Origin of the sequence: Nakamurella endophytica (assembly GCF_014646215.1) — a bacterium.
GTDB lineage: Bacteria > Actinomycetota > Actinomycetes > Mycobacteriales > Nakamurellaceae > Nakamurella > Nakamurella endophytica.
This window is the reverse complement of sequence record NZ_BMNA01000012.1, coordinates 57672-99695: the sequence shown is the minus strand read 5'-3', so window position 1 is coordinate 99695 and position 42024 is coordinate 57672. Positions and strand designations below refer to the sequence as shown.

The 42024-nt window shown below is 75.2% G+C and carries 38 protein-coding genes (1 of these 38 cut by a window edge); 9 read left to right on the top strand and 29 right to left on the bottom strand.

Going from position 1 to position 42024, the window contains the following annotated elements; translation table 11 throughout:
• Window positions 1–104 precede the first annotated feature (104 nt).
• Both IEY37_RS18640 and IEY37_RS18635 read left to right on the top strand, forming a co-directional pair.
• Window positions 105–1163 (top strand): Gfo/Idh/MocA family protein, encoded by a 1059-nt coding sequence (locus IEY37_RS18640; RefSeq protein ID WP_229674637.1) that lies wholly within the window; start codon window positions 105–107, stop codon window positions 1161–1163.
• An 82-nt stretch (window positions 1164–1245) separates the two neighbouring features.
• A complete protein-coding gene (locus IEY37_RS18635) occupies window positions 1246–1947 on the top strand; it encodes an alpha/beta hydrolase (RefSeq protein WP_188944281.1) in 702 nt (233 codons plus the stop codon).
• A 52-nt stretch (window positions 1948–1999) separates the two neighbouring features.
• Here IEY37_RS18635 and IEY37_RS18630 read toward each other — a convergent pair whose 3' ends face one another.
• The 3 genes from IEY37_RS18630 to aspS are packed head-to-tail and all read right to left on the bottom strand — an operon-like array spanning window position 2000 to window position 5361.
• Complete coding sequence (locus IEY37_RS18630) at window positions 2000–2542, bottom strand: GNAT family N-acetyltransferase (protein WP_229674636.1); 543 nt, start codon at window positions 2540–2542, stop codon at window positions 2000–2002.
• Complete coding sequence (locus tag IEY37_RS18625) at window positions 2539–3483, bottom strand: DUF389 domain-containing protein (RefSeq protein WP_188944279.1); 945 nt, start codon at window positions 3481–3483, stop codon at window positions 2539–2541. The genes IEY37_RS18630 and IEY37_RS18625 overlap by 4 nt, the downstream gene beginning before the upstream one ends.
• A 12-nt stretch (window positions 3484–3495) precedes the next feature.
• Complete coding sequence (aspS, locus tag IEY37_RS18620; RefSeq protein ID WP_188944277.1) at window positions 3496–5361, bottom strand: aspartate--tRNA ligase; 1866 nt, start codon at window positions 5359–5361, stop codon at window positions 3496–3498.
• A gap of 235 nt (window positions 5362–5596) precedes the next feature.
• Between aspS and IEY37_RS18615 the strand changes: the two genes are divergently transcribed.
• On the top strand, window positions 5597–5815 hold the full coding sequence (locus IEY37_RS18615; RefSeq protein WP_188944275.1) for a YdeI/OmpD-associated family protein: 219 nt from the start codon (window positions 5597–5599) through the stop codon (window positions 5813–5815).
• Window positions 5816–5827: 12 nt separating this feature from the next.
• On the opposite strand, the gene IEY37_RS18610 is transcribed toward IEY37_RS18615, so the two are convergent.
• A complete protein-coding gene (locus tag IEY37_RS18610; RefSeq protein WP_188944273.1) occupies window positions 5828–7099 on the bottom strand; it encodes an RNA polymerase sigma factor in 1272 nt (423 codons plus the stop codon).
• Window positions 7096–7542 (bottom strand): YciI family protein, encoded by a 447-nt coding sequence (locus tag IEY37_RS18605; protein ID WP_188944272.1) that lies wholly within the window; start codon window positions 7540–7542, stop codon window positions 7096–7098. Before IEY37_RS18605 ends, IEY37_RS18610 begins: the two co-directional genes overlap by 4 nt.
• 386 nt (window positions 7543–7928) lie before the next feature.
• Between IEY37_RS18605 and IEY37_RS18600 the strand changes: the two genes are divergently transcribed.
• Window positions 7929–9929: a DEAD/DEAH box helicase gene (locus IEY37_RS18600; RefSeq protein ID WP_229674635.1), complete on the top strand. Its 2001-nt coding sequence runs from the start codon at window positions 7929–7931 to the stop codon at window positions 9927–9929.
• Window positions 9930–10254: 325 nt separating this feature from the next.
• Here the strand turns inward: IEY37_RS18600 and IEY37_RS18595 are convergent, their stop codons facing one another.
• On the bottom strand, window positions 10255–10710 hold the full coding sequence (locus IEY37_RS18595; protein WP_188944268.1) for a tellurite resistance TerB family protein: 456 nt from the start codon (window positions 10708–10710) through the stop codon (window positions 10255–10257).
• Between the two features lie 303 nt (window positions 10711–11013).
• Between IEY37_RS18595 and IEY37_RS18590 the strand changes: the two genes are divergently transcribed.
• Entirely contained in the window at window positions 11014–13119 is a 2106-nt protein-coding gene (locus IEY37_RS18590) for a catalase (protein WP_188944317.1), read from the top strand.
• Between the two features lie 141 nt (window positions 13120–13260).
• Here the strand turns inward: IEY37_RS18590 and IEY37_RS18585 are convergent, their stop codons facing one another.
• From IEY37_RS18585 to IEY37_RS18570, 4 genes are all read right to left on the bottom strand, one after another.
• On the bottom strand, window positions 13261–14388 hold the full coding sequence (locus IEY37_RS18585; RefSeq protein ID WP_188944266.1) for an Rv2578c family radical SAM protein: 1128 nt from the start codon (window positions 14386–14388) through the stop codon (window positions 13261–13263).
• A 170-nt stretch (window positions 14389–14558) separates the two neighbouring features.
• Window positions 14559–15044, bottom strand: coding sequence for an SRPBCC family protein (locus IEY37_RS18580; protein ID WP_188944264.1), 486 nt, complete (start codon window positions 15042–15044; stop codon window positions 14559–14561).
• The gene (locus IEY37_RS18575; RefSeq protein WP_229674634.1) at window positions 15041–15382 is read right to left on the bottom strand and encodes an ArsR/SmtB family transcription factor; all 342 of its coding nucleotides are present in this window, start codon (window positions 15380–15382) and stop codon (window positions 15041–15043) included. The genes IEY37_RS18580 and IEY37_RS18575 overlap by 4 nt, the downstream gene beginning before the upstream one ends.
• Before the next feature lie 73 nt (window positions 15383–15455).
• Window positions 15456–15692 carry a hypothetical protein gene (locus IEY37_RS18570; RefSeq protein ID WP_188944262.1) on the bottom strand — a complete coding sequence of 79 codons (237 nt, stop codon included), beginning with the start codon at window positions 15690–15692 and terminating at the stop codon, window positions 15456–15458.
• Window positions 15693–15897: 205 nt separating this feature from the next.
• Here IEY37_RS18570 and IEY37_RS18565 point away from each other — a divergent pair, with 205 nt between their 5' ends.
• A complete protein-coding gene (locus IEY37_RS18565) occupies window positions 15898–16068 on the top strand; it encodes a hypothetical protein (RefSeq protein ID WP_188944260.1) in 171 nt (56 codons plus the stop codon).
• An 86-nt stretch (window positions 16069–16154) separates the two neighbouring features.
• Here the strand turns inward: IEY37_RS18565 and IEY37_RS18560 are convergent, their stop codons facing one another.
• From IEY37_RS18560 to IEY37_RS18540, 5 genes are all read right to left on the bottom strand, one after another.
• A complete protein-coding gene (locus IEY37_RS18560) occupies window positions 16155–16466 on the bottom strand; it encodes a DUF3349 domain-containing protein (protein ID WP_188944258.1) in 312 nt (103 codons plus the stop codon).
• 28 nt (window positions 16467–16494) lie between these two features.
• Window positions 16495–16731 carry a hypothetical protein gene (locus IEY37_RS18555; protein WP_188944256.1) on the bottom strand — a complete coding sequence of 79 codons (237 nt, stop codon included), beginning with the start codon at window positions 16729–16731 and terminating at the stop codon, window positions 16495–16497.
• Window positions 16728–17933, bottom strand: coding sequence for an inorganic phosphate transporter (locus IEY37_RS18550; RefSeq protein WP_188944315.1), 1206 nt, complete (start codon window positions 17931–17933; stop codon window positions 16728–16730). The genes IEY37_RS18555 and IEY37_RS18550 overlap by 4 nt, the downstream gene beginning before the upstream one ends.
• 106 nt (window positions 17934–18039) lie before the next feature.
• A complete protein-coding gene (gene hisS, locus IEY37_RS18545) occupies window positions 18040–19305 on the bottom strand; it encodes a histidine--tRNA ligase (RefSeq protein WP_188944254.1) in 1266 nt (421 codons plus the stop codon).
• A gap of 74 nt (window positions 19306–19379) precedes the next feature.
• Window positions 19380–20033 carry an MBL fold metallo-hydrolase gene (locus IEY37_RS18540; protein ID WP_188944253.1) on the bottom strand — a complete coding sequence of 218 codons (654 nt, stop codon included), beginning with the start codon at window positions 20031–20033 and terminating at the stop codon, window positions 19380–19382.
• Window positions 20034–20221: 188 nt separating this feature from the next.
• Between IEY37_RS18540 and IEY37_RS18535 the strand changes: the two genes are divergently transcribed.
• Both IEY37_RS18535 and IEY37_RS18530 read left to right on the top strand, forming a co-directional pair.
• Entirely contained in the window at window positions 20222–21184 is a 963-nt protein-coding gene (locus IEY37_RS18535) for a peptidylprolyl isomerase (protein WP_308426412.1), read from the top strand.
• 256 nt (window positions 21185–21440) lie between these two features.
• Window positions 21441–24182 (top strand): hypothetical protein, encoded by a 2742-nt coding sequence (locus IEY37_RS18530; protein ID WP_188944251.1) that lies wholly within the window; start codon window positions 21441–21443, stop codon window positions 24180–24182.
• On the opposite strand, the gene IEY37_RS18525 is transcribed toward IEY37_RS18530, so the two are convergent.
• The 10 genes from IEY37_RS18525 to yczE all read right to left on the bottom strand — a co-directional run bounded on the left by IEY37_RS18525 (window position 24169) and on the right by yczE (window position 36251).
• Window positions 24169–27015: a RelA/SpoT family protein gene (locus IEY37_RS18525; protein WP_308426411.1), complete on the bottom strand. Its 2847-nt coding sequence runs from the start codon at window positions 27013–27015 to the stop codon at window positions 24169–24171. The genes IEY37_RS18530 and IEY37_RS18525 overlap by 14 nt on opposite strands.
• Window positions 27016–27151: 136 nt before the next feature.
• Complete coding sequence (locus tag IEY37_RS18520; RefSeq protein ID WP_373298392.1) at window positions 27152–27673, bottom strand: adenine phosphoribosyltransferase; 522 nt, start codon at window positions 27671–27673, stop codon at window positions 27152–27154.
• 26 nt (window positions 27674–27699) lie between these two features.
• Window positions 27700–29226 carry a protein translocase subunit SecF gene (gene secF / locus IEY37_RS18515; protein WP_229674631.1) on the bottom strand — a complete coding sequence of 509 codons (1527 nt, stop codon included), beginning with the start codon at window positions 29224–29226 and terminating at the stop codon, window positions 27700–27702.
• A 1-nt stretch (window position 29227) separates the two neighbouring features.
• Window positions 29228–31180 carry a protein translocase subunit SecD gene (gene secD / locus IEY37_RS18510; RefSeq protein ID WP_188944250.1) on the bottom strand — a complete coding sequence of 651 codons (1953 nt, stop codon included), beginning with the start codon at window positions 31178–31180 and terminating at the stop codon, window positions 29228–29230.
• A 222-nt stretch (window positions 31181–31402) separates the two neighbouring features.
• Window positions 31403–31792 carry a preprotein translocase subunit YajC gene (gene yajC / locus IEY37_RS18505; RefSeq protein ID WP_188944249.1) on the bottom strand — a complete coding sequence of 130 codons (390 nt, stop codon included), beginning with the start codon at window positions 31790–31792 and terminating at the stop codon, window positions 31403–31405.
• Window positions 31793–32170: 378 nt separating this feature from the next.
• A complete protein-coding gene (gene ruvB, locus IEY37_RS18500; protein ID WP_229674638.1) occupies window positions 32171–33208 on the bottom strand; it encodes a Holliday junction branch migration DNA helicase RuvB in 1038 nt (345 codons plus the stop codon).
• A gap of 107 nt (window positions 33209–33315) precedes the next feature.
• Window positions 33316–33951, bottom strand: coding sequence for a Holliday junction branch migration protein RuvA (gene ruvA / locus IEY37_RS18495; protein WP_188944247.1), 636 nt, complete (start codon window positions 33949–33951; stop codon window positions 33316–33318).
• On the bottom strand, window positions 33948–34520 hold the full coding sequence (gene ruvC, locus IEY37_RS18490; protein ID WP_188944246.1) for a crossover junction endodeoxyribonuclease RuvC: 573 nt from the start codon (window positions 34518–34520) through the stop codon (window positions 33948–33950). The genes ruvA and ruvC overlap by 4 nt, the downstream gene beginning before the upstream one ends.
• Window positions 34521–34623: 103 nt before the next feature.
• Window positions 34624–35382: a YebC/PmpR family DNA-binding transcriptional regulator gene (locus IEY37_RS18485; protein ID WP_188944244.1), complete on the bottom strand. Its 759-nt coding sequence runs from the start codon at window positions 35380–35382 to the stop codon at window positions 34624–34626.
• A gap of 236 nt (window positions 35383–35618) precedes the next feature.
• Window positions 35619–36251, bottom strand: coding sequence for a membrane protein YczE (gene yczE, locus IEY37_RS18480; protein WP_188944311.1), 633 nt, complete (start codon window positions 36249–36251; stop codon window positions 35619–35621).
• A gap of 184 nt (window positions 36252–36435) precedes the next feature.
• Here yczE and yczR point away from each other — a divergent pair, with 184 nt between their 5' ends.
• Entirely contained in the window at window positions 36436–37971 is a 1536-nt protein-coding gene (gene yczR, locus IEY37_RS18475; protein ID WP_188944242.1) for a MocR-like transcription factor YczR, read from the top strand.
• A gap of 60 nt (window positions 37972–38031) precedes the next feature.
• Here yczR and IEY37_RS18470 read toward each other — a convergent pair whose 3' ends face one another.
• The 4 genes from IEY37_RS18470 to IEY37_RS18455 all read right to left on the bottom strand — a co-directional run.
• Window positions 38032–38622 (bottom strand): dTDP-4-dehydrorhamnose 3,5-epimerase family protein, encoded by a 591-nt coding sequence (locus IEY37_RS18470; RefSeq protein WP_229674629.1) that lies wholly within the window; start codon window positions 38620–38622, stop codon window positions 38032–38034.
• A gap of 173 nt (window positions 38623–38795) precedes the next feature.
• A complete protein-coding gene (locus tag IEY37_RS18465; protein WP_188944240.1) occupies window positions 38796–39662 on the bottom strand; it encodes a DUF3048 domain-containing protein in 867 nt (288 codons plus the stop codon).
• Window positions 39663–40288: 626 nt separating this feature from the next.
• Window positions 40289–41242 (bottom strand): NUDIX hydrolase, encoded by a 954-nt coding sequence (locus tag IEY37_RS18460; RefSeq protein ID WP_229674628.1) that lies wholly within the window; start codon window positions 41240–41242, stop codon window positions 40289–40291.
• Between the two features lie 105 nt (window positions 41243–41347).
• Window positions 41348–42024: the 3' portion of a glycosyltransferase family 4 protein gene (locus tag IEY37_RS18455; RefSeq protein WP_188944238.1), read on the bottom strand. The gene runs 457 nt beyond the window's last position; the window shows 677 of its 1134 coding nt (coding positions 458–1134); its start codon lies off the right edge, out of view — the gene reads right to left on this strand; its stop codon occupies window positions 41348–41350.

Sequence of the window (42024 nt, the reverse complement as noted above, 5' to 3'; positions counted from 1 at the left end):
AGCGCACTCGGCGGCCTCCCACCACTCAGCCGACTGGCACCAACCTGATGGCCGGGTACAGCTAGGGTCGCCGCATCACCACGACGACGACGCGACTCGGCCTGGTGGGCCGCGGCTGGCGGGCGGACTTCTTCGCCCGCCTCGCCCGGCTGCTGCCGGACGAGTTCGAGCTGGTCGGGGTCGCCGTCCGGGACACCGACGGTGCCGCGGACGTGCAGCGACGGTGGAGCGTCCCGGCCCACCTGTCCCCCGCCGAGCTCGTCGCGCGCCAGCACCCGGACGTGGTGGTCAGCAGCGTCAGCTGGGCCGCGAACCCCGCGGTGGTGGCCGACCTGGTGGCGGCGGGCACCGCCGTGCTCAGCGAGACGCCGCCGGCCCCGGACCACGCCGGCCTGCTCGACCTGTGGGACCGGGTGGGCCGCTCCGGCCGGGTGCAGGTCGCGGAGCAGTACCTGCTGCTGCCCGGCCACGCCGCTCGGCGCGCGGTCGTCGAGCGGGGGGTCATCGGCACGCCGACGTCCGTGCAGGTGTCCTCGACGCACGGCTACCACGCCGTGTCCCTGATGCGCGGCTTCCTCGGCGCGGGGTACGGACCCGTCGCGGTCGCCGGCCGCACCTTCACCGCCCCGCTGGTGGACCCGCTGCACCGGGACGGCTGGACGCTCGACGACCGCGAGCACCCTGCCGCGACCACGCTCGCCACCCTCGACTGGGGCGACGGCCGCAGCGGGCTGTACGACTTCACCGACAACCAGTGGCACAACCAGCTGCGGCTGCGGCGGATCCTGGTCCGCGGCAGCCGCGGCGAGATCCAGGACGACTCGGTGGTCCGGCTCACCGGGCCACGCACGATCGTCCGCAGCACCCTGGTGCGCTCCCAGCTCGGTCACGACCTGAACCTGGACGGCCACGACACCGAGCACCTGTCGTTCGACGGCGAGGTGGTGTGGCGCAACCCGTTCCTCGGGCTGCGGCTGATGGACGAGGAGATCGCCATCGCGACGCTGCTGCGCGCCGCCGCACGGTGGGCGGCCGGGGACGGCCCGCCGCCGTACCCGCTGGCGCAGGCGTGCCAGGACCACCTGCTGTCGCTGGCCCTGGACGAGGCGGTGCGCACCGGCCGGCCGGTCCGCACCGAGCGGCAACCCTGGGCCGCCGGCTGACCGGCGCACCGTCGTCGCCGCAGCGTCGTGAGGGGCTGCGGCGGTCCGGGTCGCCGGGTAGGGGCTGGTTATCCTCGGCCGCATGGCCTGGGAGGGGGAACCGGTCGCCGAGGTGCGCTGGCTCGGCACGCCGCGACCGGACGACGCGGACGCGCCGACGCTGGTGCTGCTGCACGGCTACGGCGCCAACGAACGCGACCTGGTCGGGGCGCTGCCCGCGGTGCAGGCATTCCTGCCGGGCGTGGATGCGCGGGTGGTCGCGGTGCGCGGGTTCTTCGGCGTCCCGTGGCGCGCCAGCGGCTACTCGTGGTTCCCCGGCGACGTCCGGGTGCAGCCGCCGCCGGAGATGATCGCGGCGACGGCCGACCGGCTCGCCGACGTGGTCGCGCAGCACACGGACCGCGCCGTCTGGCTGGGCTTCTCGCAGGGCATGTGCGCCGCGATCACCGTCCTGCGCCGGCGGCCCGAGCTGGTGCGGGCGCTGGTCGCGCTGAGCGGTTTCAGCTTCGACGCGCCGCAGCCGGCCGACGCACTGCTGGCCCGCGAGGCGGCAGCCGGGCGCGGCGTCCCGGCGTTCTACGGGCGGGACCCGGCCGACCCGGCCATCCCAGGCTTCGCCAGCGCGTGGGCGCTGCGGTTCCTGCGGGAGCACACGGCGGTGCAGGAGCGCACGTACCCCGGTGTCGGCCACGGCCTGTCGCTGCCGGAGATCGCCGACGTGGTCGCCTTTCTCGCTCCGTTCCTGCGGACGGCCGGCGGCCGGGACGCCGCCGCGGCCGGCTGACGACACCCGCTTGCCGCGGTCCCGCGCGCCGGCGGGGCGGGACCGACCGGCGTCACCACGGGTCGCCGTCCCGCCCGTCGCACACCAGAAGGCGGTCGGGGTCGAGCGGGACCGTGCCCGGCAGCACCAGCACGGCGTCGTCGTCGTCCGGGGTCCGGCGCACGCCGCCGGGCTCCAGCACCGCCGTCGGACCGCGCCACGGGACCCACCCCCGGGACAGGTAGAGCCTGCGGCCGGCGTCCGAGGTGCTCAGCGCGCCGGCCTGGTGCACCCGGCGCGCCGCGTCCTCCAGCACGGCGAGCACGGCGCCGCCGTGGCCCCGGCGGCGGTGGTCGGGATCCACGGCCACCGCCTCCACGTAGCCCGCCCGCAGCGGCCGGCCGGCGTGCCACAGCCCGCGGGCCACCAGCGCGCCGTGCGCCAGCACCCGGCCGTCCCGCAGCACGAGCGCGTGCAACCCGCCCAGGGCGTGGGCCCAGTCCGCGTCGTCGAAGTCGCCGGCGAAGGCGCGGTCGCACACCGCCCGCGCCTGCTCGGCGAGATCCGGCGGCAGCTGCGCCGTGTGCCCGACCCACAGTGCGGAATCCGCGGTCACCGCCGGACGGCCCGCTCCTGCAGCCGGCGGTGCCGCCGGACGTCCACCCACCGCACCACCAGCAGCGTCGCCACGGCGGCCGCGACGATGCCCACCAGGTTGATCGCCAGCTGCAGCGCCGCACCGCCGACCGGTCCCCAGTGGTGCAGCACGGACCCCACGGCGACGTAGCCGGCGGCCGGCACGGTCGTCACCGAGATGAACACCCCGACCAGCGCCGCGGACTTGCCGGTGGTCATCGAGAGCATCCCGGCGGCCCCGGCCAGCAGCGCGACGATGAACGAGAACGGGCCGATCCGGTAGATGAAGTCGGTCTGGTGGCTGATGTCGAGGTCGACCGGCGCGATCAGGTGCACGCCGGTGGCGAGCCACGACGCCAGGGCGGTGACGGCCACCGCCGCCGGGAAGCCCAGCACCAGGGTCAGCGCCGCGCGGCGCACCAGGGCCCACCGCCGCAGCACCAGTCCGATCGAGATCGCTGCCAGCGGGCCGAACTCCGGCCCGACCACCATGGCGCCGACGATGGTGATCGGCGAGTCCAGCACCACGCCGATCGCCGCCAGCAGCACCGCGATGCTCAGGAACGCGAGGAACGTCCCGGACGGCACGGACTCGTCGTCGGCCCGCTCCTGCACCTGCTGCCAGACCACCGAGTCCGCGGACTCGCCGGGAGTGGCCCGTTCCGCCACCCGGGCCTGCTCGGAGCGAGCGAGGGCCAGGTCCTGACCGGTGACGGCCCCCGCGTCGAGGCCGAGCCCGAGCAGCTCGTCCACCAGCTCGTCCGTCACCTCGCGGACGACGTCGGCCTCCACCAGGTCGCCGGCCGGCCGCACGGCGGCGCCGCGGACCAGCACGACGTGCGCCACGCCCGGGTTCTCCGCCAGGGCCTGGCAGACCGCGGCCGTCAGCGCCGGCGGGACGAGCAGCCGCAGGTGGAACACCCGGCGCCGCGGTCAGCCGGCGGAGGCGGGGCCGGCAGGAGCGGGGCTCGCGGAGGCAGCGGCGGGTCCGGCCGCGGCGGGTCCGGCCGCCGCGGGTCCGGCGGCCGCGGGTCCGGCGGCCGCGACGGCGTCGACGCCGGCCTCCTTGCGCTGCGCCGACGTGATCGGCGCCGGAGCACCGGTCAGCGGGTCGTAGCCGCCGCCGGACTTGGGGAAGGCGATGACCTCGCGGATCGAGTCCTGGCCGGCCAGCAGCATCACCACGCGGTCCCAGCCGAACGCGATGCCGCCGTGCGGCGGGGCGCCGTAGGAGAAGGCGTCGAGCAGGAAGCCGAACTTCTCCCTGGCCTCGTCCTGGGACAGCCCCATGACGGCGAAGACCCGCTCCTGCACGTCCCGGCGGTGGATACGGATCGAGCCGCCGCCGATCTCGTTGCCGTTGCAGACGATGTCGTGGGCGTAGGCCAGCACCGCGCCGGGATCGGTGTCCAGGGTGTCGAGGAACTCCGGGCGCGGCGAGGTGAACGCGTGGTGCACCGCCGTCCAGGTGCTGCCCTCGCCGCCGACCGCGACGTCGGCGGTCTCGTCGACCCGCTCGAACAGCGGCGCGTCGACCACCCAGCAGAACCGCCAGGCCGACTCGTCGATCAGGCCGTCCCGGCGGCCGATCTCCAACCGGGCGGCGCCGAGCAGCTCCTGCGCCGCCCGGCGGGGTCCGGCCGCGAAGAAGACGGCGTCCCCCGGCCGGGCGCCGACCGCCGTGGCCAGGTGCTCGCGCTCGGAGTCGGAGATGTTCTTGGCCACCGGGCCGCCGAGGGTGCCGTCCTCGCCGACGGTGACGTAGGCCAGTCCGCGGTGACCGCGCTGCTTGGCCCACTCCTGCCAGGCGTCGAACCCGCGGCGCGGCGTCGCGGCGCCGCCGGTCTGCACGACCGCCCCGACGTAGGGAGCCTGGAACACCCGGAACGGCGTGGCCGCGAAGTAGTCGGTCAGGTCGACCAGCTCGGTGGACAGCCGCAGGTCCGGCTTGTCCGAGCCGTACCGGTTCATGGCGTCGGCGTAGCTGATCCGCGGGATCGGCAGCGGCACCTCGTGGCCGATGAGCGACCAGAGCGCGGCCACCACCGCCTCGGCCACCTCGATGACGTCGTCCTGGTCGACGAACGACATCTCCACGTCCAGCTGGGTGAACTCCGGCTGCCGGTCGGCGCGGAAGTCCTCGTCCCGGTAGCAGCGGGCGATCTGGTAGTAGCGCTCCATCCCGGCCACCATCAGCAGCTGCTTGAACAGCTGCGGCGACTGCGGCAGGGCGTACCAGGACCCGGGTCGCAGCCGGGCCGGCACCAGGAAGTCGCGGGCACCCTCCGGCGTGGAACGGGTCAGCGTCGGTGTCTCGATCTCGACGAACCCGCGCTCGTCGAGCACCGCCCGCGCCGCCTGGTTGACCGCCGCGCGCAACCGCAGTGCCGCGGCCGGCGCCGGCCGGCGCAGGTCCAGGTACCGGTAGCGCAGCCGCGCCTCCTCGCCCGGCTCGGCGTCGCCCTCGACCTGGAACGGCAGCGGGGCCGACTCGTTGAGCACCTCGAAGTCCGTGACGCTGACCTCGACGCCGCCGGTGGCCAGCGCCGGGTTCTCGCTGCCCGCGGGCCGCAGGTCGACGGTGCCGCGCACGGTGATGCAGAACTCGCTGCGCAGCCGGTGGGCGCGCTCGGCGAGGGCCGCATCGCGGAACACGACCTGCACGATGCCGCTCACGTCGCGCAGGTCGATGAAGATCACCCCGCCGTGGTCGCGGCGGCGCGCCACCCAGCCGGCCAGGTTCACCTGCTCGCCCTGCTGGGCGGGACGCAGGGAACCGGCGAGGTGGTCGCGGAACACGGCTGGGCCTTTCTGCCACGGGTGCGGACCCGTCGGGGCGCCGCGCAGGACCCGTCGATCCTACGGTCCGGCGCGTCCCGGTCCCGGTCGGTGCACCGGCGGCACCGGGGCGGCACCGGGGCGCACCGGGGCGCACCGCCGGCCGGGGGCGCCGGTCCGGGCAGACCGCTGCAGGGCTGCGTGCGGTCGCGGCACACTGGGGACCGCACTTCCCGACGACGTGAGGAGCGAGACGGTGATCACCACGGCAGGCATCGCGGTGCCCGACGACATGGCGGAGGCGCTCGGCCGGGACGCCGGCGCCCTGGAGGCGTTCCAGGACCTGCGTCCCACCGACCAGCGCGAGTTCGTCGACTGGCTCGCGCGGCCCGGGGCCGAGGCGCGGCAGGCCAAGTTGCAGCAGCTCGGCCGGCGGGTCCGCCAGCACCGGCACCGCCCGGCACCGGCCGACTGACGGACCGCCCGGCTAGGGCCGGGACCCCGACCCGCCGGCGCGGGCGCCGAACCAGTCCCGTTCCGCGTCCGTCCGGGCCAGCTCGGCGGCGCGCCGCCACTCGCGGGCCGCATCGGCCGCCCGGCCGAGCCGGTCCAGCAGGTCGCCGCGGGCGGCCGCGGCGTAGGGCGAGCGGGCCAGCACGCCCAGGGACAGCAGCTCGTCCAGGTCCGCCAGCCCGGCCGCGGGCCCCTGGAGCCAGGACAGGGCGACGCTGCGGCCGAGGGCGAAGCCGGGCGACGGGTCCACCGCCAGCAGCCGCGAGTACAGCGACACCACGGCGGCCCAGTCGGTGTCCGCGAACGTCGGGGCGACGGCGTGGGCGGCGGCGATCGCCGCCTGCAGCACGTACGGGTCGCCGGCGTCCTGGGCCAGCGCCGCGGCGGCCAGGGTCAGCCCCCGGTCGACCAGGGCCCGGTCCCAGCGGCCGCGGTCGGCGTCGGCGAGCAGCACCTGGCCACCGTCGGACCCGAAGCGCCCGCCGGCCCTGGCCCTGGTCAGCTGCACCAGGGCCAGCAGCCCGGCAAAGGCGGGCACCCGGGGACGCAGCCGGTGGAGCACCGACGCCAGGTACTGCGCATGGTCGGCGAGCACGTCGTCGACCAGCGCCGGCCCGGCGGTCGCGGTGTGCCCGACGGTGAACGCCAGGTGCACCACCCTGGCCACCGCCGGCAGCCGCGCGTCGACCGTCGCGTCGTCGGGCAGGTCGAGCGCCGGACCCGCGGCCGCCAGCCGTGCCTTGGCCCGGGTCAACCGGGCCGCCATGGTGGGCGTCGGCACGCCGTGCGCCGCCGCGATCGCCGCCGTCGAGACGCCGCAGGCCAGCCGCAGCGTCAACGCCACGCGGTCGGGCTCGGTCAACCGCGGATCGCAGCACAGCACCACCATCCGCAGCTCGTCGTCGCCGACGACGGCCGCCTCCGCGACCAGCGCCTCCGGCCCCTCGACGGCCGACCAGCCACCGGCCAGGGTGACCAGGGCACGGCGGGCCACCTGGGCCCGCCGCACCCGGTCGACGGCGCGCCGCCGAGCGGCCGTCACCAACCAGGCCTCCACGGACTCCGGGATCCCCGACCGCGGCCAGGAGACCAGTGCCTGGACGAAGGCGTCCGCGGTGGACTCCTCGGCGATGTCCAGATCCCGCACCGAGCGCAGCGTGGCGGCCAACACGCGGCCGGACAGCTCGACCCGGGCGGCGGCCGCGGCGGCCGCCACCTCGGGCATGCTCGGTGCGGCGGCGGTCATGCCGAGGCGGACCCGGCGGATCCGGCGGCGGTGGCTGCTGCCGTGCCGGTCGACTCGGAGGCGCCTGCGCTCCCCGCGGAGTCCCCGTCGCCGAACTCCCAGACCGGGCGCAGCTCGACGTAGCCGTACGGCGCGGGACACAACCGCGCCAGCTCGAGCGCCTGGGCGTCGTCCCGCGCCTCGATGACGTAGTACCCGCCGAAGACCTCGGTCACCTCGGGCAGCGGGTTGTCCACGGGCCGGACCGCGTCGGTGCGCGTCCCGCGGAGGAAGGTGGCCGTCGAGACCGGTTGCAGCGCCTCACCACCCAGGACCGATGCGCCGGCAGCCCGCACGGCGGCAGAGAAGTCGGAGTGCGCGGCCATCACCGTGTCGAAATCCGCGGGACCGTCCGGCCCGTACGCGTCCTCGTGCTCGACGATCCCCAGGAAGTACTTCGGCATGATCGGTGCCTCTCGTTCGTGGTCGGCCGTCCGGCCGGGGTGCCCGTGTGGGCACCCGTCCTGCAGACGAGCGACGGCCGCCGGATTCGACAACGTCCGCGGCCCCGATCCTGGCGCAGCAACCCGGACCCGTCGACCCCGCGGATCCGGGCCCCGCCGGGCCCGCACAGGACCCCATGACGCAGCGCACAGCCGGTCGGCCAGCGGCGAAGATCCCATCCCGGTAGACTGGTGGTTCTCACGGAGTGTGTCGCGCGCTCTGGCTGGCGGAGGTCTCGCCCCTGGTCCGGACAGGACCGCACCGGAAGCTGCGACCGGGACGGCCGCCGGTCGCCCCCGAGCTCCGGCTCCACCGAACGGTGATCATGTCCTCCCCTGCTGTTGCTGTGCCCGCTACTGCCCTGACCGACGCTGCCCGGCTCGAGACCTTCTCCCCCACCGACCCGTCCACCGGCGACACCCGCCCGGACTCCGCGGCCGCACACCCCGCCGCTGCGCAGGACACCGCGGCCCCGACCGACGCCGCCGGCCGCGACGGCGAACCGGCCGAGGTGACCGTGACGGCCCCGGTCGACACCGCCCCGGTCGACACCGCCGACGGCGCCCCGGTCGCGGACGCCGGCGAGCCGGCCGCCCCGACGTTCGCCGACCTCGGCCTGCCGCGGCAGCTGTTGCGCGCCGCCGAGGCGCTGGGCTACCGCACCCCCACCGCGATCCAGGAGCGGGCCATCCCGGCCCTGCTGGCCGGGCGGGACATCACCGGCGTCGCCCAGACCGGCACCGGCAAGACCGCTGCCTTCGGGTTGCCGCTGCTGGCCTCCGTCGATCCGGCGGTCCCGGCGGTGCAGGCCTTGGTGCTCGCGCCGACCCGGGAACTGGCCGTCCAGGTGGCCACCGCGCTTGGCGAGCTCGGCCGCTACCTGCCCGACCTGACCGTCGTCCCGGTCTACGGCGGCGCGCCGTTCCTGCCGCAGCGCGCCGCGTTGCGGGCCGGCGCCCAGGTCGTCGTCGGCACCCCGGGCCGCATCATCGACCACCTCGAGCGCGGCACGCTGACGCTGCAGGACGTGCGGTTCCTCGTCCTCGACGAGGCCGACGAGATGCTGCGGATGGGCTTCGCCGAGGACGTCGACAGCATCCTGTCCCGGTCCCCCGGCGACCGGCAGACCGCGCTGTTCTCGGCCACCATGCCGGCACAGATCCGCGCCGTGGCCGCCGCGCACCTGACCGACCCGGTGGACGTCGCCGTGTCCCGCCCGTCGTCGACGGTGGCCGCCGTGCGGCAGACCTACGCCGTCGTGCCGTTCCGCGACAAGGTCGACAGCCTGGTCCGCGTGCTGGCCGTCGCCGACGCGCAGGCGACGATCGTCTTCGTCCGCACCAAGGAGGCGTGCGACACGGTCGGCGCCGAGCTGGTCGCCCGCGGCCTGTCCGCGGCCGCCATCAACGGCGACGTGCCGCAGAAGGAGCGTGAGCGGATCATCGACCGGCTGCGCACCGGCCGGCTCGACGTGCTGGTGGCCACCGACGTGGCCGCCCGCGGGCTGGACGTGGACCGGGTGGAGCTGGTCGTCAACTTCGACGCGCCCGGCGAGCCGGAGTCGTACGTCCACCGGATCGGCCGCACCGGCCGGGCCGGCCGCGAGGGGCAGGCGCTGACCTTCTTCACGCCCCGCGAGGCCTCCCGGCTCCGGGTCATCGAGCGGGCGACCCGGGTCAAGCTCGAGCAGGTCACCGTGCCGACCGCGGCGGACGTCGCCGCGCACCGGGCGTCGTCGGTGCTCGCGTCGACGGTCGAGCGGCTCGGCGCGGGCGGGTTGGCCCCGTTCCGCCAGGCTGTCGCGACGTTCCTGGCCGAGCAGGACCTGTCGGCGGCCGAGCTGGCCGCGACGCTGCTGGCGCTGGCCGCCGGTGACGACGGCACCCCGCAGGAGGACACCGTCGAGCGGCCCGGTGCGGGCTTCGAGGAGCGCGCCGAGCGCGGCGGCAACCGTCCCGACCGTCCGCGGCGCCGGGACGCCGAGTCGGCCGGGCCGCGCTACCGCGTCGCCGTCGGCCGCAGTCACGGCGTGCGGCCGGCCGGGATCGTCGGTGCGATCACCGCGGAGGGCGGTCTGCGCGGCAAGGACCTGGGCCGCATCGACATCTACGACACCTACTCGGTGGTCGAGATCGGCGGGCACCTGTCCCGCGAGACGCTGGGCCGCATCGGTCGGGCCCGGGTCAGCGGCCAGGTGCTGGCCATCCAGCCGGAACGGGAGGACGCCGGCCACGGGCCGGGCCGCCGGGGTCCGGGACGGGAGCGTCCCGCGCGCGGCCACGCCGGCGGCGCGGGTCGCCGGACCACCGACCGGCCGTCGTACGGCGGGCACCGCGCCGAGCACTGACGGGCAGAGCACCGGCAGACAGCGCACTGGCAGGCAGCGCACTGGCAGACAGCGCACTGGCAGGCAGCGCACTCACAGACAGCGCACGGACGGCGTGACCGGCGGGCGAACCCCGCCCGTCGCCGGCCGTCCATGCAGCAGCGGCGGGGTCCTCCGGGACCCCGCCGCTGCTGTGTCCACCGGGCGCGCGTGCCGGCCGGGACGTCGTCGAGGACCCCTGCTGCGCCGCCCGGGTGGTGTTCGTCGGCGCTCCCGGATGGCGGCGTCCCCGGACCGGCCGTTCGGCCGGTGGCCATCTGGAGATCGCGTTCGGCCAGCGCCTGCGTCAGAGGTCGAACTCGGTCGGTGCGATGCCGACCGCGAAGCACGCCTCGCGCACGGCGGCCCGCTCGTGCTCGTCGAAGTTGCCGTCCGCGCCGCCGATGATGATCCCGATCTGGATCACCGCGCGGGCCTGGTCCGGCTTGGACTTCAGCCGGGCGATCGTCGCGATCGCCTCCACCTTGCCGAAGTCGTAGTCCCTGGTCAGCTTGTCGCAGTAGAACGAGAACCGTTCCTGCAGCTCGTTCGGCGGGAAGATGGCCAGCACGTCGTTGCTCATGATCAGAGCAGCGGTCTTCTGCCGCTCGCTCGGATCGATCGACCCGTCGGCCGCGGCGATGAGCGCGCACATGGCCATCGAGCCGGCGGCGAACTCCTTGTTCTTGAACTGACCCGCCTTTGTCTTGAGGGTGCTGTTCATCTCCTGGGTACGGCTCTTCAGCGAGTTCCAGAACGACATGTCGGTCCCTTCTCTGCGTGGGTGGCCGCGGTCGGGCACCGCCGCGCGGAGAGGGAACGGGCCGCGGCGCGGCCGGGTTCCCGGCGCGGCCCGTCGCAGGTCCCCACCGGCTGATCGCCGGTCCCGGTGGCGACCGGGCGCCGCGTTCCCCGGGAGCGCGCCGGGAGGGTGCCCGGGCGCGCGCCGGGACCGCAGGCGTCTGCAACCGGATCCCTTCCCGCACGGCCGTGTGCCGGGCGGTCGCGGCGGGAACCACCCGGGCGGCCGGCGCCCGGCCGGCCGGCGAACATCGGAGACATCGTGATGGTGGCAGACGGCAGCGGGGACGGTTCGGTCGACCTCGGTGACCAGGCGGTGCAGCGCGGCGCGGGCGGGGAGACGCACCAGGTGGCCGGGGACGGGGTACCCGTCCTGACGACGGCACAGGGCGTGCCGGTCGCCGACGACCAGAACACCCTGCGTGTCGGCGCCCGTGGACCGGCGTTGCTGGAGGACGCCCACTTCCGCGAGAAGATCTTCCACTTCGACCACGAGCGGATCCCGGAGCGCGTCGTGCACGCCCGCGGCTACGGCGCCCACGGCTACTTCGAGCTCTACGAGTCGCTGTCCGACGTGACCAGGGCCGACCTGTTCGCCCGCGCCGGTGAGCGCACCGAGGTGTTCGTCCGGTTCTCCACCGTGGCCGGCAACAAGGGGTCCGCCGACCTGGCCAGGGACGTCCGCGGTTTCGCGGTGAAGTTCTACACCCGGGAGGGCAACTGGGACCTCGTCGGCAACAACATCCCGGTGTTCTTCATCCAGGACGCGATCAAGTTCCCCGACCTGATCCACGCCGCCAAGCAGGAGCCGGACCGCGGCTTCCCCCAGGCGCAGACCGCCCACGACAACTTCTGGGACTTCGTGTCGCTGTCCCCGGAGTCGACGCACATGCTGATGTGGATCATGTCCGACCGCACCATCCCGCGGTCCTTCCGGTTCATGGAGGGGTTCGGCGTCCACACCTTCCGGCTCGTGGACGCCCAGGGCCGGTCGACGTACGTCAAGTTCCATTGGAAGCCCAAGGACGGCCTGCAGTCGGTCGTCTGGAACGAGGCCGTCAAGCTCAACGGCGCGGACCCGGACTTCCACCGGCGAGATCTGTGGGACGCCATCGAGTCCGGCAGCTTCCCGGAGTGGGAGCTGGGGATGCAGCTGTTCGACGACGAGTTCGCCGACCGTTTCGACTTCGACGTCCTGGATCCGACGAAGATCATCCCGGAGGAGCTGCTGCCGGTGCGCCGCGTCGGCCGGCTGGTCCTGGACCGGGTGGTCGACAACTTCTTCGCCGAGACCGAGCAGGTCGCCTTCTGCACCCAGAACGTCGTGCCGGGCATCGACTTCACCGACGATCCGCTGCTGCAGGGACGCAACTTCTCCTACCTGGACACGCAGCTCAAGCGTCTGGGCAGTCCCAACTTCACCCAGCTGCCGGTGAACGCGCCCCGCAGCGCCGTGGACAACTTCCAGCAGGACGGGCACATGGCCTACCGCCACCGGCGGGGGCGGGCCAACTACGAACCCAACTCCTGGGGTGCCGCAGGCGGCCCGCGCGAGGACCCGGCCCGCGGCTTCACCACGTTCCCGGCCGAGGTCGCCGGTCCCAAGCGCCGCATCCGTCCGGAGAGCTTCGCCGACCACTACAGCCAGGCGCGGCAGTTCTTCCTCAGCCAGACCGTGGTGGAACGCAAGCACATCGCCGACGCGTTCGTCTTCGAGCTCTCCAAGTGCGACGAGGAGCCGATCCGCAGCCGGATGGTCGCCGGACTGCGCAACGTCGACGAGGACCTGGCGCAGACCGTGGCCGACGGGCTCGGCATGCCGTTGCCCGACGCCCTCCCGGCCGCCCGCCCGACCCGGACGGACCTGCCGGTGTCGCCCGCACTGTCGATCCTGCAGAACGGTCCGACCTCGCTGTCCGGTCGCAAGCTCGGCGTGCTGGTCAGCGACGGCACGGACGCCTCGCTCGCCTCCGCGGTGCGCGAGGCCGCCGAGGCCCAGGGGATGACGGTCGAGATCGTGGCTCCGACGGTGGGCGGGGTGTCGTTGTCGGACGGCGGTCGGCTGGCCGGCGACCAGAAGGTCGACGGCGGGCCGTCCGTGCTCTACGACACGGTGGCGGTGCTGGCCTCCGCCGAGGGCGCCGCCCTGCTGGCCAAGCTGCCCGCCGCACGCGATTTCGTGACGGACGCCTACGCGCACTGCAAGATCGTCGGGTACGTCCCGGACGCCGCGGCGCTCTTCGACGCGGCGGGTCTCACACCGCTGATGGACGACGGTTTCGTCGCGCTGGCCGATCCCGCCGCCGTGCCGGCGTTCCTGGATCGCGCCAGCCAGTTGCGGCATTGGGAGCGCCAGCTGCAGCCGGCCTGACCGGTTCTGCCGCCGGCCGTCGCAGCAGCGGCGGCCGGCAGCGGCGACCCGACCACGCCGGGCGGGATCGTTCGTCGGCGGCGACCCGGTACCGCTCGTCCTGCCCGGGCAGGGCACGTCCGGCGGGTGGGGCCGCAGGGGTCAGAACAGCGTCTGCTCGGCGGCCTGGTCGACCACCGCCCCCGCCAGCCCGTCGCCCGCGTGGGCGGATCGGTCGGCGACGCCGGTCCGCGGCGCGCGTCGCGGCTCCGGCATGCTGCCGGGCGGGAAGCCGGCGTCGCGGTACCCGGGTACCCCGGTCGGCCGGAACGGCGCCGGGTGTGCCGGCAGCCCGAGCTCGACCCGGACCGAGGCGACCCGGTCGGCGACCATCCGCCGGTAGTCCTGCGGGGCGTTGGACCCGCGCTGGTACAGGCGCTCGTACCGGCCGACCAGCTCCGGGTGGTGCACGCCCAGCCAGCGCAGGAACCACTCGCGGGCACCGGGACGCAGGTGCAGCACGATGCCGGACACCCCGCTCACCCCGGCGTCGCGCAGCCGGCCCACCAGGTCCGCGATCTGCTCCCGGCTGTCCGTCAGGTGCGGCAGCAGCGGCGCGATGAGCACGCCGCAGGGCAGGCCGGCGTCGACGATCCGCCGGACGAGGGTCAGCCGGGCCTCCGGCGTGGGTGTGCCCGGTTCCAGCGAGGCCTGGAGCGTGCGGTCCAGCAACGCCAGGGACACCCCGAGCCCGACCGGGACCCGCTGCGCCGCGGACGCCAGCAGGCCGAGATCCCGGGACAGCACGGTGCCCTTGGTGAGGATCGAGAACGGGGTGTCGTGGTCGGTCAGCGACCGGATCACCGCGGGCATCAGCCGGTAGCGCCCCTCGGCCCGCTGGTACGGGTCCGTGTTGGTGCCCATCGCCACCGGCTCGCCGCGCCAGCGCGGCGCCGCCAGCTCCCGGCCCAGCAGCTCGCCGACGTTGGTCTTGACGACGATCTGGCTGTCGAAGTCCTGCCCGCTGTCCAGGTCGAGGTAGGTGTGGGTGCCGCGGGCGAAGCAGTACACGCAGGCGTGGCTGCACCCGCGGTACGGGTTGACGGTCCACCGGAAGGGCATCGGCGACGTGCCCGGCACCCGGTTCAGCGCGGACCGGGCGAGCACCTCGTGGAACGTCACCCCGGCGAAGTCCGGGCTGCGCACCGACCGCAGCAGGCCGCTGATCCGCCCCAGGCCGGGCAGGGCGGTCACGTCCTCGACGTCGAGCGCTCGGGTGGTCCACCGCATGGCTCCTTCGTACATGCGTTCGAGCCGTTTGTCACGCCCTGCCAGGGTGCAGGCGGCGCCGAGCAGGCCGCCGGTGCCGGCGGACGCAGGCCCCCGAGCACACCGAGGACCCCGGCGCGTGGTTCGCCGCGGTCCAAGGTGGCCCGGGATCCGCTCCGTGCAGCCAGCTCTCAGCCGACCGGCGCACCCACCAGGTCGGCGAAACGGCGCAGGTACAGCGGCCACCCCTCGTCGCCGGCGACGGCCGGGCGCATGCCGGTCCAGCCCGGGCCGTGCCGGTCCAGGTTCCGGTGCTCCAGTTCCACCCGGGTGCGCGCGGGACCTTCGGCGACGAACCGGATCTCGACCTCGCTGGTGTGGTCCGGGTCGCTCTCCAGTTCCCACGTCGGGCCGATGTCCCAGCTGAAGACCAGCCGCTGCGGCGGGTCGAAGACCAGGATGCGCGCCCAGCGGCACTCGCTGCCGTCCACGGCCCGGTCGTAGATGGCGCCGCCGACCCTGGGTTCCAGCATGGTCTCGGCGATCGGCGCCCGCAGCAGGTTGTGCTCCGGCGGCTTGAAGTCGCCGAACCGGTCGGTGAAGGCGGTGAACGCCGCGTCGGCCGCCACCGGCACGACGATCGACCGCTGCACGACGGGCACGTCGGGATCTGTCACGGTTGGTCCTCTCCTGGGGATCCCTCGAGGGGATCGGGGGTGACGACGTCCCCGAAACCGGCGAGCGCGCGGTGCCAGAAGGCGTCGAGCTGGTCCTTGAACGCGAGCACCGCCGCAGGCTCCAGCCGGTAGATCCGCCGGGTGCCCCGCACCTCGTCGGTCACCACGCCGGCCGACTTGAGGACGCGCAGGTGCTGCGAGACGGCGGGCCGACTGATCGGCAGCTCGCCCGCGAGTTCGACGACCGCCCGGGGACGCTCGGCCAGCTTGGCGAAGATCAGCCGCCGGGACGGGTCGCCCAGCACCTCCCACGCCTCCGGCACTCCGTCAGTCGCCACGAACCGTAAGTTACGACTTACCGAGACGGTCGTCAAGCGCTGTCTCGCCGGCCGTCGCCACTCCTGGCGCCCGTCATCCGTCGGCCGGCGTCGACTCCCCCGACGGATCGAGGGGGATTTCGGTGGGGCGCCCCTGTAGCCGGCCGTCCGACCGCCGGGTCACCAGGTAGCTCGCCGTGTGCCCGGTGTCGCCGTCGCCGGCCGGGAGCTCCACCAGGTACGGCGGTTCCTCCGCCAGGTGCGACTCGGGAACGGGTACGAGTCGCCCGTCCCACGAGCCGCCGATCAGCTCTATCGTCCCCGTGGACATCGCACCCTCCGACACCTGCGCGACCCGCTACCTCCGGTGCTGCGGTACCCGCACCGACGGGCACCGACGCCGGGCCGGGTTCGCGGCTACAGTGCCGGCAACAGCCGGAGCCGGCGGGACGCGGGCTGCGGTCGGGCACCGGGCGCACGGCGTCCCGTGCGGCGACCGTCCCTGGTCCGTCGGCCGTTCGAGGAACGGGGTGCCGATGACGGAGGGCGCAGCACAGCACGGGGACCAGGACCGGACCGCGCCGCCGGACGGCGACCTGCCCGCCCCGGACACCGGTATCGGCCTGGGTGCCGGCAGCCCGGACACCTTCGAGCCGGAGGAGGCGGATCCGCCCCGGCCGGACGGGGCCCCGCCCGCGGACAGCTAGCGGCGCCGACCGTCCCGCGACGTCGCGGTCGATGCCGCAGGACGGTCCCGGGTCCCTGCCCGCGCGGATCACGGCGGTACCCGCGGTCAGGCCGCGGGAGGCCCTCCGCCCGGCGGGTCGTCGTCGGCCGACGACGCGCCGAGCTGCTGCCGCACCCGCTCGACGTCCGCGTCGTGCGCCGTCTCGTGGGTGAGTCGCTCGATGAGCTCGCAGATCGCCTCTCGCCCCGCCGGGTCGGTGCGTCCGGAGAGTTCCGCGGCCACCGCCGCCACCTCGTCGTTCGTCAGCCGCCGCCGCAGCAGCGCGAACAGCGGCAGGTAGTCCCGCTCCGGGACACCGGAGGGATACCCGGCGCGCAGCCAGCGGACGATGCCCGACCGCGCTGACGAACCCGTCATGTCCGTCCGTCCTCTCGCCGATGCACCGTCAGGACTGCAGCAACAGGAACAGCAGGCCGGTGACGACCGCACCGGCCACGACGGCGAAGCAGACGACGGCCGCGGCTCGGCGGGCCGGCCCGGGTGCGGCCGCGGGTGCACCGGACGCCGGCCGGGAGCCCAGCAGGCGGATGCCGAGCGCGTACAGGGACGGGAGGCCGGCGCCCACCAGCAGGCCGAAGCCGGCGATCTGCAGCACCGCCCCGACGTCCACCCACGCGGTCACCGTCCCACCCCGTCCCGGGCGGCCGGCCCGTCGGCGGTGTCCTGCGCTGCGGGCGGCCGGTCGGCCGGCCGGGCCGCGGCCTCCGGCCCGACGGGCGCGCGGCGGGACAGCAGGTAGACACCGCCCATCACGGCGGCGATCACCAGCGCCACCACCACGATGCCGGACGTGCCGCCCATGGCCCGAGCCGCGAGCTCGGCGAGGCCGCCCACCACCGCGGCCGTCGGGAGCGTGATCAGCCAGGCCAGCGCCATCCGACGGGCGACGCCCCACCGGACGTCGGGCGGGCGGTACCCCAGGCCGGTCCCGAGGATGGACCCGGTGGCGACGTGCGTGGTGGACAGCGAGTACCCGAAGTAGGTGGAGAGCAGGATGGTCGCCGCCGAGGCGGTCTCGGCGGCCATGCCCTGCCGGGGCTCGATGTCGACGATCCCGGTGCCCAGCGTCCGGATCACCCGCCAGCCGCCGGTGAAGGTGCCGAGGCTGATCGCCAGCGCGCAGCTGACGACGACCCACAGCGGCGCCCGCGCGCCCGCGGGCAGCGACCCGCCCGCGATGAGCGCCAGCGTGATGACGCCCATCGTCTTCTGCGCGTCGTTGGTGCCGTGCGCCAGCGAGACCAGCGACGCGGACCCGATCTGGCCGAGGCGGAAGCCGCGACCGAGCAGTCCGGCCGGGACGCCCCGCGACAACCGGTAGACCAGCACGGTCCCGACGATCGCGATGCCGCCGGCGATCACCGGGGACAGGGCCGCGGGCACGACCACCTTGGCGACGAGGCCGTCCCACCGCACCGCTCCGCCGCCGGCCGCGGCGATCGTCGCTCCGACGACGCCGCCGATCAGCGCGTGCGACGAGCTCGACGGGATCCCGAGGAACCAGGTGACCAGGTTCCAGGTGATGGCACCGACCAGACCGGCCAGCACCACGGACAGGGTGACCGCACCGGACCGGACCAGCCCGCCGGCGATGGTGGCGGCCACGGACAGCGACACGAACGCGCCCACCAGGTTCAGCGCCGCGGACAGCGCCACCGCCACCCGCGGCCGCAGCGCGCCGGTCGCGATCGACGTGGCCATGGCGTTGGCCGTGTCGTGGAAGCCGTTCGTGAAGTCGAAGGCCAGCGCGGTGACCACCACGATCACCAGGACGAAGGTGTCCCCCACCTGAGCCTCCCGCCGCCCGGGTCCAGGCGCGTCCATGGCCACCGGGCGGGCACCGGCGCGGTACCCGGGGCCGCGGACGGCGACACCCTGCGGGCGAACCGGCCGCGGCGCCGCCTGCCCCGCTCGCCGGCACCGGACGGGATCAGCCGGCGGTCAACCGCCCGACGACCTGGTCGACCGCCCCCTCGAGCGGCACCGCGTCCTGCCGGCCGTCGACCAGGTCGCGGACCACGACCGTCCCGTCGGCCAGCTCGCGCTCCCCCACGATGAGCGCCCACCGGGCGCCCGAGGCGTCGGCCGACCGCATCGCGGCCTTGAGACCCCGGCCGCCGTACGACCGGTCCACCCGCACCCCCGCCGCCCGCAGCCGGCCCGCCAGCACGGCCAGCGCGGTCGACGCCGCCGGACCCATCGGCACGCCGTAGACGTCGCAGCGGCTCTCGTCGCCGACGACCAGTCCCTCGGCGCGGGTGGCCAGCAGCGTCCGGTCGACGCCGATGCCGTAGCCGATCCCGGACAGCGACGCACCGCCCAGCTCGGCCATCAGGCCGTCGTAACGGCCGCCGCCACCCATCCCGGACTGCGCCCCCAGCCCCGGGTGGACGAACTCGAACGTCGTCCGCGTGTAGTAGTCCAACCCGCGCACCATCCACGGGTTCAACCCGTACGGCACACCGATGGCGTCGAGCACCGCGCGCACGTCGGCGAAGTGGGCCGCGCAGTCACCGCACAGGTGGTCCACCATCAGCGGCGCCCCCGCCAGCTGCTCCCGCACGTGCGGGCGCTTGTCGTCGAGTACCCGCAGCGGATTCAGCTCCGCGCGCCGGCGGGTGTCCTCGTCCAGATCGAGCCCCTGCAGGAAGTCCTGCAGCAGCGCCCGGTAGCCCGGCCGGCAGGTCGAGTCCCCGAGCGAGGTCAGATCCAGCCGGTACCCGGACAGTCCGAGGTCGCGGAACCCCTGATGGGCCACGGAGATGACCTCGGCGTCCAGCGCCGGGTCGTCGGACCCGATGGCCTCGATGCCGACCTGCTGCAGCTGCCGGTAGCGCCCGGCCTGCGGCCGCTCGTAGCGGAAGAACGGCCCCGAGTAGACGAGCTTGACCGGCAGCGCACCGCGGTCCAGACCGTGCTCGATCACCGCACGCATGACGCCGGCCGTACCCTCCGGCCGCAGCGTGACCGACCGCCCGCCGCGGTCGGCGAACGTGTACATCTCCTTGGACACCACGTCGGTGGACTCGCCGACGCCACGCGCGAACACCTCGGTGTCCTCGAACACCGGCAGCTCGACCGGCCCGTACCCCGCCCGATCGGCCGCGGCGACCAGGGCGTTCCGGACGGCGACGAACCCCCGGGACTCCGGCGGGTAGTAGTCGGGGACGCCCTTCGGCGCGGCGAACTGCGGCATGCCCGCATTCTCCCCGAGCCGGCCCGGTGCTCCGGCCGCCGGCCCGGCCCGGGTCCGGGACGGCGGGTGGCCGCTCAGCGCAGGGAGGGATTGCCCCGGCGCTCGTCCCCGATGGTCGTCGTGGGGCCGTGGCCGGGCAGGACGACGGCGCCCTCCGGACGGCCGGCCAGCACCTGCAGCGAACGGGTGAGCTCCGCCGCCGAGCCGCCGGGCAGGTCCGTCCGGCCGACCGAGCCGGCGAAGAGCGTGTCGCCCGTGAACAGGATCTCCGGACGGTCGCCGTCCGCGGCGAGGCGCAGCACCACCGATCCCGGCGTGTGGCCCGGCGTGTGGTCCACCGCCACGGACATGCCCGCAACCTCCAGGTCGGCGTCCAACGGCCGTACCTCCGGCGGGCGCAGGTCCGACACGTCCAGGCCGGCGAACAGGTGGCGCAGGTCCGGGGACAGCGCACCGAGCGGGTCGTCCAGCATGGTGTCGTCGCCGGGGTGCAGGTGCGCCGCCACGTCCGCCGCGCGGCACAGCTCGGCCGCCGACGCGACGTGGTCCAGGTGCCCGTGGGTCAACAGGACCGCCGCCGGTCGCAACCGGTGCGCGGACAGCATCTCCCGCACCCGGGCCGCGGCGTCCTGCCCGGGGTCCACCACCAGGCAAGGGCCGCCCGCGGCGCGCGCGACCACGTAGCAGTTGGCCTGGAACGCCCCGGCCGGGAACCCCGCGATCAGCACCGCGACACCGTAGTCCGCGCCGGGGCGGGCCACGGCCGTCCGACCCGGGACGGCCCCGCCGGTCGGGGCGGGCTCCGCACAGGGCGTTCACATCTGTTCCGAGCGGGTCCGTCCGGACCGTTCACCTAGACTGGCGCGCCGGGGAACCGCCGGTCGGCGGCCGCCCGATGTGGAATGCAGGAGGACGTGTGCCCACCAACCAGCAGCGCCGGGAAGCCGCGAAGCGGAAGCTCGAACGGCAACTCGTCCGTCGCGAGGAGGCCGCCCGCCAGCGGCGGCAGCGGCTGCTCATCGTCGGCGTGGTCGCCGCCGTGCTGGTGGTGGCCGGGACCGTGCTGCTGATCACCACCCGCAAGTCCGACAGCGCCTCCGGCGGCGGCAACGGCGGCGCCGCGAGCGGATCGGGCACGCCGACCAGCACGACGCCGTCGACACCCTGCTCCTACCCGACGGCGAGTGCCGCCAAGACCGTGAAGCCGGTGAACGCGCCCACCAACCTCTCGCCGGAGAACAAGGGCACGGTGGACGTCACCCTCACGCTGAACGACCAGCCGGTGCCGGTGACCCTGGACCGGGCGACCGCGCCGTGCGCCGTCAACTCATTCCTGTCCCTGGCGTCGCAGGGCTTCTACAACTCGACGGACTGCTGGCGGCTGACCTCCAGCCCGGGGCTGAACATCCTGCAGTGCGGCGACCCGTCGGGCAAGGGCAACGGCGGTCCCGGGTACACCTTTAAGGGAGAGGTCACTGCGACGACCAAGTACCCGGTCGGCACGATCGCGATGGCCAACTCGGGCCCGGACACCAACGGCTCGCAGTTCTTCATCGTCTACAAGGACTCGACGCTGGACCCGAGCTACACCGTGCTCGGCACGGTGTCGGCGGACGGCATGAAGGTGGTCGACGCGGTCGCCGCCAAGGGCGTGGCCAAGAACGCGCAGGACGGTCCGCCGAACGAGAAGGTGGCCATCTCGTCGGTCACCGTGCCGGAGAACGCCACCGCGGGCACCGGCAGCTACCCGAGCACGGCCGCGTCCGGCGCGGCCTCCTCGGGTGCGGCCTCGGCGCCGCCGGCATCCGGCACGACGTCCCCCGGGGCGTCGGGTGCGGCGACCGGCGGGACGCCGACGACCGCCGCCTCCACCGGCTGATAGCCGGGCGACCCCGCGACGGGCGCCCACGACGGCCTCGTCCGCGTCCGGCGGCTGCCCCCGGGTCCGCCCGCTGACGGACGTCCGCCCCGGGTCCGCCCGCTGACGGACGTCCGCTTCCGGGGCACTCGGGAGACCGTCCGTCCCGTCGGCACCTCGGCGGGATCCACCGGACGCCGGGTATCGCCGCGGGCCGCCGTGCCTCAGGATCGGCGATGTCGCCGGCCGGGCGACCCGGGCCTGCCAGGGGGCCACCATGACGGCGTCCACGGACACCACGGGCATCACCGAGATCCGCGTGCACGGGGTGGGTGGCTCCACGCCGGAGGCCGTCCTGCGCGACCTGTCGCCGCGGCAGGTGGCCGGTGACCGCACCGCGGGCTTCTACCGCACCGCCGACGACCGCGGACGCCACGTCGAGGCGTACTCCTGGGGCGGGCTGACCTCCCGCAGCCGGACGCGGATCCTGTGGATGCTGATGCTGCCCTTCATGCTGGCCAACCTGGCCGGCTGGATGGCGGCGCCCCACGACGACGCCCCGGACCCCCACCGCGAACGGCCCGCCGACCCGGACCGTCCCGCCGGACCACTGCAGCCCCGCGCCGATCGGCGGCCGGTGACCCGCCCGTACTTCTGGGCGGCCCGCGCGGCCGGCGTGGCCGTCACCGTCACCGTCTTCGTGGCGGTCGACCTGCTGCTGCTGGACGTGCTGGCCTACCAGTGCGGCAACCAGTCCGCCTGCCGGTCGGCGCACTGGTGGACCTGGCCGCTGACCTGGTCCGGGGTCGTCGACCACCCGGGCCGCCGGCTGGTGCTCGCCGCCTCGGTCGCGGTGCTGCTGCTGGCGTCGTTCGGCATCCTCGCCGCCCGGTCCAGGAGCAGGTACGAGCGGGTCGAGCCACCCACCGTCGCCGCCGGCCCCGGCGCGACCGGCGGCCCCGCGAGCACCGGCGGCACCGAGGCCACCGGGCGCACCGTCGACGGGCCGCCCGAGTCGCCCGCCGCCCGGTTGCCCGGCGGGCTGGCGCACGGGCGGTTCTGGGACGGGCGGGTGGCGCATGCCCAGCTGACCCGCCTGCACCTGGCCACCGGGCTGGTGACCGTGGCGCTGACCCTGGCCTCGTGCGCCGCGGCGACGAGCGCACGGCACGGGTGGTCCACCGCGACGCCGTGGCTGATGGCCGCGTGGGTCCTCGGCGGCGGCGGCGCGCTCGGTGTGCTGGTGCTGCTCGGCGCGGACCGGTCCCGACCGGTCGCCACCGCCGCGGTGCTCGGCGCGGCGGCCGCCTCGTCGATGTGCGCTGCGGTCTTCGGCTGGCTGCAACCGGCCGTGACGGCCGGCCCGTGGATCGGTCAGACGCCGGGCATGCGCGCGTCCATCAACACGGCGTGGGCGGTGACGTTCCTGCTCCTGGTGCCGCTGCTGGTGTACCCGGCCCTGCGCCGGCGGCCACCGGGCCGTGCCCGCCGTGCCCACCGTGCCGGCCATGTCGGCGGTGCGCGCCGTGCGGGCCGTGCCCACCGTGCCCACGGTGCCTACCGTGCCGGCCGGACCGCCGCAGGCCGGACACCACGGTTCCGCTGGGGCGGGCCCTTCGTCGTGCTGGCGCTGTCGGTGATCCTGTCCAACACCGTGCTGCTCGCCGTGATCATCGCGGTGGCCGACGCCCACGGCACGATCACCTGGAGCCTGGCCGAGACGACGCCGCGGCAGCAGGCCACGATCGACATCCGGCTCTACCCGGTGATCCAGTCGGCGATCACCCTGCTGGTACTCGGCCTGCTCGCCACCGCGGTGGCCGGTGCCGCGACCTTCGCCGCCGGCTGGCTCCGCTACGCAGTGGTCCTCGGTCGGCGACGCCGCTGGTTCGGCGCGACCGCCGACCGGCTGACCGCGTCGGTGACCGAGGGCTATCCCCCGCTGCCCGCGCCGTCCGGCGGCACCGGGATCGGTGATCCCGGGTCCTGGATCGCCGACGCCCTGGACGGCGGGACCGGCCCGGGCCGGGCCCCCGGCGCCGGCGTGCGCTGGGTCCGCACCGTGCTGCAGTGGCGGTACGTGGCCCGCTGCACCCAGCGCGTCTCGGTGCTGCTCACCACGATGGTCGTCGCCTGCGTGGTGGTGGTCGCCGTGTTCGAGTACCTGATCTGGAGCGACGGCCGCACCCCGGTCTTCGCCACCTACGTCGGCGTGACGCTGGCCCTGCTCATCCCGCCGGGCCTGCTCGCCCTGCTGTACGGCTCGTGGCGCAACGTCCGCCGGCGCCGCGTGCTCGGCGTGCTGCGGGACGTCGGCACGTTCTTCCCCCGGTCGTTCCACCCGTTCGCGCCGCCGTCGTACACCGAGCGCGCCGTGCCCGAGCTGCTGCGCCGGGTGTTCTACCTGCACGACCACGGCGGACGGGTGGTGCTGGCCGCGCACAGCCAGGGCTCGATCCTCGCCGCGGCGGCGTTGGTGCGGCGGTCGGACCGCGACGCCCTCCGCCCGGAGCCGGCGATCGGCCTGCTCACCTTCGGCTCGCCGCTGCGCACGCTCTACCAGTGGGCCTTCCCGGCCTACTTCTGCGACGCCGTGTTCGCCTCGCTGGCCACCGGCCGCAGCGGCGTCGGGGCGGTCCGCTGGCGCAACGCCTACTACCTCACCGACTACATCGGCGGCCCGGTCGACGGCCCCGGCCGGCCGGCGGTCGACGCGCTGCTACCCGATCCCGGTGCCCGGTGGTACGTCTACGGACAGAACCCGCCGAAGGTGCGCAGCCACACCGGCTACTGGGACGACGACGGGCTCTGGCCGTTGTGCGACACCGTGTCCCGCGCAGCGGTGCCACCGGATCCCGGCGCGGGGCACGGCGTGGCGCCGCCCACCGGACAGGCGCCGACCGGACACCCGCCGACCGGCGCCGCACCCACCGCACCGGTCGACGGGGCGACGCTGCCGCCGCCGCGACGTCCGGCTGGGAGCCCGGCGTCCGCCGCGGGCCGGGTCAGGCGCTGGTGACCCGGTAGACGTCGTAGACACCCTCGACGCCGCGGATCGCCCGCAGCAGGTGTCCCAGGTGCTTGGGATCGGCCATCTCGAACGAGAACCGCGAGATCGCCATCCGATCCTTGGACATCGACAGGTTGGCCGACAGGATGTTGACCTTCTCGTCGGCCAGCGTCTTGGTGATGTCCGACAGCAGCCGGTGCCGGTCCAGCGCCTCGACCTGCACCGTCACCAGGAACACCGACGCGGAGTTCGGGTCCCAGGCGACCGGGATCAGCCGGTCCTCCTCGCCGCGCAGGGCCTCCGCGTTCGTGCAGTCGACGCGGTGCACCGAGACGCCGCCGCCCTTGGTGACGAAGCCCAGGATGTCGTCGCCGGGCACCGGGGTGCAGCACTTGGCGAGCTTGACCTGGATGTCGGAGATGCCCTTGACCAGCACCCCGGCATCGGTGCTGGGCCGGCGCCGGGCGACCGCCGGAGCGGACCGCTCCGCGACGACCTCGCCGGCCTCCTCGGCGCCGCCGAGCAGCGAGACCACCCGGGTCACCACGGTCTTCGGCGCGATGTGGTTCTCGCCCACCGCTGCGTACAGCGCCGTGATGTCCCGGTAGCCCAGCTCGTGCGCCGCCGCGGCCAGGGTGTCGTGCGAGATCAGCCGCTGGATGGGCAGCCCCTCGCGGCGGGCGGCCTTGGCGATGGCGTCCTTGCCGGTGTCGACCGCCTCCTCGCGCCGTTCCTTGGCGAAGTACTGCCGGATCTTGGTCTTGGCCCTGGACGACTTGACGAACTTCAGCCAGTCCCAGGTCGGGCCGGCGTTCGGCGCCTTGGAGGTGAAGATCTCGACGATCTGCCCGTTGGACAGCTGCTTCTCCAGCGGCACCAGCCGGCCGTCGACCTTGGCGCCGATGCAGCGGTTGCCGACCTCGGTGTGGACGGCGTAGGCGAAGTCGACCGGGGTGGCGCCGGCCGGCAACGTCTGCACGTCGCCCTTGGGCGTGAAGACGAAGATCTCGCTGGTCGCCATCTCGTACCGCAGGCTGTCCAGGAACTCGCCGGGGTCGCCGGCCTCCCGCTGCCAGTCGAGCAGCTGCCGCATCCACGCCATCTCGTCGACCGAGGTGGCGGTCCCGGTGTGGGTGCCCCTGGTCTCCTTGTAGCGCCAGTGGCTGGCGATGCCGTACTCGGCGGTGTGGTGCATGTCCAGCGTGCGGATCTGCACCTCCAGCGGCTTGCCCTGCGGGCCGATCACCGTGGTGTGCAGCGACTGGTAGACGCCGTACCGCGGCTGGGCGATGTAGTCCTTGAACCGGCCGGGCATCGGCGCCCACATGGCGTGGACGACGCCCATCGCGGCGTAGCACTCGCGCACCGTACCGACCAGGATCCGCACCGCCACCAGGTCGTGGATCTCGTCGAACTCGCGGCCGCGGACCTGCATCTTCTGGTAGATCGAGTAGTAGTGCTTGCCACGGCCGACCACCTCGGCGGGGATCTTGGCGGCGGCCAGCTCGGTCTGCAGCTGGGCGGTGACCTCGGCCAGGTAGGTGTCCCGCGACGGGGCCCGGTCGGCCACCAGCCGGACGATCTCGTCGTAGCGCTTGGAGTGCAGGATCGCGAACGCCAGGTCCTCGAGCTCCCACTTGATCGTGGACATGCCCAGCCGGTGTGCCAGCGGCGCCAGCACATCCAGCGTCTCCCGCGCCTTGCGGGCCTGCTTGTCCGGCGGCAGGAACCGCATGGTGCGCATGTTGTGCAGCCGGTCGGCGAGCTTGATCACCAGGACCCGGGGGTCCTGGGCCATGGCGATGATCATCTTCCGGATGGTCTCCGCCTCGGTGGCGTCGCCGAAGGTGACCTTGTCGAGCTTGGTCACGCCGTCCACCAGGTGCGCCACCTCCGGCCCGAACTCGGCCGACACCTGCTCCTTGGTGAACGCGGTGTCCTCGACGGTGTCGTGCAGCAGCGCCGCGACCAGCGTCGTGGTGTCCATCCCTAGATCCGCCAGGATCGTCGCGACGGCCAGCGGATGGGTGATGTACGGGTCGCCGGACCGGCGGAACTGGCCGCGGTGCGCCACCTCCGCCACCTCGTAGGCGCGCTCCAGCAGCTTGAGGTCGGCCTTGGGGTGCAGCGCCCGGTGCGAGGCGAACAGCGGCTCGAGCACGGTGCGCCCGGCCGGCGCCGACGCCATGGTGCGCTGGCCGCTCATCCGGCGGGCCAGCCGGTTGCGGATGCGCCGGGTGGCCGACGGTGCCGGCTCGGCGATCGGCGAGGCGCCGTGGTTGACCGGGCGGTCCGGCGCCGCCTCGGGCGTGGTGCCCGGTCGCGGGGCGGGACGGGGCGCCGGCCGGGTGGGAGCCGAGGCGACGGTGGCGGCGGCCGGTGCCGCGTCGGCGGGCGCGGGCGGGGTGGTGGGCGCGGGCGCCGCGGTGGACGCGGGCGCCGCGGTGGACGCGGGCGCCGCGGTGGACGGCGCTGTCACGGTGGACGCGGGCGCCGCGGTCGGAGCGCCGACCGGGATCGCGGTCGCGGCGGACGGCACACCGGCCGGGGACCCGTCGGCCCGGGCCGGGGCGCTCTCCGGGGACGGCCGCCCGGTCGGGGCGCCGACCCCCGGCGTCGGGGTCGGCGTCGGGTGCTCGTCCTCGTCGAGGGCGTGCCGGGGACCGCGGCGCGGCGTCGGGCGGTGTGCGGCCGGTGCGTCGGCGGCCGGGTGCGGGCGACCCGCGGCGACGTCCGCCGCGGCGGGCCCGGCCGAGGCGGCGGTCGTCGCGGCCGGGTCCTCGAGCACCGCGGACCTGCTGCCGGTGGTCGTGGTGTGCCCTGTGGCGGCGTCCGACGTCATCCGCACCTCCCGGCAGTCCGTTCGCCGGTGACCGGCGACCCCGGTCCACGATAACCGCGCGGTCCGGCGGCGACGGCGGGCGCGTCGATCATCGGCGACCAGCCGGGACGGTCACCGGCGCGATCACCGACGACGGTCACCAGCGGCGCAGCGCGACGAGCGGGACGGGGCCGAGCGCCGCGCGCCCGCCGAGGTCGACGAGCTCGATGGCCACCGCCACGCCGGCGACGGTGCCGCCCGCCCGTTCGACCAGCCGGCAGGCCGCGGTCGCGGACCCGCCGGTGGCCAGGACGTCGTCCAGGACCAGTACGCGGGCGCCGTCGGGCACGTCGGACGGGTGCACCTGGAACGTGCCGGTGCCGTACTCCAGCTCGAAGGACTCGCTCAGCACATCACCGGGCAGTTTGCCGGGCTTGCGGACGGCCAGCACGCCCGTGCCGAGGACGGCGGCCGCTGCGGCGGCGAGCAGGAACCCGCGGGACTCGAGCCCCGCGACGACGTCGACCGGTCCGTGCGCGTGGGCCAGCGCCCGGGTGACCGCCCGCAGGGCCGCGGCGTCGGCGAGCACCGGCGTCAGGTCGCGGAACAGCACGCCGGGGATCGGGAAGTCCTGCTGCACCCGCACCAGGCGGTCGATCGCGGCGCCGGCCGCCTCCAGGACGTCCGGGCCGGCGGCGCCCGTGCTCAGCGCGACCGCTTGCCGATGGGTCGGGCCCCGCGGGTCCCGCCCGACGCGCGCTTGCCCGCGGGTCGCCCGGCGGTCGCACCGGCGCCGGCGCCGGCCGTCCCCGCCGAGGTCGTCGGGGTGGCGCCGCGGCTGCTGCCGGTCGAGGTCGTCGGCGTGGCGCCGCCAGCGGTCCCGGACGACGCACCGCGGGCCGGGCTGCCGGCGACGCCCGGAGCGGCGGCCGCGGAGGTGCGGGCCTGCGCCGGACGCTGGGGCTTGACGCCCGGCCGGGGTGCCGCCGGGCGGCCGGTGCGGGCCGCGGCCGGCGCGGTCCCGACGGCCGCGCGAGGAGCCGCCGTGCCTCCGGTGGCCGTCCCGGTACCGACGGTCGTCCGCACCGGGTCGCCGTCGGCGTCCACCACCAGGCCGTCGTGCCGGCGCTTGGCCAGCACCCGCGCGGTGTGCGCACGGATCTGCGGCTCGCGCATCCGCAGGTCCACCGCGATCGGCACGGCGATCAGCAGCGACGAGTAGGCGCCGACCAGCATGCCGACGAGCATGACCAGCGACAGGTCCTTCAGGGTCCCCGAGCCGAGGATCACCACACCCGCGACCAGCAGCCCGGCGACCGGCAGCAGGGCGATGAGCGACGTGTTGATCGACCGCATCAGGGTCTGGTTGATGGCCAGGTTGGCCGCTTCCGGGTAGGTCCGGCGGGTCGTCGTGAACAACCCGCGGGTGTTCTCCTGCACCTTGTCGTAGACCACGACGGTGTCGTAGAGCGAGAAGCCGAGGATGGTCAGCAGCCCGATGACGGTGGCCGGGGTGACCTCGAAGCCGACCGCCGCGTAGATGCCGGCGGTCACGATGATCACCTGGAGCGTCGAGACCACGGCGCCGACCGCGGCCCGCCGCTCGTAGCGGATCCAGATGAACAGCGCGACCAGCACCAGGAAGATCAGCACGCCGATGATCGCCCGCGACGAGATCTCCGAGCCCCAGGTTTCCGAGACGGCGGAGTCCGACACCGGGTTCGTCAGGCCGAAGGTGCTGGTCAGCGTGCGCTTGGCGGCGGTGATCGTCTCCGGGCTCAGCGCCTCGGAGCTGATCTGGATCGACCGGGCGCCGCCGGAGCCCACCGTCTGCACCGTGGGGTCGGAGATGCCGACGCCGGCGACGGCCTGGGTGACCTGGGCGATCGACGGATCGGTCCCGGGCTGCGGCACGAACGTCAGCCGGGTGCCGCCCTTGAAATCGATGCCCAGGTTGAAGCCCAGCAGGGCGATGGCCAGGATCGACAGCACGACCAGTGCGGCCGAGAACCAGTACGAGTACTTGCGCAGCCCCAGCACGTTGAACGCGCCGGTGCCGGTGGTGAGCCGGCTGATGAAGCTGCCGTCGTGCAGCTTGACCGGCTCCGGCTGGGTCAGCTGCGCGTCGTCGACGTCGACGCCGGACAGCTCGTCGCGATCCAGGATCTCGGCGTCGGCCACGGGGCCGCCGGACGCCGCCGGTCCGGAGGTCGGTCGGACGGGATGGGACATCTCAGGCCTCCTTGACCGTCAGGCGTGCGGTGCCGGCGCGCTGGCGGGCGCCGGCCGCGGCGGTGGCGCCGAGCCCGGACCACCGCGGGCTGGCGAAGACCCGGGACCCGGAGGCCAGCGCCACCAACGGGTGGGTCACCAGGAACACCACGATGAGGTCCAGCACGGTCGACAGGCCGAGCGTGAACGCGAAGCCCTTCACGTCGCCCACCGCCACCAGGTACAGCACCAGCGCGGACAGGAACGACACGGCGTCGGCCGACAGGATGGTGCGCTTGGCGCGTTCCCAGCCACGGGGCACGGCCGACCGGAACGACCGGCCCTCCCGCACCTCGTCCTTGAGCCGTTCGAAGTAGATGACGAACGAGTCGGCCGTGATGCCGATGGCGATGATCAGGCCGGCGACGCCCGCCATGTCCAGGCTCAGGCCGATCCAGCGGCCGAGCAGCACCATGATCGCGTAGACCAGCAGGCCGGACAGCACCAGCGACAGGATGGTGATCACCCCGAGCAGCCGGTAGTAGATCAGGCAGTACACGACGACCAGCAGCAGCCCGATGCCGCCGGCGATCAGGCCGGCCGTCAGGTACTCCGAGCCCAGCTCCGCGGAGACGCTCTGCGCGGTCCCGGAGCCGAAGTTCAGCGGCAGCGCGCCGTACTTGAGCGAGTTGGCCAGCGACGTGGCCGACGCCTGGGTGAAGTTGCCGCTCACCTGGGTCACCGTGGTGGTGATGGCCTGCCGGATGGCCGGCGCGGACAGCACCTGGCCGTCCAGGGTGAACGCCGTCTGCTTGTTGACGTTGTTGGCCGTGTAGTTCGACCAGGTCTTGTAGCCGGCGCTGTCGAAGCTGACGTTGATGACCCAGCCGGCACCGTTCTGGTCCAGCGCGGCGGCCGCGTTGTCGATCTGCGTGCCCGGGATCAGCGTGGCGTCGAGCAGGTAGACCGTCGCCGAGTCCTGGACGCTGCCGGTCCCGCAGGACAGCAGCGGGCGCGACGGGTCGTCCTGGCCGACCTTGGGCTCGAGCTCCTTGCAGGTGACGGAGCCGTTCTGCACCGCAGTGGTGGCGGCGGTCACCCAGGCCGCCCAGCCGGCGGCGTCCTTGGCGGCGGGCTGGTTCGCGTTGTTCGGGTCGCTGCCGGGCAGCGGGAAGGTGCCCGCCCCCGCGCCGGAGCTGGCGGCGCCGGACCCGGTCGTCCCCGTCGCGCCCGTGCCGCTCGCGGTCGGGGTGGCCGCCGGGGTTCCGGTCACCGCCGGGTTCGGCACCGAGGTCGCCCCGGTCGTCGGCGCGGCGGCCGTGGTGGGGGCGGCGGTCGGGGTCGCGGCCGGCGCAGTGGTGGCCGGGGCTGCCTGGCGCAGGCCCTGCGCCGAGCCGGTGGTGCCGGTGGTCGCGGCGGCGCTGCCGGTCGCGGTCGTGGTCGCCGGCGCGTTGCCCACGGACGCCGACGGCGCCTGGCTGCTGGAGGTCGGTCCGCCGGTGTCGCCGATGGCCGACCGGGTGACCGGCGCCTGGCTGCTCGCACCCGAGGACCCGGAGGCACCGGAGGTGGCGGCGGAGCTGGTCGGCAGCGCGCTCACGTCGTAGCCGGTGGCGGTGACCGGGCGGATGTTCAGCCGCGCCGAGCGGGTCAGGTTGCCCAGGTCCTGCGTGCCGGGCACGGTGATGACCAGCTGGTTCGACCCGTCGATCTGGACGTCCGCGCCGACGACGCCGGAACCGTTGACCCGGTTCTCCATGATCGTCCGGGCCTGGTTCATCGAGTCCCGCGACGGGGTGCTGCCGTCCGGCGTCTGCGCGGTCAGCGTGATGCGGGTGCCGCCCTGCAGGTCGATCCCGAGCTTGGGGCTGTTGGACCCCGGCGTCAGGAACACCAGGCCGTAGAGCAGCGCGGTGAGCAGCGCGAACACCGCGAGGAGCCGTCCCGGATGGAACTGGCCGGCAGGACTTGCCACAGAAGACGCCTATCGGTCATGCGAGGTGCGACGGCGCACGCCGCCACACGCGGACGAACTGCAGGTACTGCGACGGAGAGGGATCTCCGGGCATGGAACGGGGTACTGGGGGCAGGGACCGGCCGGAGCGCGCCGGGCGGCTCCGGACCAGCACGACGCCGGGCCACCGCCCCGCCGACGTGCGGCGATGCGGAGACCCGGCGGACCGTGCGATCGTCGAGACTATCCGAGGTCGGTGTTGCGCTTCTGCAGAATCGACGGGTCGGCGTCGCCGACGCCCTCCCCCAGGACGGGCGACGACCCGCCGGCCGGGGTGGCGCCGCCGTCCAGCGGCTCCACCGGCGCCGGGACGATGACCTCGCGGACCGCGGCCCGGACCCACGTCGTGTAGACGCCCGGGGCTATCTCCAGCTCGATGGTGTCGTCCGCGACGGCCGTCACGGTGCCGTGCAGGCCGCTGGTGGTCATCACCCGGGTGCCGGGGACGATCGCGTCCTGCATGCGCTTGGTCTCGGCGACCTGGCGCTTCTGCTTGCGGACGCTGAAGAACATCATCAGCCCCAGGGCGGCGAACAGCAGGACGGGCAGCAACAGGCCTTGCAGATTCTGCATGGTTCTCCTCGGTTGACACAGTGGATCGCTTCGTTGCGCCTGTGTGCGCGTGCCGGCCGGACCGCCGGTGTGGCCCGAGCCGGGGACTCGATCCCGGTCCGGACGGTCAACGTCGATGGGCGCCCGGCGGTTCCGCGGGCGGTGTCCCGTCGTGACCCGGCGGGCGACGTCCCGTCGGTCGACCCGGGCGAGTCTAGCCGAGCAGCGGGCCCGAGCACCGTCGCCGGCGCGGCGCAGCACGACATGCGGCCGGGTCGGGCGGCCGGACCGGGACCCCTCGGGGCCGGGCGGCGCCGGCCCGGAACGGCCGGACCGGCGGCGGCGCCGGGCCCGACGAGGGCGGCCCGACGGCCGGCGTCGGTGCTCCGTCCGGCAGGGTCACTCGGGGTCGAACAGCGTCCCGTCCGCGCCGGGATCCGCCGGCCCGCGGCTCCCGGGACCCGGCCGCAGACCCAGGTGCTCCCAGGCCTGCGGGGTGGCGACCCGCCCGCGCGGCGTGCGGGCCAGCATGCCCAGCCGGACCAGGAACGGCTCGCAGACCTCCTCGACGGTCGCCGGCTCCTCGCCGACGGCGACGGCCAGCGTCGTCAACCCGACCGGTCCGCCGCCGAACGACCCGCAGAGCGCCGTCAGCACCGCCCGGTCCAGCCGGTCCAACCCCAGCTCGTCCACGTCGTAGACGGCCAGCGCGGCCCTGGCCGTCTCCCTGGTGACCGCTCCGTCCGCCCGGACCTGCGCGAAGTCGCGGACCCGGCGCAGCAGGCGGTTGGCGATGCGGGGCGTCCCGCGGGACCGGCCGGCAATCTCCGCGGCGCCGTCCGGGTGCAGGTCGACGCCCAGGATCGCGGCGCTGCGGGTGAGCACCCGGGCCAGGTCGGCGGCGGCGTAGAACTCCAGGTGCGCGGTGAACCCGAACCGGTCGCGCAGCGGGGACGTCAGCTGCCCCGACCGGGTGGTGGCGCCGACCAGGGTGAACGGGGCGATCGGCAGCGGGATCGAGGTGGCGCCCGGTCCCTTGCCGACCATGACGTCGACCCGGAAGTCCTCCATCGCCAGGTACAGCAGCTCCTCGGCCGGGCGGGCCATCCGGTGGATCTCGTCGATGAACAGCACGTCGCCCTCGACCAGGTTGGACAGCATGGCCGCCAGGTCCCCGGCGCGCTCCAGCGCGGGACCGGAGGTCAGCCGGATGGCGGCGCCGAGCTCCGCGGCGATGATCATCGCCAGCGAGGTCTTGCCCAGCCCCGGCGGGCCGGCGAGGAGCACGTGGTCGGGCGGCACGCCGCGCATCCGGGCGCCGGCGAGCACCAGTTCCAGCTGCTCGCGGACCCGGGCCTGGCCGACGAACTCCGCCAGCGACCGGGGCCGCAACGAGGCCTCGAGGTCGCTCTCCCCCGGCAACCGGTCCGGGTCCAGCGCCGCCTCCGCCGGGTCGGGGCGGCCGTCCGGGTCGGGTCTCCCGTCGTGCGGCTGCCCGCCGTCCCGGTCCCCGTCGTCGTCCGGCTCGGGGCGCCGCGCGGCGGTCACCGGGACCGCCCGAGCAGCGACAGCGCGCGGCGCAGCAGCTGGCCGACGTCACCGCCGTCGACGGCCGGGTCGTCCGTGCCGGCGGCCACCGCGGCGACGGCGTCCTCGGACTGCTTGGGGGTGAAGCCCAGGCCGACGAGCGCCTCGGTCAGCTGCGGGCGCCAGGCCAGCACCGATCCACCGGTGTCCCCGCCGGCCTCGTCGACGGTGCCGGACCCCGCCGGCGCCGCGGCCGGGCCGACCTTGTCCCGCAGTTCCAGGACCAGCCGTTCGGCTCCCTTGCGGCCGATGCCGGGCGCGCGGGTGAGCGCGGCCGTGTCCCCGGACGCCAGCGCCGCCCGCAGCGCCTCCGGGTCCAGCACCGCCAGCAGCGCGAGAGCGATCTTGGGACCCACCCCGGACACCGACTGGACCAGCTCGAACAGCTCCCGGGCGGCGTCGGAGGCGAATCCGAACAGGGTCAGCGAGTCCTCGCGGACCACCAGGCTGGTCGCCAACCGGGCCTGCTCCCCGCGCCGCAATCCGGCCAGGGTCGACGGGGTGGCGCGGACGGCGAGCCCCACGCCGCCGACCTCGAGCACCGCGTGGTCCAGGGCCACCGACGCGACGACGCCGCGGACCGAGGCGATCACCGCCGCCTCCCCGCCGGTCCGGCCGCGCCCCCGCCGGCACTCGCTGCCACCACGGCGAGCCGCTCCCGGTGCAGCTGGACGGCCACCCGCTGCTGCATCGGCGCGCGCCACAGGTGGCACAGGGCCAGCGCCAGGGCGTCCGCGGCGTCCGCCGGGTGCGGCGCCTCGGGCAGCCGCAGCAGCCGGGTCACCATGGCGGTGACCTGCTTCTTGTCGGCCGCACCGTTGCCCGACACCGCGGCCTTGACCTCGCTGGGGGTGTGCCAGGCGACGGGGATGTCGCGGCGGGCGGCGGCCAGCGCCACCACTCCCGCCGCCTGGGCGGTGCCCATCACGGTGCGGACGTTGTGCTGGCTGAACATGCGCTCGATGGCGACGACGTCGGGCCGGAGCCGGTCCATGACGGTCTCCACCCCGGCGGCGACGGCCAGCAACCGGCGGTGCAGCTCCTGGCCGGCCGGCGTCCGGACCACCAGCACCTCGACCAGGCGGGGCTGCAGCCCGGCACCGCCGTCAATCACGCCGGCGCCGCACCGGGTCAGGCCGGGGTCGATGCCGAGCACGCGCACCGGACGGCCTCCTGGACAGCGGACGAACACCTGTCCGAGGGACGCTACCGGGCGGGCCCGGCCACCCGGCCGACCGCCACGCAGGCGGCCGACCGGATCCGGCTCAGTCGGCGTCGAGCTCGGCCAGCACCTCGTCCGGGATGTCGGCGTTGGTGTAGACGTTCTGCACGTCGTCCAGGTCCTCGATGGCGTCGATGAGCTTGAGGACCTTGCGCGCGCCGTCCGCCTCGAGGGTGACGTTCACCGACGCCACGAAGACGGGCTCGGCGGAGTCGTACTCGATGCCCGCGTCCTGCACGGCCGTCCGCACCGCGACGAGGTCGGTGGCCTCGGAGGTGACCTCGAAGACCTCGCCGGCGTCGACGACCTCGTCCGCGCCGGCGTCCAGCACCGCGAGCAGCAGGTCGTCCTCGCTCAGGTCGCCGCCCTTGGGCACCACGACCTGCCCCTTGCGGCTGAACATGTACGACACCGAGCCCGGGTCGGCCATCGTGCCGCCGTTGCGCGTCACGGCCACCCGCACCTCGCTGGCCGCGCGGTTGCGGTTGTCGGTGAGGCACTCGATCAGCATGGCCACGCCGTTCGGGCCGTAGCCCTCGTAGGTGATCGACTGGTACTCGGCGCCGCCGGCCTCGGCGCCCGACCCGCGGCGGCGGGCGCGCTCGATGTTGTCGATCGGGACCGAGTTCTTCTTGGCCTTCTGGATGGCGTCCCAGAGCGTGGGATTGCCGTCCGGGTCACCGCCGCCGGTGCGCGCGGCGACCTCGATGTTCTTGATCAGCTTGGCGAACAGCTTGCCCCGCTTGGCGTCCTTGGCCGCCTTCTGGTGCTTGGTGGTCGCCCACTTGGAATGCCCGCTCATGACCCGCTCCCAGTCGTGGTGGGGGTCTGCTCACCCCACTCCGCCGCACCGTGCGGCGTGCTCACCGCCCGTCGGCACCGATGGATCCTACCGGCGCCCGCTCCGCCGGTGGACGGCCCGCGCAGGCCGGCGGCCGGCCCGCGCAGGCCGGCGGCCGGCCCGCGACGCACCCGCCGGCACCCACCGGTCACCGCCGGCACCCGCCACGGCACCCACCACCGCACCCCCGGAGCGGCTCAGGCGGCGCGGGACCGGCCGACGACCAACCGGGGCAGCAGGAGGTGCAGCAGCGGCCCGATGCCCAGCGCGTACACCACCGTGCCGACGCCGACCGCGCCGCCGAGCACCCACCCCACCGCCAGCACGGACAGCTCGATGCAGGTCCGGACCCGCCGGACGGAGCCCCAGCCGCGCGCGACCAGACCGGTCATCAGCCCGTCGCGCGGACCCGGCCCCAGCCCCGCACCCAGGTATAGGGCTCCCGCGGTGGCGTTGCCCACGACGGCGGCGACCAGCAGCAGGACCTGCCAGCCGAGCCCGGGGACCGGCGGCACCAGCGCCAGCGTGGCGTCGGTGGTGAAGCCGATGATCAACGTGTTGGCCACCGTGCCGATGCCCGGCCGCTGGCGCAGCGGGATCCACGCCAGCAGCACCAGCACCGACACCGCGGTGATCACCGTGCCGTAGGACAGCGGCACGACGTGCTGCAGCTGCCGGGTGAGCCCCTGGTGGAAGGCGTCCCACGGGTCGAGCCCGACCGCGGCCCGCACCATGAGTCCCATCGTCACGCCGTAGAGCACCAGCCCGACGAGCAGCTGCCCGAACCGGCGCGGGCGCCGATCGGCCGGCACCGGGGCCAGCAGGCGCAGGACCGACCGACGCCGGCCGCCGGCGCCGGGCGTCGCCGGGGCCGCGCCGGCCTGCGGCGGGACGGCCTGCGACGGCTGCGGGACGACGGGCGCGGGGCAGCGGGGTTCGGTCGGCACGGCCACCACCCCACCTTCGCCCGAGGTGGCCTAGACAACCAGGGCCAATCCGCGGAAAGTGGCCCGCATGCCGCCCGCCACCCGACTCACTGCCGCCGCACTGGCCCGCCGCCTCGGTCCCGTCGTGGACGACCGTGGACCGGGCGCCGGGGCGACCGCCGGCCCCACGACCGGATCCACCGGCGCGCGGCCGGCCGGCTACCGCGAACTGGCGCACCGCATCCGCGGTGCGGTCCTCGACGGCCGCATCCCGGTCGACACCGGCCTGCCCAGCGAGCGCGACCTGGCAGCCGGCCTCGCGGTGTCACGGACCACCGTCGCCGCCGCCTACGCGCTGCTGCGCGACCAGGGCTGGCTGGACTCCCGGCGCGGCTCCGGCAGCCGCCTGCGGCTCCCCGACGCGGACGCCGGCGCGTCCCGCACCGCGGCCGGGCCGGCCGGCATCTTCGGGTACCGCCGGCCCGACGGCCCGGAGCTGATCGACCTGAGCACGGCCAGCCTGCCGGCCGCCGAGGAACCGGTGATGGCCGCGGTGCGCTCCGCCACCGCCGCGCTGCCCGCACTGCTCGCCTCGGACGGCTACCAGCCGTTCGGGCTGCCGGCGCTGCGCGCGGTCATCGCCGAGCGCTACACCGCGGACGGCGTGCCCACCACCGCGGAGCAGATCCTGGTGACCAACGGCGCGCAGCACGCCTTCACGCTGGCGATGGCGGAGCTGTCGCTGCCCGGCGACCGCGTGCTCATCGAGTGCCCGACGTACCCGGTGGCGCTGGACGCCATCCGCGCGCAGCGCCGGGTGCCCGAGCCGATCGGCCTGGTGGACGCCGGTGCCGGCGGCACCTGGGACGCCGAGCTGCTGGCGACGCAGCTGCGCCGGTCGGCGCCGCGGCTGGGCTACCTGATCCCGGACTTCCAGAACCCGACGGGCGCCCTGATGGACCTCCCGACGCGGGAGCACGTCGTCTCCGCGGCCCGGGCGTCCGGCACCGTCCTGGTCGTCGACGAGTCGTTCCGGGACCTGCCGTTCACCACGACCGGACCGCTGCCGCCGCGGATGGCGGCGCTCACCGACGACACCCGGGTGGTGTCGCTCGGCTCGGTCTCCAAGTCGTTGTGGGGCGGCCTGCGGGTCGGCTGGATCCGGGCGGCCCGCCCGCTGGTCGAGCGGCTCGCGGCGACCCGGGCCCGCGGCGACATGTCCGGCCCGGTGCTCGAGCAGCTCGTCGCCGCCGAGCTGCTGGCGGCCCCGGACCAGGCGCTGCGGATCCAGCGGGAGCGGCTGACCCGCGGCGTCCTGGCACTCCGCGGGTCCCTGGAGCGGCACGTGCCGGACTGGCGCGCGTCCCGGCCGCTCGGCGGCGGGTTCTGCTGGATCGAGCTGCCCGGGCCGTGGGCGTCGGAGCTGGCCCGCCTGGCGCCGTCCGCCGGCGTGTCGATCGCCCCCGGGCCCCGGTTCGGACCGGACGGGACCATGGAGAGCTTCCTGCGGCTGCCGTTCACCCAGCCTGCCGACCGGCTGGACACCGCGGTCCAGCGGCTGGCCGCGATCGCCGGCCGGGCGGCGGCGGCGCGGACGTCCGTCATGCCGGGGTGGCTCGCCTGACGCCCCACCGGGCGCGGGCCTGCAGGTCCGCTCCTGCGGTGCGGTTCGGGACGGTGGGGTTCAGCCGCCGAGCACCTCGGCCAGCGTCGGCGCGGCACCGTCCTTGGCGGACAGCTGGGCCGGGTCGTCCCGGTCCACCGCGATCGGCCAGTCGATGCCCAGCGCGGGGTCGAGCGGGTTCACCGCGACGCCGGCCATGCCGGGCTGCCATTCCTGGTCGAAGCAGTAGACGTACTGGGTGACGCCCGGCGCGACCGCCTGGAAGCCGTTGCACACCCCCTGCGGGACGAGCACCTGCCTTCCGGGCAGCAGCCGGACGGTCTCCACGGCGCCCCGGGTCGGGCTGTCCGGCCTGGCGTCGACGTAGGCGCCGAACGCCTCGCCGTGCACCACGGCCACCAGCTTGGTCATCGCCTCGCCGTGCAGCCCGCGGATGCCGCCCTGCTCGGTCGCCGTGACGTTGATCTGCGCCCACGGCCGGTCGGCGGACCCGACACCGGCGGCGCTGTACCCCGAGCGGCGGTAGAACTCCCGAACCGTGCCGCGGGGTTCGGTGACCTGCTTCATGGTGATGACCAGCAGCCCGTCGATGGCGCCGGTCGCGACGTCGAAGTCGACGATCTGCGGGCCCGGTACCGCCGCGGCGGTCACGACGTGCTGCTGTCGGGTCGGGGACGGCTGGTCACCTGCACGGCTCCTGGGGTCGGCGCCCGGACGTCGGTGCGCGCCGGGACGGGTGGTCCCGGTATATCAGCCGGGCAGGGCGGGCAGGGCGGGCAGGGCCCGGCGCGGCGGGCCCGGCCGGGCGATCCCGGCCCGGCCGATCAGGACTCGTCGACCCGGGCGCTCTGCGGCGCCAGCACGATCCAGGTGCGGCCGGGCTTGAAGCGCAGCGGCTGCCCGTCGACGTCGGCCACCAGCCGGAACGACGCCCCGGCGGCCGGCCGGGCCCAGCGCCCGTCGAGCGCCCGGCCGTTGCGGTACAGCGTCGCCGCGCCGGAGCCGACGGTGTGCGACAGGAACGACGGCGCACCGAGCGTGTCGACGGTGCCGTCCGGCTCGTCGGTGACGTGCAGCACCAGGACGTTGTCCGGCGCCTGCAGCGCCCCCGACCAGTCGGTGACCGGGCTGCCCTGCCGGGTCCGGGTCCAGCGCTGGGCCTGGTAGACGAAGTCGGTCCGACCGGCCTCCATGGTCACGCCGAGCTCGTGCACCGGGCGACCGGCGGCCAGCCGCGGATCGCGGTCGTCGAACACCGTCCCGATGGACCGGGCAGCACCCAGGCCGGGGAGCCGGGCGATGCGCTGCAGGTCGGCGTGCAGGTTGTAGGTGCCCCAGGCCGCGTCGGACCGGAAGTACGCATCGTCGCGCGCCGAAGTGTCGACGATCGACGTCCGCCCGAGGTCGGACATCGGCCCGTCGGCGCCGCCGGCGAACACCAGCGCCGGGCGGCCGAACGCCGGCAGCAGCTCGGCGTCCGTGCTGCGGACGCTCCGCACCGGGCCCACCTCGGCCGGCAGGACCGTGTGGAAGACGGCCATCAGCCGGGTCAGGCCGCCCTCGACCTGCTCGACGAACACCATGTCGGCGTCGGCGACGCCGAACTGCGGCACCTGGAAGAAGGTGTTGTCGATCTTCACGGCCACCACGGGGTTCGTGGAGACCGCGCCGCCGGTGAGCGGGTCGGTCACCGGGCCGGCCGGCACGGGAGGGGACGGCGCCGCAGCCGCCCGCGGCCCGGCGGCGCGCGTCGGTCCCGGGAGCCGGAAGGGCACGGAGGCGGGTGACCCGATGGCCGCGGTACTGACCGGCACGGGATGCGGCACCGGAGCCGGCACGGACGGGGACGCGGTGCCGGGCAGCCGGCCGGACGGGACGACCGGCGACGTCGACGCCCCGGTCGGCGCCCCGGTCGGGCTCGCATCGTGCTCACCGTGCTCACGGTGCTCACCGTGCCCGCCGGCACAACCGGCGGCCACCAGCACGGCGACCGCCCATCCGCCCAGCACGGCGCGACGTCGGCGCACGGCACCTCCCGCTCCGCCGCCGACGCTCGGCGGTTGCCGTCACGGTAGGTTCCGCGGTCCCGGAGCCGGGCGCGCCACGCTCTGTGTCGCGTCGATCGCGCGCCGTGGAGGAGCCGACGGGCCGCTGGGCCGGGTGGCGCCCGGCCCGGCCCGGCCCGGTCGATCGGGGACCCCGCGACCGCGACCGCCGCCCGGCGACTCACGGCCCGGCGGCCCGGCCGGTCACGGATCGGCGGCCCTGCAGCTCAGGGATCGGCAGCCCGGCAGCCCGCGGACCAGCGCGTCGCCGGTCAGCGGATCGCCGCCACCGTCCCGGCCGGCACCCGCTGCGGCTGGACCGCGGCGGCCAGCGCCTCGCCCAGCCGGTCGGCCAGCTCCACCGGGTACACCGGGTCGCCGGTCGACCGCAGGTCGTCCTCGGTCCACCAGCGGTGCCCGCTGATGCTCTCGACCTCGAGGTCGGTGAAGCCGGCCGTGTCGATGCCGTGGCCGTCCGGCGCGAGCGCCGCGTAGTAGTACTCGACCTGGTCGTACGGGACGCCGGCGAAGACGAACTGCGCCTCCCGTCGCCACAGCGGCCCGCCGAGGGCTTCGGCCGGCAGCGTCAGCCCGGTCTCCTCGGCCAGTTCCCGCCGGGCGGCGGTCAGCAGGTCCTCCCCAGCCTCGACACCCCCGCCGGGGGTGAACCAGACGGTGCGCCCGGTCGGGTCCGCCGCGGAGAACAGCAGGGTGCGGCCGTCCCGATCGACCAGGACGACCCGCGCCGAGGAGCGCCGGCGGCCCGGCCCCGTCGGGTCCGCGATCTCGAAGTACGCGGGCAGCTGCGCCCGGCCGGCCAGCCGGAACAGCCGGGTGAACCAGCGCTCGCGCAGCGCCCTGGTGTCCCGGACCGCGTCGTTGTAGAAGCTGCGAGCCAGCGAGATCCGCTCGGCCGCGTCCACCAGTTCCCCGGCCAGCTCCGGCGCCGCCACCCGGGGCAGCCGGTCCAGCGCCCGGGTGAGGTCGTTCTCCGCGTCGGCCCGCACCGGCCGCGGCGCCCGGTCGGCGACCGCGGTCAGCGCGCGGAGCTCCTCCGCGGCCACCGGGTCCCACGCCCCGGCGGCGGCGGCCACCCGCACCGCGGCCACCCGCCGGGAGAGCGCACCGTCCAGCGCCGCCCACGCGGCCTCGGTGCGCACGTGCAGCCGGTCCAGCCGGTTCGCGGTGGACCACAGCCGCAGGGCCGCGACGAGCAGCGCGACCACCAGGACCAGGACGACTGCGGTGGTCAGGGCGCCCTCCTCGCCGCGGGTCCCGCGGAGCGGGACGAGGTGGGCGTCACTCTGCCACCTCGGCCACCGGCGGTCGGCTCACTCGGCCTCGCCGACGGCCCGCGGATCCGCCGCGACCACCGTCTCGTACACCCTGACCACGCGCTGCGCGACGACCGGCCAGTCGTACCCGGCGACGACGGCGCGCGCCCGGTCGGCCACCGCGGCCCGGCGGGCCGGGTCGTCGAGCAGCCCGGCCAGCGCCGAGGCCAGCCCCGCGGGTCGGCCGACCGGGAACAGCACGCCCGCGGACCCGTCGTCCAGCACCCGGCGGAAGGCGTCCAGGTCGCTGGCCACCACGGGGGTGCCGGCGCTCATCGCCTCGGTCAGGATCATGCCGAAGCTCTCGCCACCGGTGTTCGGGGCGCAGTAGACGTCCACCGACCGCAGCATCGACGCCTTCTCCGCGTCGGACACCCGCCCGAGCGTCCGTACGTGGCCGGCGACCTCGGGGCCGGCCAGCTCCAGCAGCTCGTCCCGGTCCCCCGCCCCCGCCACCAGCAGCTCCAGCCCCGGACGGGACGGCGCCAGCAGCCGGAGACCGTCCAGGAGCACCGACATGCCCTTGCGCGGCTCGTCGAACCGCCCGAGGAAACCGACCGTGCCGCCCGGACGCGGGTAGCCCTGCAGCGGCCGGGCTCTCGCGAAGAACGCGACGTCGACGCCGTTCGGAATCACGACGGCGTCCGAGCCCAGGTGCTCGACCTGCACCTGCC

What these genes read in the sequence shown, in the direction of transcription:
- IEY37_RS18635 (WP_188944281.1), top strand. Translation starts at nt 1,246, where the DNA reads ATGGCCTGGGAGGGGGAACCGGTCGCCGAGGTGCGCTGGCTCGGCACG.
- IEY37_RS18610 (WP_188944273.1), bottom strand. Translation starts at nt 7,099, where the DNA reads ATGACCGCCGCCGCACCGAGCATGCCCGAGGTGGCGGCCGCCGCGGCC.
- IEY37_RS18605 (WP_188944272.1), bottom strand. Translation starts at nt 7,542, where the DNA reads ATGCCGAAGTACTTCCTGGGGATCGTCGAGCACGAGGACGCGTACGGG.
- IEY37_RS18595 (WP_188944268.1), bottom strand. Translation starts at nt 10,710, where the DNA reads ATGTCGTTCTGGAACTCGCTGAAGAGCCGTACCCAGGAGATGAACAGC.
- IEY37_RS18590 (WP_188944317.1), top strand. Translation starts at nt 11,014, where the DNA reads ATGGTGGCAGACGGCAGCGGGGACGGTTCGGTCGACCTCGGTGACCAG.
- IEY37_RS18585 (WP_188944266.1), bottom strand. Translation starts at nt 14,388, where the DNA reads ATGCGGTGGACCACCCGAGCGCTCGACGTCGAGGACGTGACCGCCCTG.
- IEY37_RS18570 (WP_188944262.1), bottom strand. Translation starts at nt 15,692, where the DNA reads ATGTCCACGGGGACGATAGAGCTGATCGGCGGCTCGTGGGACGGGCGA.
- IEY37_RS18565 (WP_188944260.1), top strand. Translation starts at nt 15,898, where the DNA reads ATGACGGAGGGCGCAGCACAGCACGGGGACCAGGACCGGACCGCGCCG.
- IEY37_RS18560 (WP_188944258.1), bottom strand. Translation starts at nt 16,466, where the DNA reads ATGACGGGTTCGTCAGCGCGGTCGGGCATCGTCCGCTGGCTGCGCGCC.
- IEY37_RS18550 (WP_188944315.1), bottom strand. Translation starts at nt 17,933, where the DNA reads ATGGACGCGCCTGGACCCGGGCGGCGGGAGGCTCAGGTGGGGGACACC.
- hisS (WP_188944254.1), bottom strand. Translation starts at nt 19,305, where the DNA reads ATGCCGCAGTTCGCCGCGCCGAAGGGCGTCCCCGACTACTACCCGCCG.
- IEY37_RS18530 (WP_188944251.1), top strand. Translation starts at nt 21,441, where the DNA reads ATGACGGCGTCCACGGACACCACGGGCATCACCGAGATCCGCGTGCAC.
- IEY37_RS18525 (WP_308426411.1), bottom strand. Translation starts at nt 27,015, where the DNA reads ATGACGTCGGACGCCGCCACAGGGCACACCACGACCACCGGCAGCAGG.
- secF (WP_229674631.1), bottom strand. Translation starts at nt 29,226, where the DNA reads ATGTCCCATCCCGTCCGACCGACCTCCGGACCGGCGGCGTCCGGCGGC.
- yajC (WP_188944249.1), bottom strand. Translation starts at nt 31,792, where the DNA reads ATGCAGAATCTGCAAGGCCTGTTGCTGCCCGTCCTGCTGTTCGCCGCC.
- IEY37_RS18485 (WP_188944244.1), bottom strand. Translation starts at nt 35,382, where the DNA reads ATGAGCGGGCATTCCAAGTGGGCGACCACCAAGCACCAGAAGGCGGCC.
- yczR (WP_188944242.1), top strand. Translation starts at nt 36,436, where the DNA reads ATGCCGCCCGCCACCCGACTCACTGCCGCCGCACTGGCCCGCCGCCTC.